General features: G+C 36.5%; 50 protein-coding genes and 1 pseudogene. 13 read left to right on the top strand and 38 right to left on the bottom strand.

Going from position 1 to position 57,671, the window contains the following annotated elements; all coding sequences use genetic code 11:
* Positions 1 to 366: 366 nt before the first annotated feature.
* The 16 genes from FFM71_RS08585 to FFM71_RS08510 all read right to left on the bottom strand — a co-directional run bounded on the left by FFM71_RS08585 (position 367) and on the right by FFM71_RS08510 (position 15,049).
* Positions 367 to 1,323, bottom strand: coding sequence for an LCP family protein (locus FFM71_RS08585; protein WP_223876508.1), 957 nt, complete (start codon positions 1,321 to 1,323; stop codon positions 367 to 369).
* Entirely contained in the window at positions 1,307 to 2,734 is a 1,428-nt protein-coding gene (locus FFM71_RS08580; protein WP_137611761.1) for an oligosaccharide flippase family protein, read from the bottom strand. The genes FFM71_RS08585 and FFM71_RS08580 overlap by 17 nt, the downstream gene beginning before the upstream one ends.
* A gap of 5 nt (positions 2,735 to 2,739) precedes the next feature.
* Complete coding sequence (gene glf / locus FFM71_RS08575) at positions 2,740 to 3,855, bottom strand: UDP-galactopyranose mutase (protein WP_137611760.1); 1,116 nt, start codon at positions 3,853 to 3,855, stop codon at positions 2,740 to 2,742.
* Positions 3,855 to 5,000: a hypothetical protein gene (locus FFM71_RS08570; RefSeq protein ID WP_137611759.1), complete on the bottom strand. Its 1,146-nt coding sequence runs from the start codon at positions 4,998 to 5,000 to the stop codon at positions 3,855 to 3,857. The genes glf and FFM71_RS08570 overlap by 1 nt, the downstream gene beginning before the upstream one ends.
* Positions 4,994 to 5,860, bottom strand: a complete 867-nt coding sequence (locus FFM71_RS08565) for a glycosyltransferase family 2 protein (protein WP_223876507.1) — start codon at positions 5,858 to 5,860, stop codon at positions 4,994 to 4,996. Before FFM71_RS08565 ends, FFM71_RS08570 begins: the two co-directional genes overlap by 7 nt.
* Before the next feature lie 12 nt (positions 5,861 to 5,872).
* Positions 5,873 to 6,937 carry a glycosyltransferase gene (locus FFM71_RS08560; protein WP_137611757.1) on the bottom strand — a complete coding sequence of 355 codons (1,065 nt, stop codon included), beginning with the start codon at positions 6,935 to 6,937 and terminating at the stop codon, positions 5,873 to 5,875.
* A 14-nt stretch (positions 6,938 to 6,951) separates the two neighbouring features.
* On the bottom strand, positions 6,952 to 7,746 hold the full coding sequence (locus FFM71_RS08555; RefSeq protein WP_223876506.1) for a DUF4422 domain-containing protein: 795 nt from the start codon (positions 7,744 to 7,746) through the stop codon (positions 6,952 to 6,954).
* The gene (locus FFM71_RS08550) at positions 7,743 to 8,405 is read right to left on the bottom strand and encodes a sugar transferase (RefSeq protein WP_171000516.1); all 663 of its coding nucleotides are present in this window, start codon (positions 8,403 to 8,405) and stop codon (positions 7,743 to 7,745) included. The genes FFM71_RS08555 and FFM71_RS08550 overlap by 4 nt, the downstream gene beginning before the upstream one ends.
* Before the next feature lie 256 nt (positions 8,406 to 8,661).
* Entirely contained in the window at positions 8,662 to 9,450 is a 789-nt protein-coding gene (locus tag FFM71_RS08545; RefSeq protein ID WP_137611756.1) for a tyrosine-protein phosphatase, read from the bottom strand.
* Complete coding sequence (locus tag FFM71_RS08540; RefSeq protein WP_137611755.1) at positions 9,447 to 10,238, bottom strand: CpsD/CapB family tyrosine-protein kinase; 792 nt, start codon at positions 10,236 to 10,238, stop codon at positions 9,447 to 9,449. Before FFM71_RS08540 ends, FFM71_RS08545 begins: the two co-directional genes overlap by 4 nt.
* Positions 10,195 to 10,965: a YveK family protein gene (locus tag FFM71_RS08535; RefSeq protein WP_137611754.1), complete on the bottom strand. Its 771-nt coding sequence runs from the start codon at positions 10,963 to 10,965 to the stop codon at positions 10,195 to 10,197. The genes FFM71_RS08540 and FFM71_RS08535 overlap by 44 nt, the downstream gene beginning before the upstream one ends.
* Positions 10,966 to 11,328: 363 nt before the next feature.
* A complete protein-coding gene (locus tag FFM71_RS08530; protein WP_137611753.1) occupies positions 11,329 to 11,841 on the bottom strand; it encodes a PadR family transcriptional regulator in 513 nt (170 codons plus the stop codon).
* Between the two features lie 53 nt (positions 11,842 to 11,894).
* A complete protein-coding gene (locus tag FFM71_RS08525) occupies positions 11,895 to 12,431 on the bottom strand; it encodes a phenolic acid decarboxylase (protein ID WP_137611752.1) in 537 nt (178 codons plus the stop codon).
* A 129-nt stretch (positions 12,432 to 12,560) separates the two neighbouring features.
* Positions 12,561 to 13,379, bottom strand: coding sequence for an SPFH domain-containing protein (locus tag FFM71_RS08520; protein WP_137611751.1), 819 nt, complete (start codon positions 13,377 to 13,379; stop codon positions 12,561 to 12,563).
* A 19-nt stretch (positions 13,380 to 13,398) separates the two neighbouring features.
* Positions 13,399 to 13,722 carry a YlcI/YnfO family protein gene (locus tag FFM71_RS08515; RefSeq protein ID WP_137611750.1) on the bottom strand — a complete coding sequence of 108 codons (324 nt, stop codon included), beginning with the start codon at positions 13,720 to 13,722 and terminating at the stop codon, positions 13,399 to 13,401.
* A 511-nt stretch (positions 13,723 to 14,233) separates the two neighbouring features.
* A complete protein-coding gene (locus FFM71_RS08510; RefSeq protein WP_137611749.1) occupies positions 14,234 to 15,049 on the bottom strand; it encodes a glycosyltransferase family 8 protein in 816 nt (271 codons plus the stop codon).
* Positions 15,050 to 15,174: 125 nt separating this feature from the next.
* On the opposite strand from FFM71_RS08510, the gene FFM71_RS08505 reads away from it, so the two are divergent.
* Complete coding sequence (locus tag FFM71_RS08505) at positions 15,175 to 15,585, top strand: peptide deformylase (RefSeq protein WP_137611748.1); 411 nt, start codon at positions 15,175 to 15,177, stop codon at positions 15,583 to 15,585.
* Positions 15,586 to 15,913: 328 nt separating this feature from the next.
* On the opposite strand, the gene FFM71_RS08500 is transcribed toward FFM71_RS08505, so the two are convergent.
* From FFM71_RS08500 to FFM71_RS08490, 3 genes are all read right to left on the bottom strand, one after another.
* Positions 15,914 to 16,852, bottom strand: a complete 939-nt coding sequence (locus FFM71_RS08500) for an SLAP domain-containing protein (RefSeq protein ID WP_137611747.1) — start codon at positions 16,850 to 16,852, stop codon at positions 15,914 to 15,916.
* A 166-nt stretch (positions 16,853 to 17,018) separates the two neighbouring features.
* Positions 17,019 to 18,674, bottom strand: coding sequence for an Nramp family divalent metal transporter (locus FFM71_RS08495; RefSeq protein WP_137611746.1), 1,656 nt, complete (start codon positions 18,672 to 18,674; stop codon positions 17,019 to 17,021).
* A 26-nt stretch (positions 18,675 to 18,700) separates the two neighbouring features.
* The gene (locus FFM71_RS08490) at positions 18,701 to 19,141 is read right to left on the bottom strand and encodes a universal stress protein (protein ID WP_373278800.1); all 441 of its coding nucleotides are present in this window, start codon (positions 19,139 to 19,141) and stop codon (positions 18,701 to 18,703) included.
* Positions 19,142 to 19,559: 418 nt separating this feature from the next.
* Between FFM71_RS08490 and FFM71_RS13425 the strand changes: the two genes are divergently transcribed.
* Both FFM71_RS13425 and FFM71_RS08485 read left to right on the top strand, forming a co-directional pair.
* Positions 19,560 to 19,721, top strand: a complete 162-nt coding sequence (locus tag FFM71_RS13425; RefSeq protein ID WP_171000515.1) for a hypothetical protein — start codon at positions 19,560 to 19,562, stop codon at positions 19,719 to 19,721.
* Positions 19,722 to 19,770: 49 nt separating this feature from the next.
* Positions 19,771 to 20,448: a metal-dependent transcriptional regulator gene (locus tag FFM71_RS08485; protein ID WP_171000514.1), complete on the top strand. Its 678-nt coding sequence runs from the start codon at positions 19,771 to 19,773 to the stop codon at positions 20,446 to 20,448.
* 59 nt (positions 20,449 to 20,507) lie between these two features.
* Here FFM71_RS08485 and FFM71_RS08480 read toward each other — a convergent pair whose 3' ends face one another.
* Positions 20,508 to 20,939 carry a MarR family winged helix-turn-helix transcriptional regulator gene (locus FFM71_RS08480; protein WP_137611744.1) on the bottom strand — a complete coding sequence of 144 codons (432 nt, stop codon included), beginning with the start codon at positions 20,937 to 20,939 and terminating at the stop codon, positions 20,508 to 20,510.
* A 111-nt stretch (positions 20,940 to 21,050) separates the two neighbouring features.
* Between FFM71_RS08480 and alsS the strand changes: the two genes are divergently transcribed.
* A complete protein-coding gene (gene alsS / locus FFM71_RS08475; RefSeq protein ID WP_137611743.1) occupies positions 21,051 to 22,730 on the top strand; it encodes an acetolactate synthase AlsS in 1,680 nt (559 codons plus the stop codon).
* A gap of 18 nt (positions 22,731 to 22,748) precedes the next feature.
* Positions 22,749 to 23,459: an acetolactate decarboxylase gene (gene budA / locus FFM71_RS08470; protein ID WP_137611742.1), complete on the top strand. Its 711-nt coding sequence runs from the start codon at positions 22,749 to 22,751 to the stop codon at positions 23,457 to 23,459.
* 40 nt (positions 23,460 to 23,499) lie between these two features.
* On the opposite strand, the gene FFM71_RS08465 is transcribed toward budA, so the two are convergent.
* From FFM71_RS08465 to FFM71_RS08435, 7 genes are all read right to left on the bottom strand, one after another.
* Positions 23,500 to 24,624 carry an RES family NAD+ phosphorylase gene (locus FFM71_RS08465; RefSeq protein WP_137611741.1) on the bottom strand — a complete coding sequence of 375 codons (1,125 nt, stop codon included), beginning with the start codon at positions 24,622 to 24,624 and terminating at the stop codon, positions 23,500 to 23,502.
* The gene (locus FFM71_RS08460) at positions 24,624 to 25,529 is read right to left on the bottom strand and encodes a sce7725 family protein (protein ID WP_137611740.1); all 906 of its coding nucleotides are present in this window, start codon (positions 25,527 to 25,529) and stop codon (positions 24,624 to 24,626) included. Before FFM71_RS08460 ends, FFM71_RS08465 begins: the two co-directional genes overlap by 1 nt.
* Positions 25,530 to 25,531: 2 nt before the next feature.
* Positions 25,532 to 26,395: a sce7726 family protein gene (locus FFM71_RS08455; RefSeq protein ID WP_137611739.1), complete on the bottom strand. Its 864-nt coding sequence runs from the start codon at positions 26,393 to 26,395 to the stop codon at positions 25,532 to 25,534.
* 45 nt (positions 26,396 to 26,440) lie between these two features.
* On the bottom strand, positions 26,441 to 27,340 hold the full coding sequence (locus FFM71_RS08450) for a DNA-processing protein DprA (RefSeq protein ID WP_137611738.1): 900 nt from the start codon (positions 27,338 to 27,340) through the stop codon (positions 26,441 to 26,443).
* A gap of 228 nt (positions 27,341 to 27,568) precedes the next feature.
* Entirely contained in the window at positions 27,569 to 28,483 is a 915-nt protein-coding gene (locus tag FFM71_RS08445) for a DMT family transporter (RefSeq protein WP_137611737.1), read from the bottom strand.
* 940 nt (positions 28,484 to 29,423) lie between these two features.
* On the bottom strand, positions 29,424 to 30,248 hold the full coding sequence (locus tag FFM71_RS08440; RefSeq protein ID WP_137611736.1) for an alpha/beta hydrolase: 825 nt from the start codon (positions 30,246 to 30,248) through the stop codon (positions 29,424 to 29,426).
* A 17-nt stretch (positions 30,249 to 30,265) separates the two neighbouring features.
* Entirely contained in the window at positions 30,266 to 32,239 is a 1,974-nt protein-coding gene (locus FFM71_RS08435; protein ID WP_171000513.1) for a PTS sugar transporter subunit IIABC, read from the bottom strand.
* Between the two features lie 401 nt (positions 32,240 to 32,640).
* Here FFM71_RS08435 and FFM71_RS08430 point away from each other — a divergent pair, with 401 nt between their 5' ends.
* Complete coding sequence (locus FFM71_RS08430; protein WP_137611734.1) at positions 32,641 to 33,330, top strand: M57 family metalloprotease; 690 nt, start codon at positions 32,641 to 32,643, stop codon at positions 33,328 to 33,330.
* 394 nt (positions 33,331 to 33,724) lie between these two features.
* On the opposite strand, the gene FFM71_RS08425 is transcribed toward FFM71_RS08430, so the two are convergent.
* The 3 genes from FFM71_RS08425 to FFM71_RS08415 form a co-directional block, all read right to left on the bottom strand.
* Positions 33,725 to 34,285 carry a TetR/AcrR family transcriptional regulator gene (locus tag FFM71_RS08425; protein ID WP_137611733.1) on the bottom strand — a complete coding sequence of 187 codons (561 nt, stop codon included), beginning with the start codon at positions 34,283 to 34,285 and terminating at the stop codon, positions 33,725 to 33,727.
* A gap of 481 nt (positions 34,286 to 34,766) precedes the next feature.
* On the bottom strand, positions 34,767 to 36,230 hold the full coding sequence (locus FFM71_RS08420; RefSeq protein ID WP_223876504.1) for an MFS transporter: 1,464 nt from the start codon (positions 36,228 to 36,230) through the stop codon (positions 34,767 to 34,769).
* Positions 36,231 to 36,409: 179 nt separating this feature from the next.
* Positions 36,410 to 37,054, bottom strand: a complete 645-nt coding sequence (locus FFM71_RS08415) for a CatA-like O-acetyltransferase (protein ID WP_137611732.1) — start codon at positions 37,052 to 37,054, stop codon at positions 36,410 to 36,412.
* Between the two features lie 774 nt (positions 37,055 to 37,828).
* Here FFM71_RS08415 and FFM71_RS08410 point away from each other — a divergent pair.
* The 3 genes from FFM71_RS08410 (at position 37,829) to FFM71_RS08400 (ending at position 42,249) form a co-directional block, all read left to right on the top strand.
* The gene (locus FFM71_RS08410) at positions 37,829 to 40,186 is read left to right on the top strand and encodes a MiiA motif-containing surface protein (RefSeq protein WP_137611731.1); all 2,358 of its coding nucleotides are present in this window, start codon (positions 37,829 to 37,831) and stop codon (positions 40,184 to 40,186) included.
* Positions 40,187 to 40,291: 105 nt separating this feature from the next.
* Positions 40,292 to 41,815, top strand: coding sequence for a Y-family DNA polymerase (locus FFM71_RS08405; protein WP_137611730.1), 1,524 nt, complete (start codon positions 40,292 to 40,294; stop codon positions 41,813 to 41,815).
* Positions 41,815 to 42,249 (top strand): hypothetical protein, encoded by a 435-nt coding sequence (locus tag FFM71_RS08400; RefSeq protein ID WP_137611729.1) that lies wholly within the window; start codon positions 41,815 to 41,817, stop codon positions 42,247 to 42,249. The genes FFM71_RS08405 and FFM71_RS08400 overlap by 1 nt, the downstream gene beginning before the upstream one ends.
* A gap of 87 nt (positions 42,250 to 42,336) precedes the next feature.
* On the opposite strand, the gene FFM71_RS08395 is transcribed toward FFM71_RS08400, so the two are convergent.
* The gene (locus tag FFM71_RS08395) at positions 42,337 to 42,636 is read right to left on the bottom strand and encodes a hypothetical protein (RefSeq protein WP_137611728.1); all 300 of its coding nucleotides are present in this window, start codon (positions 42,634 to 42,636) and stop codon (positions 42,337 to 42,339) included.
* 629 nt (positions 42,637 to 43,265) lie between these two features.
* Positions 43,266 to 44,192 carry a LysR family transcriptional regulator gene (locus FFM71_RS08390; protein ID WP_137611727.1) on the bottom strand — a complete coding sequence of 309 codons (927 nt, stop codon included), beginning with the start codon at positions 44,190 to 44,192 and terminating at the stop codon, positions 43,266 to 43,268.
* Positions 44,193 to 44,607: 415 nt separating this feature from the next.
* Here FFM71_RS08390 and metE point away from each other — a divergent pair, with 415 nt between their 5' ends.
* The gene (metE, locus tag FFM71_RS08385) at positions 44,608 to 46,872 is read left to right on the top strand and encodes a 5-methyltetrahydropteroyltriglutamate--homocysteine S-methyltransferase (protein WP_137611726.1); all 2,265 of its coding nucleotides are present in this window, start codon (positions 44,608 to 44,610) and stop codon (positions 46,870 to 46,872) included.
* Complete coding sequence (gene metF, locus FFM71_RS08380) at positions 46,859 to 47,734, top strand: methylenetetrahydrofolate reductase [NAD(P)H] (protein WP_137611725.1); 876 nt, start codon at positions 46,859 to 46,861, stop codon at positions 47,732 to 47,734. The genes metE and metF overlap by 14 nt, the downstream gene beginning before the upstream one ends.
* A gap of 703 nt (positions 47,735 to 48,437) precedes the next feature.
* Here the strand turns inward: metF and FFM71_RS08375 are convergent.
* The 4 genes from FFM71_RS08375 to FFM71_RS08360 all read right to left on the bottom strand — a co-directional run bounded on the left by FFM71_RS08375 (position 48,438) and on the right by FFM71_RS08360 (position 54,957).
* Complete coding sequence (locus FFM71_RS08375) at positions 48,438 to 48,908, bottom strand: glutathione peroxidase (RefSeq protein ID WP_137611724.1); 471 nt, start codon at positions 48,906 to 48,908, stop codon at positions 48,438 to 48,440.
* Positions 48,909 to 49,153: 245 nt separating this feature from the next.
* Complete coding sequence (locus tag FFM71_RS08370) at positions 49,154 to 50,563, bottom strand: MFS transporter (protein WP_223876503.1); 1,410 nt, start codon at positions 50,561 to 50,563, stop codon at positions 49,154 to 49,156.
* Positions 50,564 to 50,811: 248 nt separating this feature from the next.
* Complete coding sequence (locus tag FFM71_RS13800; RefSeq protein WP_137611723.1) at positions 50,812 to 53,865, bottom strand: BspA family leucine-rich repeat surface protein; 3,054 nt, start codon at positions 53,863 to 53,865, stop codon at positions 50,812 to 50,814.
* Between the two features lie 363 nt (positions 53,866 to 54,228).
* Positions 54,229 to 54,957 carry an SDR family oxidoreductase gene (locus FFM71_RS08360; protein ID WP_137611722.1) on the bottom strand — a complete coding sequence of 243 codons (729 nt, stop codon included), beginning with the start codon at positions 54,955 to 54,957 and terminating at the stop codon, positions 54,229 to 54,231.
* A gap of 155 nt (positions 54,958 to 55,112) precedes the next feature.
* Between FFM71_RS08360 and FFM71_RS08355 the strand changes: the two genes are divergently transcribed.
* On the top strand, positions 55,113 to 55,421 hold the full coding sequence (locus FFM71_RS08355) for a winged helix-turn-helix transcriptional regulator (protein WP_137611791.1): 309 nt from the start codon (positions 55,113 to 55,115) through the stop codon (positions 55,419 to 55,421).
* 127 nt (positions 55,422 to 55,548) lie between these two features.
* Positions 55,549 to 56,682 (top strand): MFS transporter, encoded by a 1,134-nt coding sequence (locus FFM71_RS08350; protein WP_137611721.1) that lies wholly within the window; start codon positions 55,549 to 55,551, stop codon positions 56,680 to 56,682.
* Between the two features lie 70 nt (positions 56,683 to 56,752).
* Here the strand turns inward: FFM71_RS08350 and FFM71_RS08345 are convergent, their stop codons facing one another.
* Entirely contained in the window at positions 56,753 to 57,148 is a 396-nt protein-coding gene (locus FFM71_RS08345) for a type II toxin-antitoxin system HicB family antitoxin (protein WP_137611720.1), read from the bottom strand.
* 372 nt (positions 57,149 to 57,520) lie between these two features.
* A pseudogene (locus tag FFM71_RS13630) lies at positions 57,521 to 57,671 on the bottom strand (IS630 family transposase); the annotation flags it as partial.

The following is a 57,671-nucleotide window of genomic DNA, read 5'->3' as shown; positions in this document are numbered from 1 at the left end:
TTCTTAACACCAATTATTCCAATAGCTAAAGGTTGAAAAGTGAACAATTAATATAACCGTTCTCGTTACATGTCTAGAGCTTACTTATTTAAATAATCATAAGTATTCGTTTGCCGTTTTATTATTACTGTCGTTAAAAAAATAAACTAGTTGGAAGAGCTGAGAGTATTCAATTACACCACCGGGCGCGTTGAAAACTCGCGGGTTTTGCGAGGCTTCAACCGAGGTCCGAGACCGTATTTTGGCTCGGGCCGTTCCGCACAGCAATTGAATACTCTCAGCTCTGGAAACGGCATACGGCATACTTACCTAAACTTTCAACCTTTAAGTTACTAATTTATTTAAATTGATTCTCTGACCTATTCTTTAACGATATTCAATAGTTCCAGTAGGTGCTGGATCCAACCCTAAGTTGTCCCGAATAAGATCGGTTACTCGCTGTAATTCAGATTGATCAACGACTTCCATACTCTGATTATCAATCTCAGTACTTTCGCCTTGTAAGTGAGTTTGATTAATCTCTTTACGGGCTAAATGATATTTCTGAGTAATATTTTTAAAATCTTCGAAAGTCATATCTGTTTGTGTCTGGCCTGACAATGAATCAACGAAATCTTGATTTAACAAGGTTGCAATCGAAGTACTCTTCAATACTAAAGCAGTCAAAACAGCACGTTGCCTAGCTTGGCGCCCATAGTCAACATCTGGATCATCGTGACGCATTCGGGTATAGGCCAAAGCTTTTTTCCCGTCCACGAGCGTTTTCTGATCCTTATTAAAACTATAGCCTTCATATTCAAAATCCAAAGTTGGTGTTACTTCGACACCACCAACTTCGTCAATAACCTTCTCCATACCACCCATATTTATCAAAATATAAAAATCAATCGGGATATTCAAAAGCTTTTGTACAGCAGTGATAGCCATTTTTGCCTGCCCCATTGAATAGGCAGCATTGATTTTTGACGGACGCCCATAACCTGGAATATTAACCGCAGTATCACGCGGGACACTAGTAATTGTCGTCTTATGCTTATTTGGTTGTAACGTTATAACCATCATACTATCAGTACGGCCACGATCATTTCGACCTAAGGCACCGGTATCAGTTCCCATTAAGAGAATTGAAATTGGGCGTTTATTTTTCAATTGATCTGCACCGTTACGTTGCTTTTTCACACCGGAATCATGATAAGTGCTGTCAATTGCCTTCTTTACACCACGATATCGACTCATTCCGTAGGCTGTACTACCAAAGATTAGAAATAAAATAAAAATAATCAAGGTATATCCTAAAACGTGTTTTTTAGTCTTCTTCTGCATGTTTCAATCTTTTCCTCAACTTATTCACTAATTCAACTTTAAAAATCACTATTAATATTAAATAAACTACTACTCCGATAAAGATTTCTCCTATCAGGGCAAAACAGCTTGATGCAAGTACACTATCTAATTTAAAAATTACTCCGAACATTAATATTCCGGCCAACAAATACTTGTGAATATCAGAGAATAACTGGCGATAACTAATTTGTTTGCGAACACTCCACATCTGATAGCCAGTCACCGCTACTTCCGATATAACCGTAGCAATAGCAGCTCCAATTGCTCCGTAAAGCATAATTAATGGAATATTGACAATTAGATTGACCACAGCGCCAATAATTACTGAGATACTAAAAGCTCTATTTTGCTTTGTTGGTAACAAATATTGCAATCCCAAAGCATTACTCCAAGCAATCAATAAAATGACTACTGATTCAATCATCATAATTGGCGCTACACTGATAAATTGTTGAGTAAAAAACAACGGAACAAACTTCGACGTAACGGCTGCCAGACCAAACGTCATTGGCACTGATAACGCCGTTACAAAAGAAAAACTCTGATACAAACATTCACGAGTTTTCTCATGGTCACCTTTAGCAAAAGCATGTGCTACATGTGGCAACATCACCGTTCCAGTCGCTGTTACAATTGCCAAAACTACCTTGATCATCTTATCTGACTGATCAAAATATCCTGCTGACTGTATAGAAATCATTGATCCTAACATTGTTTTATTCAGAACCAAATAAATCTGCGTTGCAATTTGAGGAATAAATAGCACCATTGCCGGCCAGAAATGCCTTCCTAATCGCAAAGTCTTGAATGATATTTTCCCCAAATACTTGGACAAACTTGGAAATAAAAGTAAGTTTCCGAATAACAGCGATAGTGACAAAATCAGAATATAAGTTGCTAAGTCATTTGCTGTTTTGACAAACATAAAAATACTTATCAATGTCAAAATTCTAATAACTAAACTCCGCAAAACTGTCACTGCAAAATTTTCAACTCCAATGAAAAACCAAGAAATATCAAAGGCTGCTGCCAACAGGGATACCGCCTGCATCAAATAAAATAATTTATATTCTGGAGTCCATAAGATAAATACGCCAAAGACCAACCCAGCTATCAAAATCATTCCTAAACGCAGTAAGAAAATCTCGTAGAAAGTTTTAGTTAATTTAGCTTGATCATCCCTGACAAAAGCTATCTGACGATTTCCATATAAGCTAACACCGATACTTCCAAATAGGATGAAATATTGAACAATTGAATTGGTATAGGCGTTGATACCCACACCTTTAGGACCCAGTACTCGAGCCAAATATGGAGTCGTTATTAATGGAACTATCAGAATAAACACTTGATAAAAAGCATTGTAAAGATAGTTTTTAACAACACGCATCTAATCTATTCTCCAAATTCATTCTTAACGGCTTGTAAGGCAGCAGCGATAGTTTGGTCCATATTGTAATAACGATATTGTCCCAAACGGCCACCGAATAATACTTGCGGATAATTAGACTGTGCCAATTGTACATATTCCGCATACAATTCCTTGTTACGTTGGTTGTTGACCGGATAATAAGGATCATCACCACGATGCCAATCTTTAGGATATTCCCGGGTAATTACAGTCTTATTCTGATTGTCTTTTCCAAATTCAAAATGCTTATGCTCAATAATTCTTGTAAAAGGCGTTTTAGAATCGGTATAGTTGACTACCGCATTACCTTGATAGTTTTCTTGATCCAAAACTTCAGTTTCAAAGCGGAGACTTCGATATTCTAATTCTCCTAATTGATAATTGAAGAATTGGTCAATCATACCCGTAAAAATGATTTTTGCATCAGATTGTAAATACTCTTCTTGATGATTGAAAAAATCGACCCCAGTTTCTACTTCAATCAAGTCATGGTCCAATAACTTTTCAATAATCTGTGTATATCCACCGATGGGAATTCCCTGATATGGGTCGTTAAAATAGTTGTTATCATATGTAAAGCGCACCGGTAAACGACGAATGATGAACGCTGGCAAATCCTTTGCTGACTGTCCCCACTGTTTTTCGGTATAACCTTTGACCAACTTTTGATAAACGTCTGGTCCAATTAAAGAAATTGCTTGTTCTTCCAAGTTCTTTGGTTCACCATCCAGATCAAACATTTGTTTCTGTTCAGCAATTTTTGCTTGAGCCTCTGCAGGAGTCAGAACGCCCCACAGCTTATTAAAGGTGTTCATATTGAACGGCAAATTATAAATTTCACCATTATAATTTGCGATGGGACTATTAATATAATTGTTAAAGTCCGCAAATTGATTCACATAGTCCCAAATATTTTTCATATTTGTATGGAAAATATGGGCTCCATATTGATGAACTTGAATCCCCTCAACCTCTTTGGTATAAATATTCCCACCAATATGAGATTTCTTTTCAATAACCTTAACTGAATGGCCCTTTTGGGCAGCCTCATGAGCAAAAACTGCTCCAAAAAGTCCTGAGCCAACTACTAAATAATTCATTACACACTTCCTTTTATTAAATTCTTTTGTTTAAAACATTCTATGAATAGGATTAAGAAAAACGGATTATAAGCTAATTCGAGCATATGATTCTCAATTGCCCCGGAAATAAAAATGACCAGGAGAATCACCAGCAAGTATCGATCTGTTGTCTTTTTTACCATCATCGAAATAATCGTAACGGTGACAATTAAGCTGACCACGCCGTACATCAGCAATAGACGTAAATACGAAGAATCGATGAAAACGTACTTGCTGTACATGGCGTTAAAATTCAATCCCGTTGGTCCACCTAAGCCGTTTTGAAGAATATTGCCACCAAATGCATGAATACCATATTCATGTATGACCTCGTTAACAATTGAAAAGCGCCCTGACAATAGATGATTCAAAAGATCTAGGAATCTGCTACTAGGATTGTATATATATGTCAGAAAAATCATCAATGTAGCACCAATAACTGGAGCCAACCACGTAATTTTTTGTAGATGATTTTTCCTATCAAACTTAACCAGATTCATCCCAATTGCCAACAACAGACTGCAGACAAAGTTCAGGCGGGCATTGGTCTGAAGATAGACCCAGTAACTAATTCCAACAATGAACAAAAAATCTTTCCAATTAAATTTTTCTCGACGAAGATAAGCCAAACTCGCAAGTATATAAAATACGTGAGCCGCAAAGTCAGTTGGATAAATAATTCCAAGTGATGCTCGTGACAATCCATCACGAAAATAGACGTAATTTGGAATCAATCCTTTGAGAGCCGATAGAATAATCACAATCATCAATCCAATTGAGATGAATAAGTAAATTTTATTGATCAAACGACTATCGACATTGCGACTAGAAATCATGAAAACAAACATCGAAACTAGTGAAGTACTCTGCGATTGCCGCCATGACAAGATCAAAATGACTAGTATTCCAACGTAGACCCCCAACTCCTTGACGCGATATTCATTCAAAAAGATTTTTAAAAAGAATAATCCCAAAGCAAGCGCAACCACTATTTTGTTAATGGCATCCGTTGGTAATAACTCATTAAAAGCCGATGAATTAAAAATTCCAGCGACCAAAACTAGTACATAACCGAAAATAAATATCCAACCATCAAGTTTTTGTAATTGTTTTTGTGTTAACATTTTTCAATTTTGGGATTGAACGTTAAGCCAGCTAAGGTTCCTTTACATAAAATACTTAGTTTCAATCGCTTAAACTCATTTTTGGAAAACATGATACGAAATCCCCAGATTACTCGTCCACATAATGCTCTCAAAACTGCAACAACACCCTTTTTACGGTTCAAGTACAGACGATTCCGATAATTGTAAAAATAACGTTTAACTCGACTTTGATTAGAATTTTCATCTAAAATATTGATTCCAACATTCTCGCCCATTTTGTGTAAGATTCGAGCTTCCATAACTTGTACGCCGAGGAAGCCTTGCTTAACTATTCGATTGGTATACTCGACATCATCGCCCCAGATGAAAAATTCACTGATTGGATAGCCTGACTTTTCAATGGCCTGACGCGAGAACATCACCGCTACAAACGAGGCCTCTTCAATGCAACGAATCCTTGAATCAACTGGTTGATTTCTTGCTAAGACTGGCAAATTCATTTTTGCCAACGTTCCATCAGTCCAATAAACCTGCCCGATTGCAAAGCCGATTTTACTGTTATCAACAAAGGACTTACTTAATAATTCAAGAGCCCCAGGTTCAGGAATTGTGTCATCATCCATGATCCAGAGATATTCACTGTCACTATTTTCAATGAATTGTTTCATACCAATGTTAAAGCCACCTGCACCACCGATATTTTCTTCTAACGTAATCGATTGAATCTGAGAAACCTTCTTCAAATATTCCTTAGTTCCATCAGTACTAGCATTATCGATCACAAAAATATTGTTTAAATCAAAAGTGATCAGAGTATCTAAACATTCTTTCAACTTCTCAAGTCGATTAAACGTGACTACTACAGCATCAATTTTCAAAGGCATTTCCTCCTAGTTATCTAATGATTTCATAAAAGTAAGAAAATAATTCTCACTGTAAAATTTTTCAATTGAGTTTTTTATTTTGTTTAATTTCGTAAAGTCATAACGACGGTCGATGAATTTTTGCAATTCAGCTACAAAGGCAGCTTGATTATCGGTTGGAACCAATATTCCGTTTTGACTGTTAACAATATCCGCTGGACCAGTTGGACAATCAAAAGCAAGCACCGGAATACCAACGGATATTGATTCGTTCAGTACCATAGGAAATCCTTCGTATTTCGAAGACAATACCAGTCCATCTACAGCCCTTAAATTGCTCCAAACATCTTCCTTAAATCCACTGAATTTAACATTCGACTTAATACCTAATTCAGTTAAAAAGGTTTGCATTTCAAGGCTGTAACCATTGCCGATAACGTCTAGCTGCCAATCTCCGTGTACTTTACTTAAGGCTTCAAAAGTAGCACGAAGATTTTTTTGACCATCAAGCATCACTCGACCGACATAGATAAATCGACATTTTTCATTAGCTTGTGTTCGTGGAATACTCGTCGATTTTTTCAAAATAGGATTAAAGACCGTTTTGACTTTATCTTCAGAAATACCTGAAGCAACAATTTGCTTGGCAATGCCGGTACTAATTGCCAGATAGCCATCAGCACTCTTTAACAGTGGCTGAGCTACGTTCTTGGAACTGAGTGAATAATGATACCAACTCATAACTTGATAGTTCTGGTGGGTGATTTTCTTTATCCAAAAGAGCAAGAACCACATAACTGGGTTAGTAGAGATCACAATATCTACTTCTTTTGACTTGATTTGGCGATACAAAATTAGCGGTAAAAATAAAGCATATTGAATTTTTCGCAACCACTTATTTTTACTAAGCCAGATAATTTTTTTATCTTTGACCTCTTCTAACCACGTACCATTCTCGAAGCCTCCGATATTAACCAAACTCAACGTAGCATCTGACTGGCTTCGATTGTATTCGGTAAATAAATTGGTAATAACTGTCTCCGTGCCTCCAAATCCAGTCATATAGGGAATAAATAAACAAATTTTTTTCATATTATTACCCTCGCCTAAAAGTGTGTCTGGCTAATATCAACGTTATTTTTCACGAATTTTCGAAGTAAGAAATTGTAGGCTTTCTTGAAAGTCTGTTTCTTCCCCGTCATTGACCACTTCGCTTCAACATAGTTAATTTGATTAGTTTCAATCCAGACGTCCATCATAAGTTCTGCCACAAATCCAAAAACTCGTGCCTCTTGAACGGAATAATCAGAAATATTAATCCGCGTTTCCAATTGACCTAAAACGTCGAATAACCATGTCGCATAGGCATTAAACTGTTCTTTTTTCATAACAAACATATTGAACATATGCGCCTTATTTCGATCCATAACTGCATCAAATGATTCAAGATATTGGGGATACGTTTCCACTAAAATATTTCTAGTCTCAATCAAAGGCTCTTCGTGATGAGCATGAATGTAGTGAGAATAATTAGTCTCGATGTAGTAATTTCTTTTTTTAGGTAAAATGACATCGTGATCAGTCAACAATTGTTCTATATCTGCTTGATCAATCAGATTTTTCAAATCGTTACTTCGGCCAGATTTGAAAAAGAAACGTCGATAATGAACCAAGCCCACAGCATCAACTTCAGTTAAATTTTTCCAAGCCCAATAGATGGCTGTCAATTCGTTGTAATTAGCATTCTTATGTGAAATATTTTCTGCTATATCGTCTCTTTGGTAGTCAATATCTGCTTGATAATTACGTTTGGCATTAACCAAAATTGGCAAATATAAAGTTTTATTTATTGGCATTGGTGCTTTTTTATGAGTTGCAACCAAAATTTTTAACTTTCTCAATAAGCTCCCTTTCCTTTGAAGACACTGACAAAATTTCCGATAATTATTTTAATATCGAATAACATACAGGCCTGATCGATGTAACGCATTTCAATTCGAGCACGTTCAGGATATCCAATATGACTTCGGCCAGACGCTTGCCATAATCCCATAGCTCCCGGCTTAACTGACAAGAGTTTTTCGTGATCATACTCTTTTAGTTCTGCTTCGATTACTGGACGGGGCCCGACCAAACTCATTTCACCTTTTAAAATATTTATAAATTGAGGAATCTCATCAATCGAAGATTTTCGCAAGAAACGACCAACTCTAGTCACTCGAGGATCATCTTCGGGTTTTAATTTATAGTTATTAGCTACATATTTGGCATACAGTTTCTTATCTTGCTGCAATCTTTCTTCAGCTCTGACAATCATGGAACGAAACTTGTACATTCCAAATTTTTCTCCTTTTAAACCAACGCGAATGTGGCGATAAAACAGTGGTCCACGGTTTGACTTACAGATAATATTCATCACCAAGACGAATAGAAAGATGGGGCTCAAGAACAAAAGCGCAAACAGCGACATAACAATATCAAAAATTCTTTTCATGATTGGATAAATAAAAGATGGTTTATGAATAACTATCTTTTTTTCATCATCATTAAAATATTCCATAGCTTTTCTCCTGAAAAAGTAATATTAAGTTTGCCGTCTCCAGAATGGAGTGTATTAACCTGCTATGCGGACCGGTCCGAGCCTGAGGTACGGTCTCGAACCTCGGTTTGAAGCCGAACCCCGAACCGGTAAGGCTCCAAACTCGCCCGGTGGTGTAATGGCTAAAGCCATAACGCCACACCCACAGCCGGTTAATACACTCCGTTCTTCCGACTAATTTATTTCTAGTTGGAAATAATTCAATTTATTTACCAATTTAGTTAAAGAGCCAAAATTTTCTCTTACTAGTCGATAATGAAGATATATGTTTAATTTCTGTTTCAGCTATATCTTCGCCATTGATAATATCCTTGTCATTTTGTTGAAGTCTTTCAGTGACTGCCTGTCCTTCTTCTTGTGTAAGACGTTTGAAGGCTTCTTTCATCAAGAATCTTCGGCCTTCAAAGTTATGCGCATCGGAGGCAAAAATAAAACCTTGATTTGACTTAATAATTTGTTCAGTCAATATCTGAACTTTTTTCCCAAATTCGCCTAAATAACTACCGCAGGTCAGCTGGGTCAAACATCCCCAGGCAATCAACTCATAGAGTTTTGACGGATCTCTTTGGATGGCTTGATTACGTTCTGGATGGGCAATAACTGGTCTAATATTTTTAGCAACTAATTCAAAAATAATCTGTTCAGTATATTTCGGCACATCGTCATGTGGCAGTTCTAGTAACAGATAACGGTTCGTTTCATCCATAAATAGGACGTCATCTTCGGCAATCTTTTCAAGTAACTCACCATTTAAATGAACTTCTTGGCCGGGAAAAACTTGTAGTGGAAGTTGAATCCGATTCAATTCAGCTTGTAAGTTAGCCGCCTTTTGAATGACGTCCAATTTATGATTGGTGTATTTTCCATCCAAATGATGTGGTGTTAATACAAGGTGGCTGATTCCTTGTTCGACTGCCACTTTCGCCAAACTTATAGCCTTAAAAATATCTTGTGCTCCATCATCAACTGTTGGTAAAAGATGACAATGCAAATCTACTAGTGTCATTTAGGATTAACCCCGTAGTAACCGCTGTATTCGCCGCCATAATAACCTTCCAGCTTATCCTTAGTCATTCGATTCATAATGACGCCTAGAATATGAGCATGAACTGTTTCCAAAGATCTTTTGGCCTTGGCAACTCCAACTTTATTGGCAATTTTGTAAGGAACCACTAAAACAACGCCGTCCACCTTAGCCGCTAAAACTTGGGCATCGGTTACAGAATTTATTGGTGGCGCGTCAAAGATCAAGCAATCAAATTCTTCCGATAATGTAGCAAAAAGTTGGTTGATTCTTTGACTTCCCAATAATTCTGATGGATTCGGAGCAGTTGGACCGCTGGTAATTACAAAGAGATTTTCAACCATCGTTGGCTGAACGATTGTTCCTAAATCAACTGTTCCAGAAAGAAAATTAGAAAGTCCAAGATGATTGGAAACTCCGAAGGTTCGATGAATTGTTGGTCGACGTAAATCGGCATCAATCAAAAGAACTCGCTTGTCTTGCTTGGCCCAACTGATGGCTACATTATTGCTGACCGTCGACTTTCCTTCAGATGGAGCCGATGATGTGAACAAAATGGATCGTAAGTTTCTATCAACTGAGGAAAATTGAATGTTCGTTCGAATCGAATTAAATTGTTCTGAAATCGTGCTGATTGGATTGTCATATGTGACCAAGCTGACACCGTGTGACAAACTGTAATTGTCCAATTTTGGAACTGATTTTTTAAATAGTTTAAAAGCCACTTTAGACCCTCCTCTTAACGAGATTTTTGTCAGTTTTTTGATCATAGAATCGTTTATGCTTAACAGTTCGTTCAATATCCTTTTGATCAATCTCACTGACGAATCCCAGACTGTTTAAGCCAAGTTCATCAACAAGAAAACTTTCAGATGCTACCGTACGATCAGTCATTTCAAAAATGAATGCTAATGCCATACCCAAAAGAATTCCGACAACAAGGCCAGCAATAATGTTCATAGTTTTCTTAGGGCTGACTGGCTTTTTAGTTACCAACGCCTCTGAAACAATGGACACATTATTGATGCTCATTATTTTGCCAATTTTCTGCTTAAAAACCCTTGCTGTAGCGTTCGAAATTTTAGCAGCCGTCTGAGCATTAGTTGCCTTAGCTGTTACTGAAAAAACTTGTGAATTCTGTGAATTACTAATTGTTAGCGACTTTTTCAATTTGGTCATCGAACCTGGATAACCTGCATAGGTTTTTGCCTCTTGGTTAACATCCTTTAGAACAGCTGGACTAGTGATAATGTCCTTATAAGTACTGATCATTTGGATATCAGCCTGCACCTGTTGAAACTGAGCACTCTGCAAATCAGCAGATAATTTTCGATTAACGAGAATTTCAGTTGTTGCGCTATATTTAGGCGTCATAACGAAGAAAGTCATAAATGCTGCTACCAAAGTAATGACAATCGTTGTTCCCAAGATAGCTTTAATATGTTTACGCAGTATGACTAGAATTTGAATCATACTAATGGTTTGTTTTAATTCCACATAATCCTCCACTAATACTCAAATTTATTTACATGTATATCTCATGCTGGAACAATTCTAATGGCTGGCCGAATCGGTGTCTATACAGGTTTGATATAACGTGGTATATCAATTTTTGAAACTAAATATTATTTTTTTGACAGTAATTTGAGAAAGTTTCTTTCAATATTTAATTGTTTTAGTTGGAAAATCTGAATTTTTGTTATTAATATATTTATTGATCAGAACTCAAAAAGACAACAAAAAAGCCCAATACGATAGCAAACACTGGACAAGACACTCTGTCCATTTGTTCACAATCGTATTGAGCTAATTTATGTTGTCTACAATTATATTGTTAGAAACACCTCCGAGTGCGAGGTATTAATTGATTTTTGATTTTAACCACTGAATATGATTTCCCTCACGTTCAATGGCCCGAGTCAATATCAAATAGTGACCATAATTATTTTGAATCGTGACATCGTCAGTGAAAACTTCCTTAAGACGTCCTTTCAAATAATCATGCTTATTTTGCCGCAATTTTAATTCCTGCTGAATCAAATCATTCAACAATGGATCCGACTGGTCTTTAATGAAGTAAAGTTTCAACGAAAAAATTTCTTCATTATCAGTCAGTGGTTCTTGCATCCAATTACGTAATATTTTATGACCCTCGACCGTAACGGTATACAATGTTGATTTATCTTCGTCGTGATCAACCACCCAACCGTCGTCTTTCATGCGTGCCAATTCAGGATAAATTTGACTGTGCGAGGCATGCCAAAAATCCCCCACTTCATTTCTAAACTCCTGGCTGATTTGATAACCAGATAGTTTACCTTTATTATTGATTAATCCTAATAAGACATACGGTAAAATACGTTTTTTGGGCATAGTTTTCTCCATAAAAAAATGATATACAACTTTCGTATACCATTCTAACATGCTTATTTATTGATACGGTGGTAGTTTTCGTCGAAATATTTACCAGCTCGAATATCATCTGGCAAGCCCTTATATGGTGCTTCACTAATTACATCCTCGTTATTTTGACCAGCGTCACCCATATATGTAATTTTTGCCATTTCTGGAACTACCAATTTAGGATATGTTTCATACTTTTCACGTGATTCTTCCATTAAATCAATATGTTCATTTTGATAAGTAACCGTAATTTCTGGATGCTCTTCAACCCACTTAGGAAAAAAGATTGTTCCATGCATCTTGTTTTCGTTAGGCATGAAGTCCAAAGCAACATCAGTTCCAGTTGGTTCTGTCCATGAAACTTTATAAACACCTTCAGTAAGTATAAGAATATCAGCCTTTTGGTCAGTTACCCAACGTCCGGCAACCATACCTCCGTGAATTCTGTAATCGGCGGTGTGATCATTCTTAGCATACCATTCATATTCCCAGCCATTATCATAAGTATAAATAAAATGTGTTCCTAAAAAATCATCTAATGTTTTAAAAGTTTTTGTCATAATTCAGTTGTCTCCTTGTGTCGTTATCGACAAATATTAGTATATGTCGATAACGACACAAGGTCAAGGAAAAAATAAAAAAAGACAGACATTCCGAAATTGGGAACGACCTATCTTTTATATTTTAAATTACTTGTTTATCATTTGATTCATAACTTTGGCAGTAACAGGGATATCAGCGTACTTGCCGATTGAATCCTTATCCATAACCACAGTGTTAGCTGGTGAATTTGCTAGAGCAGCGAAGGCTTGAATTTGTTGAGCAGTGAAATACTTGTTATCAACAGCTGCTAAAGTATCGTTCAATTTCTTAATTTCGTAGGCCTTGGCATCGGCTCTGGCAATCGTGGCTTCAGCTTCGGCCTTAGCTGTCGAAACTGTAGCCTCATTTCTAGCTTTAGTTTCAATTTCAATACTCCGGGCATCACCATTTGCTTTAGCAATGGCAGCTGTTTTTTCACGATCAGCTCGAATCTGTTTCTCCATTGATTCGGTTATTGAGGCGGAAGGTTTTAATTCGTCAATATTGACACGGTCGACTTTAGTTCCATATGTATCAGTTAAATCACCGATTGCATTTGCCAAATCAGCATTAATTTTTGATGTGGAACCTAACGCCTCATTCAAATCCAATTTACCAATGATATCTCTCAAGTGACCACGAACCAATTGAATCATCGACTCAACTGAATTGCTGTTCTCATACTGAAATTTTCGAGCATCAGTGATGTGATAATTTAGGGTGATGTTTGTTTCCACTTCAGCATTATCCTTAGTAATAACTGAATAGCCTTTTAATGACAACGGAATCATTGCCAAATCAACGATTCGAATCTTTTGAAAAAGAGGAATATAAATATTTAATCCAGCACTGACTTCGCGTCTATATTTCCCCAATGTTTCTACCAAACCCACGTGATTCTGACGTACAATTTTCAAACCAAACATATTTCTCCGCCTACTTTTCTTATTTCATTTCTTGAATCGTCAAGATATTACCATTAGCTTTGATAATCTGGTAATTTCTCTCTTGGTTAACTGAATCATTTGCCAATAAGTCATAACGATAATAAATACCTTTAACCTCGACCAAGTCGTTTGCCATATTGATCTTGTTGCCTCGAACGACAGATCCTACTATTTGGCGCTGTTCGAGATTATTAGTGGGTACTATTTCACTTAATTTAGTGACAATATAATTGTTAACGCTTCGATTTGTTCGATCAGCATCCTCAGCTATTCGGTCGTACAAATCTTTATCTAGTCTTAATGCAATCATCTTATCTGCCATATCTATATTATATCGCGTTTATATCAAAGTGATATCAGATTGATATTGGCAAAATGTCAAAAAAATAGAATTCCCAAAGGGGATTCTATTTTTTATATAGTTATTACTATGGCCTTACTGAATGAGGTTTTATTTAATAAATGACCAGCAACCATAGTTTGATTATTCTTATAATCTGGAAATTAAAAATCGAAAAATTAATATAACCATTGTTGTTACAAGCCTTGAGCTAATTTATTTAAATAAGCGGAAGCTTTCATTTTATTTGTTCCTGCAATTAAAAAATAAACTAGTTGGAAGAGATGAGAGTATTCATTTGCAGCGAAAGTGGCGTTATTGCTTCAGCAATTACACCACCGGGCGCGTTGGAGACTCGCGGGTTTTGCGAGGCTTCAACCGAGGTCCGAGACCGCACCTTGGCTCGGGCCGTTCCGCGCAGCAATTGAATACTCTCATCTCTGGAAACGGCATACTTACCTAAACTTTCAACCTTTGGATAACTAAAAATAAACTACAGCAATACTTTTAATGCTCGATGTTGATAATGCTTATATAAACCTGAGAATCGTTCTTTGTACTCTGGGCGCCAAGGCTTATCACGACCACAAAAATGTAGGATAACTGTATGCTCAATTACCCAATCGATATCCCATTCGCCATTACTCTTGGCGAAATACAGTGGATTCATTCGCGCATCATAATTGTATAATTCATCAGGAATTTTCATAATGTTTTGACCATACAAGCCATTCAAAATATCTTGATCCGGCAGTAGTAATGTTGCGCCCTTCTTATCAATATAAGCAAAAATATCGTCGGCTTTAACATGCTCACGAATTGCCTGTAAATCCATCAACATGATACCTGAATTGTAGTAGCCCTCAGCTTCATAATTGCCAAGACGTAATTTATTAATATTATCTGTTACATCTAACGCCGTATGGCTGGCTGCTGCATACCAGTAGTCTTTCAAATTCAAAGTATAAAGTGGCTTCAAATCATTTATAACCAAAATATCAATATCCAGATATAAAATTCTTTTAATATTTTTAGGCAAATATTTGTATGCGAGCAACCGGTAGTAAATTGTTTTAGGATAACGATCAGTTGTCGGTGCATCGTCAAATTGATTATCATTAATAATTACTGGATGATAATGCATCCCCAATTTCTGACAAAAACTTTCTATTTCAGCACTTTTTTTCAGTTTCCGATCTTGAATAACATAAATTGAATATTTCTCTACCGTCGAATTCTGCTTGATTGAATATAAGGTCGTCATTAATTGTTGTGTCACGTTGTTATCAATCGCAAATAATAAATTCATAAATATATCCCCCTCCTAGTCAATTGTCCTCATCTAAATTATACTAGCTAAAGGATGGAACTTTAATCAAATCTATTGTTTTCTGATTAGTGATAGCACTTTTCAAGATACCAAAGGAGAATATTATGATCAGACCTATCAATCACGACACAACATTTTTAGCTCAAAAAGCTGAATTAGCAACTAAAAATGACTATAACGTCGTTACAGATTTACAAGATACACTGAAGGCTAATGAAAAAAATTGTGTTGGTATGGCAGCCAATATGATTGGAATTAATAAACGAATCATTATTTTTTCAATGGGAATGATGAATGTCCCCATGATAAATCCAGCTATTGTTAATAAATCAAATGAATACACGACCTCTGAAGGTTGTCTCTCCTTGATTGGTGAACGATCAACTCAACGTTACCAAAATATCACGGTTAAATATTGGGATAGCAATTTTCAAGTACACCAACAAGACTTTTCTGATTTTATCGCTCAAATTATCCAACATGAAATTGATCATTGCAACGGTATATTAATTTAGCACATAAAATAAACTACTCACAAATAAATTACTAAGTTTTATAAACTGAGAAAAAAAGGAGCTACTTTTTACTTGAAATAACTTTTCAAGTAAGAAGTGGCTCCCTTTTTATTAAAATCAATTTTATTTGCTGACTAACGGCATTAGCAAGAATTTACTTACACCACCGGACGTGTGAAGACTCGCGGGTTTTGCGAAGCTTCAAACAAACAACCGAGGTTCGAGATCGAACTTTGGCTCGGACCGTTCCGCGCAGCAATTGAATACTCTCATCTCTGGAAACGGCATACTTACCTAAACTTTCAACACTTAGTTAACTGGACTTTGGTTAGATAACATCGTTTGCAGCAACCCATTCATTAGCAGAAATTCGATACATTTTTTGACCGTTGATCATAGCAATTTTGTCGATCACCCAAACAGTATTGTCGCTTAGACCCCGGTCAGTTACTGTTTTACCCTCAGTTGAATATAGTTGTGCTTGGCGAATGGTCACAACAACTAAAGGCAATTTTTCATCATTTTGAGTCTGGTTTGAAATGGCCGTTGAACTATGGTTGTGTGAAACAGTGGTAGTTTCTGTAACCGGAGTTTTTACAACGAGTGTCCCATCATCATTTAGATTCGAAATTTCAGCAAGCTTATTCTCAAAAGCTTTTTGATAAGCTATTAATTCAGCTTTCGTGCTATATCCATGGTTTCTAAATTCCATGTAAAATGCACCCTCTCGTTTTAAGGCTGCAAGCATTTTTTCTTTTTTAGTGGTTTGGGTTCCTTCATTAATGCCATAGACCGTACCAGTGAATTCTGAACTCACATCAGTAATACGTATTTCTTTTTCATAGACATCTTCGGATCTTCGCATCTGATAACCGGTTTCGCTATTAGCATCTGGAATAGGCTGATTATTATCGTCAAGAACATAGACGGCTCCATTTCCATAGTATGTATATGGGACCATCAATTCTCCCTCATAAGCGGGATCGTTAACATTACTTAGGGGCCTCTGCGGATCCTTTACTATTGCTTCATCCGTGGGTCTAATTTCAACGTAAGGGATACCATCTTTTGTTTTATTAATTCTATTAGTAGCTATTTGTTGTGAGTTAACAGGATCTTTCACTTCCTCAGTCTTTACCTCGCTTGGAATTGAAACGGATTCAGTACTTATCTCTGCTGCTTTAACTGTTAACACAGTATTATTTTTGATTCCGAATGCAAACAGTCCTGCACCAAGAATAATTGAGCTATATAGTAATTTTTTCATTTGATTCCTCATATAAATAAATTTTTTAAAACAACTTTAGCAATATATCACATGAAAACGTTCACCGACTAGGAATTTCTCTCAATTTTTCTGGTTTTATTTATCGAACTATAATTCAAATTTTTTGACAAAAAAAGCGACCCCTAAAGGTCGTTTTTTTATTTACTTATCTTTGTTCAGAATTTCTTTCAACTGTAGCTTCCTTGTCGAATTCTTCTTCAGATCCGGCAGCAGCTGACATCTTAGCTAAATGATCATAAGTTGAATCCACATGTTCTGCGGCTAATGAAATCTTCAATCTTTCATTACCTTTATGCATGTCGATCATTGTCCATGCTAGTAGTGCAAGAACGGCCACAATCAAGACACCGGCAATGATATTTGCTTGAGTCATTTGACCAGCAGTTGGTTTATCACCATAGAATGCTTGGATTTGACCAGGTAATCCGTAGAGGTTCAAGAATGTTAAAGCAAGAACTGAGAACCAACCTAACCATTTTATCCAAGCAGCATTCTTGAATCTGTTACCCATTTCAGTAGCACTGTCTGTCATTAACAATAATGGCAACATTGAGAATGGTAAAGCGAAGGCCAAGAATACTTGTGAGTTGTTCATCAAATCATTCAAAGCCACGTGCTCATCAATTGAACTCTTACCACTTGTCAACATAACACAAATCAATACAGGGATAACTGATAACAAACGTGTAACTAAACGTCTTAACCAGAGAGGCATCTTCATGTGAACGAAACCTTCCATGATAACTTGACCTGATAGTGTACCAGTAATAGTTGAGTTTTGACCTGAAGCTAATAGAGCAACGGCAAATAATGTTGAAAGGACACCTGATTTAGCAACCGCAATCAAAACTCCATTACTCAAAGTTGAGGTATCTGATAGCGCTTGATACAAACCGAAGAATGATGGATCTTTAACGGCACCACTCTTGAATACAGCAACACCCATAACTAATAGCAAAGCGTTAACGAAGAAAGCGGCTGTTAGTTGAATATTTGAATCCCAAGCTGAGAAACGAACGTTTTGAGCAACTGATTTTTCATCAGCGTGGTCAACTTTTCTTGTTTGAGAAATAGCTGAGTGCAAGTACAAATTATGAGGCATAACTGTGGCACCGATAATTCCTAAAGCACCAGTCAATGGTGTTTGACCACCAATTGTTGGACTAGTTGCAAATGTTTTGCCTGTTGGCATTAATCCAGCAAATGCAGCACTCCAGTTAGGATTTGATAATGCAACTTGATAAACGAATACAAATAAAATTACGAGAATTAAACATACAACGATAGCTTCAATTTTTCTGAAACCAATTTTTGTTAATAATAGCAAGACTAGAACATCACCAACAGTAATGAAAACTGCAATTACTAATGGGATATTGAATAATAGATACAAGGCGATTGCACCACCGATAACTTCGGCAATATCAGTCGCCATAATAGCGAATTCAGTTAAGATCCATAAAACGATACCTAGTGATTTACTTGTTCTAGCACGAATGGCTTGTGCCAAGTCCATTTTACTCACTATGCCTAGTTTAGCTGCCATATATTGTAACAACATGGCAATTAAACTAGACATAAGAATAACTGACATTAGTAGGTATTGGAAATTTTGACCACCGGTGATTGATGTTGACCAGTTACCTGGATCCATGTAACCGACGGCAACTAATGCCCCGGGACCTGAGTATGCAAGTAGTGTTTTGAAAAAACCTTTGTCTTTTGGTACTGAAACCGTGCCGTTGATCTCTTCTAGTGAAGGACCATTGGCATATTGGATTAATTTACGCTTTTCAGCCATATTAATCTCCCCCTTTTAACTTTGGTTTAACGAATAATCATGATTGAGATAGGTGAATATTTTGCCATGTAGGCCGCTTGTGAACCGAAATACTTCTTAATTCCCTTTTTCGAAAGTGATCCGATTACTAATAAATCGGCTTCCGATGCGGGAATAACATCTTTAACAATTGTTTCACCAGGATCGCCTTCAGCAACCATCAGCTCAACTTTTTTAACTCCAGCATCTAGTGCAACCTGACGGTACTCTTTCAAGTGATCTTCAAGTTCTTTACGTTCCCCATGAACATAATCTCTAGTTAATGCTTGATAAACATTCATTTCATTATCTTCAAGAATAGAAGTAATGATTAACGTTGAACCATCTTTAATACAACGATGCATTGCATATCTAAATGCCAACTGTGCGTCTGCTGAATCATCGACACCAACTAATACACGTTCAAAAGTATTGTTTTGTTTCGACATTGGTCTGTCCTCCATATCTTTTCTTTTAGACAAGCGCTGTGCTTCTCGTCTTTCCAAAAACTATTCTACCTCTTTTTAATGGTATGTAAACCTCTTTTTAAGGCCACCTAACAAAAAAGTAAAAAGTACAATTATTTTTGAAAATATTTAGAAATCGTTTACTTGCCCATTTTAAAGGGAATTATCGAAATATTATGAGGTATATCAAAAATTGTTTACCCCCTACTTAACTATTTTATTTAAAATAACTATGTTATATTAAACTTGTAATGACGGGGTTTATCGACAATTTATATTAGTTTACTTCTATTTAAATATACATGTGGTATATGAATGCCTATTAAATAAGTTTTTCAACACTATTGTTAGGCATGCACTAATTAAATTGCTTAAACCAATACTTATAGGGGGAACACTTATGAAGAATACTACAAAAGAACAAGATACTGATGAATCCAGTAATCAAAGTAATTTAACTAACAATTGGATTACTTCCGAGGTCTTAGTAGGTATGTACTCTAGAATTTTCACTAATATACTCTCAGTAGACGACCGAATTTTTAAAGGGCATTCCAAATAAACTGGCTTATATAGAAGCAACTGGTTTATTAGAAAGATGGTGAATGATTTTGAATGATTTAAATTTTTTAAGACTTATTTTCGAATTAGGTGGTAGCTTTCAAAACGTCAACAACATTGATCTAGCAGTCAAAGCTAATGTCAGTAAGGCCTCAATTTCTGATCGTACTCAACATTTAGCAAAGTTAGGCTTGGTTAAATATACCAAATATTATGGGACAAAATTGACAAAAAAAGGATTAAACGCTGTTATACCACTCATTCAACAGTATCGTTTGATTGAAATATGGCTTTACGAAAAGCTCAACATACCTTTAAGTGACATTTATGAAAAGGCAACTAAATTATCGGACCATCCCGATCTGCTATTGATCGACCGGCTTAACATTTATTTAAATTACCCTGAGACTTGTCCACATGGGAATATCATTCCTATTAATTGTGATATTCCAGAATTCACCAAACTGTCACGTCTATCGGATCAAGATATCTCTAACGAAATTTTCAAGATTATCAATTTTACTGAAGACAATTATCTTTTCAAAATTTTGAACAACATTGATATTCGCTTGAACGATAAAATACAAATTATTAATATTAATAGTTATGACCATTCAATGGTCGTTTTAAATTTACGCAATGATTTAAAACAAATTTTGCCCAAGAACATTACGAAGATGATTCGGATCGAGAAAGTTTCTACCACAGAAATGGAAAAGAGCATTTGAGGACACATGATTATGGAAATCACGCGTTGTCAAACGCTCTTTTTTTATTCTAAATTTTTCTATCCTTTACTCATTGGACCCACAATTGTTGAGACCACTGCTTCAATGGAAGAAACTAGCGGACTATCTGGTGTAATTCCTGAATTGGCAAATCGGTCTTCCCACCATTGACTCCGAATCTTCTGAACCATCTCGACTACTGATTGGCCTTCTTTTGTCAAATTTAAAATTTTTGTTTTTCCAGCCCCATCTGCCTTGGTTAAATAAGCTAATTTTTCCATCTTATTGATTTCACGCGTTGCTAACCCTTTGTCGATCACTAATGAACGGGCAACTTGATTCTGACTAATATTTTCATAATCGCTCACGGCCAATAAAATACATGCAGCTGTCGGATTTAAGTTGATTTTGTTGAATTCTTCCCTCGTATCCTTGTAATATTGTCTATGTAAGATAGAAATATCTTGTGCTAAGTAACCAATATTTTTCATTTATTTTCACCCTAATGAAAAGCTTTCTGTGTTGACAAATCAACACGAATGATTTATTTTTACCTATGAATAATTATAGAACAAAACTAAATAAAAAAGAGGCAAGAAATAATGACAGAACAACCAAACGGTGCTCAAGCATTGATTCAAACGATGATCAATCAAGTAGTTAAGTATGTTTTCGGATTACCCGGAGCCAAAATTGACCAACTCTTTGAATCACTAGAACACAATGATAACCCCAAGACTCCCAAACTAATAATCACTCGTCACGAACAGAATGCGGCTTTTATAGCTGCTGGAATCGGTCGATTGACTGGTAAACCCGGTGTTGTAGCCACCACTTCTGGACCTGGTGTCTCCAATTTAGCAACCGGTTTAATCACTGCTACTGCTGAAGGTGACCCAATAGTTGCACTCGGTGGTCAAGTTCCTCGGAACGATATTGCTAGATTAACCCATCAAAGCATCTCAAGTAAAGAGCTTTTATCAGCCGCAACAAAGGAAAGCGTCGAAGTTCAAGATGCCAACAATTTGTCGGAGTCTTTTGCAAACGCTTACCAAAATGCTATGGCACCTAAATCTGGAGCCACCTTTATCTCCATACCTCAAGATGTCTTGAATGATAAAGTCAGCCGCAACACTATCAACGAATTGTCCCCCATTGAACAAGGTGGCGCTGACCAAGAAACAATTGACCGTGTCGTGAAAAAGATTGAGAATGCTAAATTGCCAGTCATTTTAGCTGGTATGCGTTCATCCACTAATGAAGTAACCCATAAGATTCACAAGTTTCTTCACAAGTTCTCCATTCCTGTTGTCGAAACTTTTCAAGGTGCTGGTGTTATTTCCCGTGACCTTGAAAAAAATTATTATGGCCGTGTAGGACTATTTCGTAATCAAATCGGTGATACCATTCTTAAAGAAAGTGATTTGATCATCGCAGTCGGCTATGACCCAATTGAATATGAAGCCCGTAACTGGAATATTGGTCGGACTGGTAAAATCATCAATCTCGACAGTATTGCTCCAGAAATCACCAATGATTATCAACCAGAAGTAATTATTCAAGCTGATATTGCTAAAACTTTGGACAAAATTAGTGAAAGTTTGCCTGCCGACATTGATCTGGGAGCTGATATGCACAAGCATTTGGCTGAACAGCAAGAAAAATTTACTAAAAAAGATGCTATTCCCGAAAATCATTCAGATAAAAATGGAATTCATCCCCTAGCCATTATCCATGCTTTGCAAAATCAAGTTAATGACGATACAACTGTAACAGTTGACGTTGGTTCGCTCTATATCTGGATGGCGCGTCATTTCAGAAGTTATAAACCACGACACCTCCTATTCAGTAATGGTATGCAAACGCTCGGTGTGGCACTTCCATGGGCCATTGCCGCTGCTTTGGAACGTCCCGAACAGCCAGTTGTTTCAGTCGCCGGGGATGGTGGTTTTCTATTCTCTGGTCAAGAACTTGAGACAGCCGTTAGCCTACATCTTAATATCGTTCAATTGATTTGGGACGACGGTTATTACGACATGGTTCGTTTCCAAGAAATTGCTAAATATGGTCATGAATCTGGCGTTAAATTAGGACCCGTTGACTTTGTTAAGTATGCTGAAAGTTTTGGTGCAACAGGTATGCGTGTTGAGAGGACTGAAGACTTGGAACCAATGCTTGCCAAAGCCTTTAACACTGACGGTCCAGTCATTGTTCACATCCCGGTTGACTATTCAGACAATATCAATCTTGCATCTAAACTTGTCGATGACGTATTGAATTAATTGGAGGTAAGCAAAAATATGGCAAAAACACATACACTCTATCAACACGGAACACTAGCCCTACTAGTACCCGGATTATTGGATGGAACTATCACTATGAGGGAGTTGCTTGAGCACGGTGACACGGGAATCGGTACTGGCGAAGGCCTTGATGGTGAACTCGTCATTCTCGATGGCGTTCCCTATCAAGTGGACAGTAATGGCGATGTCAACGTTGTTAAAGACGACTTCACATTACCATTCGCCAACAGCCACTTTGCAGAGTATCGACGTCTGACCGATATCGAAAAGCTTTCTCAGTCTGAATTAGATAAAAAAATACTTTCGATGACGAGCAATAATACGTTCTTTTCACTGAAAGTACATGGCACTTTTACAAATATTAAAACTCGCGCCGTTAAAAAATCCCACAAGCCTTATGCTACTCTGGGTAAGACCGCCGAAAACCAGAGTATTTTCTTGAAAGAGTCCGTCGAAGGAACGCTTCTAAGCTACTATTCTCCACAAATCTTTGACGGTGCTGCCGTCGGTGGTTTTCATCACCATTTCCTATCCGATGACCATAATTTTGGCGGTCACGTTTTAGGATTCGGCGGTGCGACTGGTCGAGTTGAAATTCAACAGTTCGATACATTAGAACAACATTTGCCAATTAATAATAAAGATTATATGAATTATGATTTTTCCGATTGGGATATATTGGGAGAAATCCATAACGCTGAAAATTAACCTGTAAAAAGACGGTCTCTCAAAGTAGAGACCGTCTTTTTTAATGAACCTTTTTTAAATTCGTATAGCTAATTTTCTTAACTTGATAAGTGAGTAATTCATCTTTTAATTGTATTGCCTTATTTTCATCAAACAACACAATATCCCGAGTCTCGTCATCAATGGTACTAATATATTTAATTCCATCGACTTTCTTCCCATCAATTTGCATGTACTTTATTAAATCACTGATGAACTCTGTGGGAACATATTCAATTTCAGATCTTTGATTACTGCTAAGTCTTCTCATTGAGTAGTCTAATTTATTTAAGATTTCATAATTCATTAAGTACTGTTCTTTGTTATCAAATTGAAAAATACTCAATTTATTTATTTGCGACAAATCAACCAAGTTAAGTTCAGATGATATTTTGAATTTTGCAACAGTGCACAAATCATTCAATGAACTCTTTATTTCAGCAATAGCAACATCATAACGCTCACATAAATACAGATAACCTATTCCAGAAGCATTAAGCCTTCCTGGTCCTGCTATTCCTAGCGGTGCTGCTCCCATTGCATAACCCGGTATTGGATCACCATTATTACTGATTCTTGCACGATAAAACTCACTACCCACAGGCAAGGAAACTGTTGTAGCTTCAAAAAATTCCATCAGAATATTCTCGTTCGTCATAGTTGAATGAAATCTATTGTTATATTTAATGTCTCTTTCAAAGCTTTCCCAGGTTTTCCCTTTAAAGATTCCATTGTTTTTCATCAGATTATCATTTAATAAATATCTAGGTATTACTAAAGAATTGAACAGTTCTTTATTTTCAATATATTTTCTGTGTAATAATTCCTTTAACAACTTAGAAATTTCATTACTAGGTAAATTAAATATATTTGTATTGTTAAATAATTGATCCGCTAATTTATGAGATTCATCGTCTAATTTTTCTAATGCCGGAGACTTATTCAAATCATATACAATATAGAGATTTAGCAATCCTTCAAAATCAAAAATAATATTTTCTGCATAGTTTTCATTGTTAATTGCTTTTTTGATATCCAATGAATAAACATTTTTTGAATGACAAAAATCACAATCTCCACGTTCATCAATGTCTCTAATACGTGCTTTAATATCTACATCGTTAAAACAGTTTTCGCAACATTTCATTATTTATCCAAAAACCTTCCCATAATTTCTAAATGATGTTCAATTGATAGTTTCTTAATGTATCCCAATCCGGAATATTTATCTAACGAGTACAATCGTCTGAATTCGTCCAATGCTTTGGAATGATTCTTTTCAATATCAAAGGTTTCGCTATAAACAAAATCTACAAGCTTTTTAAGAGCCTCATGTGCTTTTAATGCCGGATTTTTTATATCATCATTACTATCGGAAACGAAATGATGAATTCTTAAATCATTCTTTACATCAAAATACACTAAATGAATGGCGACTGCCTTAGCAGCAAATCCGGACGATTGATAATTGCCCCCAACTACTGAGTAATCACTAAAACCATAAAAGCCCTCTTTTTTAAAGTAACGTTGTTCAGTCGAAAATAGTTCATCAATTTTATTTAAATAGTCCACATTTCTATCTTGTTTTACAAATTGATCATGCAATTCAATCATTTTTGTACATCCATCAAGGCTTCTAATAACTGACCTATTACTAACCTCTACAACGGCATATGTTTCACTATCAACTAAATTACTTTCATCAAACTCAGATTTTTCTCCTAGAATCACCATTTTATTCGAATTATTATATCTAGAAAAATCAAAATCATTATTTCTATCAACAATAAGAGCCGGAATAAAATTACTTTTCTTTTTAAGATTCTTAATTTCATTGTCATCAAATTCATCATATTGTACGATAGATGGATTCTGTATAACTGCAATCTTTTTATTATTCTCGTCAAATTGAATAAGTAATTTTTTTAATGTTGGAGATGGTGTAATTGGTTCAATAATTGGAACTATATTATTGCTTAGTAATCCATTATCTGAGAGTTCTCTCAATGCCAATAGCTCATTTTGTTTACTTCTAAAAATCGGAAAATACATTGTTAAGCCTTCCCATCATATTTATTATTTAAAAAACTATTTAAATTACGATACTCTATTTCGCTATAATCAGAGAAATATACTAACGACTTTATCTCTGCTGGAACTCTGTTAAATTGTCCATAATTATTTTTATTTATATAGCTTCTATTTTTCAATTCCTTTAACATATATTTTTGAGACTTTTTAACATCCATCTTCTCAAAAATTTCAAAGCATGCATCATAATATTTTGACTGTGTTGTATCTGGAAGAAAGCCATATTCAGAACTTATTATATTTTCAAACTCATATTTCCTTAGAACATTAAATATCGTCTTATTATCTAATCTATCGTTATATTCTTCTGATTTTTTCTCAACATGTAGCGTTCCACGATCAGTCAATAAAATTATGCCTGTCGGTGTTCCCTGTAACATTTCTTTTATTGCTTGCAAATGAGTCATATCCGTTACAACGTTACAATATGAAAAAACCATATAGTATGCGGACAATTGATCATTCAATCTCATCAAGTTATCCAAGCCAGTTTTAATTTCATAGACCTGACCGGTACCATTAATAATTAGTAAATCCAATATGTTGTTTAGAATGGGCAATTCTCTTATTGCAGTCGATGTCCTGACACTATGCTTACCCAGAAGAATTTTATTTACTAATGTATTTTTATAAAAATATTCATTCCTATGATTCTTGGACATGTACTTATATACCTTTTTCAAAGCGTCTAGATTAGTATCTACACTATCCTGATTTCCAATAACAGTATTCACAGTTTTACTATATGTTCTATTATTGGGATTACTTATTATTCTTTTTAAAGAATTGACAGTAAACATCTTATTGATCAAAGTTGCCGTTGTCATTGTCTATCCCTTCCATTTACATCGATATTAATGAAAGTATAACATTTACCTTTGCATCCTTTTAACAAAATTAATCAAAGTATCCATTCCAACAAGTCCATCAAAATTTGGATTATCTAAAAATTCTTTATTACCCAAATTATTTTTACAATACTCGTCATACTTCAAAATAGCCAAGGGCTTCATCTGCTTCAAGGCATAATTGATAGTTGTATTCGTCCCACCAGTTAAGCCTGTTTCAATAACAATTACCCCATCACCCAAACCACTCTGCCATTCATCTCGCGCTGCCAAATATTGAGGAATAACTTTTGTCCCCAGCGGATATGTCGTAATTAATAATCCGCCCCTTTCTAGAATACTTTTCGACAGCTGTGTATTACTACGTGGATAAATCGGTTGATCTAGACCATGCGCTACCACCGCAATGGTCATTTCGGCCGTATCATGTGCATAGGCATCGCATCCTTGGGCTAACCCACTAACGACGACATAGCCATGATCTGAAAGCCACTCAGTCAACTCAATATCGCACTCAATGCCAAATTCCGTTGGTTTTCTCGTACCAACGATTGTCACCATCCGTTTAGCATTCAACAAGGTACTGTCGCCTTTTGTGTATAAAATAACTGGGAAGCGTTGTAATTTCAGTAGACGCTGTGGATAAAATTCATCTAGATAATTAATTACCTCAATTTTTAAAGTTTTTGCTTGCTCTAGCTCTTCCAAGACTTCCAAATGATATCGTTCCCAAATTTCATCCGAAAGTTTTCCACCAGTAACTGCTTTCTTAACGATTGTAATTTCTGATTTACTCAAAAAATGCCAGTTATCCACCGACTTATCGACATCTACCTCTCGATTCAAAATTTTACGCACCGTTTGTCCACCGATTCTGGGGATCTTCAACAACATCATTATCAAAATGGTTTTATTTTTCATCATAGCTAAAATTACGAAAAAAAAGGTGAACCCTCATGGATTCACCTTATAAATTATTAATATTCAATTATATTCTGAAGATTGAAAGGTAAAAAATTAAGACCCAGAACTAATTTATTTGATAAACCAGAAGTCTTCGTTTTATTGTTCTCATCCTTAAAAATACTCTCAGCTCTGGAAACGGCATACTTACCTCAAATTTCACCTTTTAGTTATAATTTGTTAACTACTTTAAATACTGTTTCCAGCACTGGCAAGTGCTTCTTCGTCTGAATCTTCAAATTTAACTGAAATCCAAACACTGGCAAGTATCATGGCGGAGCCAATAATAAAGCCAACAGAGATCTGTTCACCTAATAATAACCAACCTAAAAATGAACCGACGATTGGTTGAATCAAATAGAACAATCCTGAAGAACTGGCACTAATAACTTTGAGACCTTTATTCCACATAACGTAAGCGACGGCGGTTGAAACAGCACCGATATATAGCAAACTGAGAATAACTTTTGGTTCGGCAAAGTTAATGCTTGTGAGTGATGATAAATCGCTCAAAATAAATGGTGTCAAGCAGACTACGGCTACTATAGTTGACATAATAGTAATTTGTAAAGAACTATAAGTCTTTACCTTTTTGATCAAGACAGACATCAATGCCCATGTGATAGCAGTTAGAAGTAACAATATAACTCCTAAAACAACGTTACTACCAGTCATTTTCAAACCAACAATCATCACTACACCTAAAATGGCAATGAGAACTGAGAAAATCTTGACTTTATCGAGTGGCTCTTTCAAAATCAACCAACCGAAGATAATCATAAATGCTGGGATGGTTGAAGTTATTACAGAACCAGTTTGGGCATTAGACAATCCTGTGCCCATTTCCTGTGCTACTAATGAGATTGTGTTACCAATTATTCCGATCCAAAAAATCAATCGAAGATCTGGCCAATTGATATGCCACTTTTCTCCTTTTATTAGTGAGTATCCAATTAAAAATACTAATGAGATCAAGTACTCTAACCAAACTAACTGAATTGGATGTACCTCATCAACAATAATTTTTACAACTACGAACATTGCTCCCCAAATAACTGCGGCAATGCTTAATTCAATGGATCCTAAAACCCTTTTAGACTTCATGAGTAATATATTTCCCTTCGCTTTGATTTCATTTTGAATTCATTGCTACGCTATCCTCGCGAATAGCCGGAATATCACTCCTGTCAATTAACGATAAATATTCACCTTCCTTATGGGTAACGTGATTAGTATAACAATGCTAGATAATAAAACAACGCTCTGGAGGTGTTAAGCGTTTTCAGTTCAAATGATAGCTGGTATTTTCATGTTTTTTGATAAATAAAAGGGTTCTTTTGTAAATTTGATTATGGAAATTAGAACTGCCGTCTCCAGATCTGAGAACATTAACCTGCTATGCGGACCGGACCGAGCCTGTGGTGCGGTCTCGGTCCTCGGTTTGAAGCCTTACCAAAGACCGGTAAGGCTCCAAACTCGCCCGGTGGTGTAACGGCTAAAGCCGTAACGCCACACCCACAGCCGGTTAATGTTCTCAGATCTTCCGACTAATTTATTAGCAAATAGAATATTTATTTAATGAATATTTTAGATATACTAACAAAACTAAGATTTATTCTGTTACATCATCGTTCGTAACTTTTTATATAACTAACTAAAGATTAAAAGGTTGAAAATTAATATAACCGTTGATGTCATAGACCCACAGCTAATTTATTTAAATAATAAGGAGTTTTTATTTTATTATTCCCTCCATAAAAAACCAACTAGTTGGAAGAGCTGAGAGTATTCATTTGCAGCGAAAGTGGCGTTAGGACTTTAGTCCTTACACCACCGGGCGTGTTGAAAACTCGCGGTTTTTGCGAGGCTTCAACCGAGGTCCGAGACCGCTTCCCAGGCTCGGGCCGTTCCGCGCAGCAATTGAATACTCTCAGCTCTGGAAACGGCATACTTAACTAACCTTTCCTCCTCTAGTTAATTAATGATTAAAAAAAAGAAGTCATTTTTTACTTAAAAAGTTCTTAAGTAAAAAACGACTTCCTTCTTACAATACTAAATCCATCATTTCAAGCCAACTCATAACCAAATCAATCCAACCTGCAGCACGTTGATTTAGATACTTATTTTTTCCAGGCTTTTTTGTAACATAAGTTGCCAATGCTAGGCCGTGAATTCCCGAGCCATACATATGTAATTCAACTGGAATGCCTAGTTGTGCCATTTTATCAGCGTATGTCAGCGAATTAGTAACGTTCACTAACTCATCTGTTCTTGTAAGCCAAATAAAAGCTGGCTTTGAATTTTTATTTAACAAATCTTGAGTTTTCCACAAGGATTTATCAAGACTAATCTGCTGTAAAATCTTATCGTCATCTGGAAAGCTTCCCTTAACTGTCATGTCAGTAACTGGATAACCGAGAATTATTGCTGCGTGTTGACCGTTATAACGGTCTATTTGATATTTTTTCCGCAATGTCGGGTTCGTTGCAATACCGTTATACGCGGCCACTAAATGTCCACCTGCAGAAAATCCCGCTAAAATGATTTTACTTTTATCAATATGCATCGATTCCGGTAGTTTAGATAACCAATCAACCGTTTTTGCCATCTCTTCCAATGCCGTTGGATAGACCGGATTCTTACCAATCAAATTATATTCCAGAACAACCACATGCATAGCAAACGAACTAAATCGTAATGCTAGCGGTTCCTCTTCTCGTTCAGAGTGAAAGGTGAACCCACCGCCGGGGCAAATGACTACCACTGGATAATCAACCGTTCTTCCAAAATCATCAACCTGATCAAGCCAGTAACCTTTTACTTTAAACTGATGATCAGAAATATTAAGACTATAATCCTCTATTTTCATAAGATATCCCCTTACTATTAAGCCACCTCAATATTATCTAAATTCATCGGATTAGCCTTTTTTGTTAACATTTTATCTGTGAAGCCGAAGAAGTATACCAGCGTTACAGCAATTAATAACGTAGCATAATGTGAAATCAAGTAACCATAGAAATTGCTGCCTATGCCGACACCTGGTGTAATAAATGCTGGAAATCCAATCAATGCACCAGATAAGGCATAATTATCGACCCTTAAGAACCCGGTCAATGCGCCACCAAGGGCACTGGCAATACTTGCTACGACAAAGACTCGTTTGTATTTCAAGTTTACACCATAAAGGGCTGGTTCGGTAACCCCACAGAATGCGGAAATAGCGGCTGCTAAAGACATTTCTTTCAAGTGTTTATCCTTAGTCTTCAAGAAAACAGCTAGAACTGCTCCACCTTGGGCAACCATTGTAATAGAAAGAATCGAGTTAATATAACTGTGACCATTTGTGGCAATATCATTAATAACAATCGGGATAAGTCCCCAGTGTAATCCAAAAATTACCATAGTTTGATATACACCGCCAAGAACAAGGCCGGATAAAGTTGGACTGAAGTTATAGATTGAAACTAGTCCGTTGGAAAGTCCTTTACTAATTATCGTAATGATTGGTCCAACACCGATAATAACTACCAGACTCAATATCATTGCCTCTAAGATGGGTACGAAAACACTTCTGACATACATTGGAATAATTTTCTTCAAGAACTTTTCAACATATTTCCCTAACCATGCAGCCACAATAATTGGAAATACTGATGATGTGTAGGAAATTAAGGTTGTGGGAATTCCTAGAAAACTAGTACTAGCGGTACTGGCTTTACTTGCTAAAGTAATTATCTGTGGATAAATCAATATTCCACCAACGATTGCCAATACAATCGGATCTGATCCTAATTTTTTGGCTGCCGTAAATCCTAGAACCACTGGTAAAAAATAAAAGGTTGCATCACCAATGGCATTCAGCAGTACATAAGTCCCACTTGTTGTCGAAAGAACATTGAAACCAGTTAGCGCTGCAAGAATCCCTTTCAAAATACCAGAACCAGCTAAAATACCAATGATTGGAATCATTGATGCTGTTAAAACGCCAATAAAATTACTGGCACCTTGTTTGATTCGAGGCCAAAAGCCATGAACCTCGTTAGTTGATTGATCAACCGCTTCTGCTGTAGCATCGTCATTTGAGAATTTGGATCCAATCTGTGAAATAACAGCGTCATAAACATCTGTTACCGCTTGTCCAATAACAACTTGATATTGTCCACCAGCCTTTGCAACTGAGATAACCCCATCCATATTTTCAATAATTTTATCATTTGCTTTGGATGAATCTTTTAAATAAAAACGTAATCTAGTTATACAGTGAATCAAACTGTTAATATTTTCCACTCCACCAACATTCTCAATAATGTCAGTAGCTAATTGATCGTATTTTCCACCACTTTTAGGAGGTTTCATCGCAACCTTCTCAGTAGTTTTGATTGCGGCCACTGCGATTGTAGAACCTGCTCTAACATCTTGATCAGAACCGCTTATCATCAAATTCTGTAAAATATCATTACTATTGGTAATTGCTAAAATAACGGTTGTCTCTTTGCCAGCAGCTTCAATTGCCGAAAGATCCATGTTTACAACTGCTTCGCCAGCTGTGACGATATCACCCTGTTTAATCTTGACTTGAAAAGGTTTGCCCTCAAGTTCAACAGTATCAATCCCTAAATGAACTAAAATATCTGCGCCTTCTTTAGTTTTGATACCAAAGGCATGCTTAGTCTCTGAAACTAAAGTAATAGTTCCTGCGACTGGCGCAACAATCTCTCCAGAAGTGGGTTCAATTGCTAATCCTTGTCCCATTAATCCTTGTGAAAATACCGGATCAGCAACTTTTTCTAGCGTTAGAAGTTTACCATCAGCAGGTGCAACTAATGAAATAAGTGTTTGATTTTTCATAACGTTCATTCCCCTTTTTGAATTTCAAACGAAATTTGTTTACGCTTACATTATATGTTTAAACATGTTTTTAGTCAATTTATTCGAACTAATATTGCTTATATTTTCGAATAGGCTTACTATTTCAACTCCAAATTGCCGTAAAGTAAGCTCTTTATCTCTCGAAGTCATAAAAGATCCGCAAATTTTAAACTTAAAGCGTAGCTAAAATTTTACGGTATCCTTCCCATATTTTACGTCGTATCGGCCTTTACTCTTACGATGAAGATAATTCTAAGATTAAAATTAATTAAACGTGGCAGTCCAACTAAGTCAATTATCAAAATAGCTTTTTTAAATCAATTGAGTGGACAAGCGTAGTCTAAAAAACTATGATTACATAGACAAAAATGAATTTTTAAGGAGTACAGATGAGAAAAAATTCATGGATTGCTTGGATAATCATTTTGGCAGCGGCCTTCGTTGTTGTCGAAGTTCATCCCGAGATTGTTCCTCAGGTCAAAAATGAAATTAAAGCAACCAACACTCGTATGCAACCATACGTCTATCTGATTAAAACAAACATTGATAAAAAACTCAGCGGTCACGTGAAAACAACTTCTGACAATCAAGTTGGCAAAGTTTCTACACCAATTGAGTCACCACTGAAAAATATGCACACTTCCAATACTTACTATTATCATTTCAAAAATAATGTTCCATCAAATGCGCGACAAGTTTTCCAAAATGCTATAGATAATTACAACAACACTGGTATCGTTAAACTGATTCCTGGAGCTGCTCAACCAAATCAAAATAACATTACTTTCTTTGTCTATCACAAAAAAATTGAAAATTTTGCTTCAAATACCGTTGAATTAGGCAACGGTGGTCCATCTGCCTTGCAGCTAGACCATTATGCAATCAACAGTGGCCGAGCTGGACTAAATATCACCTATCCAAATATGGCAATAAAAAATTCTGTAGCAATGCACGAATTGGGTCACGCCTTAGGATTAGCTCACAGTTCTTACACCAATTCTGTCATGTACCCCGTTGATCAAGGTGTTTTCAAATTATCGGAAGCTGATTTAAATGGACTTAAGAATATTTATAAATAGTACAAAAATAAGAGTGATAATCCTGATTTAGCTTGGGATTATCACTCTTATTTGTCTTAACTAAAGGTTAAAAGTTTAATTAAGTATGCCGTCTCCAGAGCTGAGAGTATTCAATTGCTGCGCGGAACGGCCCGAGCCAAAGTACGGTCTCGGACCTCGGTTGAAGCCTCGCAAAACCCGCGAGTCTCCAACACGCCCGGTGGTGTAATTGCTGAAGCAATAACGCCACTTTCGCTGCAAATGAATACTCTCAGTTCTTCCGACTAGTTTATTTCTTTAATAACAGGAACTATAAAACAACTATTTCTGATTATTTAAATAAATTGGCTCTGTACCTGTAATAACAATGGTTATATTAATTTTTTACCTTTCAACCTTCAGGTCTTAAATAAATTCATTTATTTTGATCAGATAATATTTTTTCAAGCATCTGATTGAAACTGTCGCGTGTATTAATCAAAGCATTGTCAAAACGACCATAACCTGCGCAAAGTATTTCGCCAATAATCAAATTGAATATCATTCTAGATATGACCAATTGTTCCGATTCAATTTTTACTATTGGTTTCAACAATCCTATCAAAATTAGTTGAAGGCTCCGAAAACTCTGTTCAAATTCGGCATCATGTAACCGATCAGGTGGAATACTAATAATTTGTTGTACTAAATAAAATTTTCCTAACGAATACTGGACCGCCACATTGGAAAATATTTTAACGGCTTGTTCATCTGTTAAACCCAACAAATCAGCTCGTAGCCGAACTTCCAAATCTTTATAAAATTGAGCAGCTACTGCCACTTTTATTGCCGTAATATCAGGGAAATAATTGTACAATGCTTGAGCTCTAGTTCCCAATATTTTACTTAACTTAGTAAAATTCAGTTGTTCTTGATGGTTGATCAAGTTCATAGCTGTCTTAATAATTCTTTCTTTTGATAATATTTTCGAAGTCACAAGCACTACCTCCAATATATCCTTTACGACTGAACTCAATTCTAGTCAGCCTAGCATTGTTATACAAGAATCGAGTTATTTGGATTTAATAATTCCAGACACTTTGGAAAATTTAATTGTAGTTGAGTGCCGTTATATAACAAAGATAAAACTTTCATTCTTTACTAAGCGTCTACATCTGGAACAACAATGGCTATATTAATTTATTTAAACAATTAGTAGCTTTCACTTTATTATTCCTTCTATTAAAAAACAAACGAGTTGGAAGAGCTGAGAGTATTCATTTGCAGCGAAAGTGGCGTTAGAGCTTCAGCTCTTACACCACCGGGCGTGTTGAAGACTCGCGGGTTTTGCGAGGCTTCAACCGAGGCTTGAGACCGTTCTTTGGCTCGAGCCGTTCCGCGTAGCAAATGAATACTCTCAGCTCTGGAAACGGCATATTTAACTAAACTTTCAACCTTTAATTAGTATAAAAATTCTTTTAATCTGTCTGAACCTCAGCATGTTTCTTAACCGCCTCACGTCTGAACAAATAGATCAAAATTATAATAACCAAAATAATCAGAATAAAAGCCGACAACATGATATTGTGAATCCCTGAAAAGAAAATTCGTTTCATTTCTGGAACATAAGCCTTCGGTAACTCTTTTGCTACGGCAGCGTTACTCAACTTATTCATCATTCCCATTGTAATATGGCCATGACTTTCTCTAACACCTTTAATTAAGGCCAAGTTCAAAATAACACCATAAATAGAAGACATAAATGTTTGACTCAAAATTCTGACCAAGTAAGCGAATGACGTTGAAATTGGCACATCCCGTGTCTCAACATCAAATTGCACGGCGATCAACAAGGCATTGAAACAGATACCGATACCGAATCCTTCAAAAACACCCATGATCAGTAGGAATGTATAACTGGCAGTTTGATTAGCCCAGTACAATCCGGCGAATGAAATCAAGAATGAGGCTGTTCCAATCGCAATAATTGTATAACGACTCATCCGACGTTGCATAAATGGCTCCAACTCCGAACCAAAGAAATTAGCAATGGCACCCGGAATCTGAGTCATTCCCCCGACTAAGGCACTGAGTCCCATAATACCTTGGGCCCACATTGGAATGTAGATATTGAAAGCGACAAATGAGCCCCACAATAGGGCAAATAAAATCAAATCAATAACTAACTTTTCGTTTTTAAACAAACGATTAGGTACGATGGGGTCATCAACTCGACTTTCAACACGTGACATCCAAAAAATCAGTACCGCTCCCAGAGCAATGAATCCTAACGTAACAAAAATTGACGATACTCCTAACATCTGAATCCCAATCAAAAATGAGGTCAAACCGAGTACCATCAAAATGGCCCCGTGATAATCAACTTTTTCTTCATTCAATTTCTCTTTAATATTGAAGAAAATCGCCACAATCGTAATTGACAATAATGCTAGTGGCAAATTAATATAGAACACCCAGTGCCAACTGAACGCGTCAACGATCCAACCACCAATTAGCGGTCCGACGATTGATGTCCCACTAAATCCCGCCGAGGCAATTCCGATAACTTGCGAACGACGTTTAATATTCTTGAAAATTTGGGAATAGATAATGAAGGGAATTGTATTCATCCCACCAGCACCAATACCCATGACACTTCTGGCTGTAATAAACCAGATAATATTAGGAGCTAATCCTTGAAACAGTGCTCCAATCATGAAAACTGCTGTCGCAGTGATATAGGCAACCTTATTACCCTTCTTTTCTCCAAATTTACTCCATAACGGTGTTGAAACGGCCATCCCTAATAAGAAAATGGCGACGATCCATCCCATATACTGAATACCATGCAAGTCACTAATTATTGCAGGTAGCGCAGTATTGATTATCGTTGCATCAAGCCCTGCCATCATATTCGACAAAACTAATGCGAAGGTAACCAAAATTTTACGATTTCTACTCGTGCCCCTCTACTTCTTTCCACCTTATTTACCAACAAAAAATAAGACCTACACAACGTGCAATGTCTTATTTATTTGGTAACCCTCAACTATTTATTTACTGAAAAGGTCCATCTTGTTTACAATTATAAACCTTAAAGTACACTCTAAGACAAGTCATTTTATAATTCTTCAGGTTCATTCAAAATTTCCTGTAATTTATTGAAAAATTGTGCTGTTTGATATCCATCACAGACAGCATGATGAATTTGGAATGATACTGGCAACTTGATTCCATCAGAACGCTTTTGAAATTTGCTAGCCGTTACAATAGGTAATAAGTAATTGTCATTATTACCAATATTTAAATTGAAACTATCGAAACTGGCCCACGGAATCATTGAAATATTGACAATATTTTGAGGAATTGGTTGCTTAGGAAATAGTTTGCCAGTGTCACGGTATTTAGCAATATCATCCAAATAATCACGATGAAATTCCGCAAATGTGTATGTGTCTTCCGTATCAATATTGGAGAATATTTCCCGTTTATCATCAAAAATAGAATAAAAAGCCGTACTACTGTCGTAAAAGCCCAGTTCACCTTGTTCATTGAAATCCATACGGTACAAATAATTGGAGTTAATAACGCGCAAAACTGCATAGATAAATAATGGGTAGAATTTATAGTCATTTTTCTTGGCAAAGCTTAATGCTGTTTCAATATTTATTTCATGTGTTGCACTATATGTCGTCTTTTGATCAATAAAATGTTCAAAAACTTCTTTACGACTCCAACTGTCTAAATCTATTTTCGTGAATGCCATCGTAATGCCTCCTAATAGTTGTTGTGTCTCTCTTTAATATCATACAACTTTTAGCAAATATTGCTGCCAACTAGAGATTGAAAATACTATCAAACATAACATTCATATCAGCTTAAGATTATTTTTTGAATAAATTATAAATAAAATAATGAATACATTTTTCCTAATATCTACATTTTTTGTAAAAATAATCATTATATGTATAAATTGTTATTACTATATGAATGAACTATGATTTGCATAGTGATACAATGTATGAAATTATCATTTATATAACTGAAGGTTGAAAGGTAAAAAAGTGATATAAACGTTGTAGTTACAGACCTAGAGCTAACTTATTTAAAGCCCAATCTAAATAATCAAAAATCTTAATTTATTGTTCCTGCCATTAAAAGAATAAATTAGTTGGAAGAGCTGAGAGTATTCATTTGCTGCGAAAGTGGCGTTATTGCTTCAGCAATTACACCACCGGGCGCGTTGAAGACTCGCGGGGTTTGCGAGGCTTCAACCGAGGTTCGAGACCGCTTCCCAGGCTCGGGCCGTTCCGCGCAGCAATTGAATACCCTCATCTCTGGAAACGGCATACTTAACTAAACTTTCAACCTTTAGTTATATAATTGAATTGTTCTTAACTGAGGGAGGACAATGCGCATGAGGAATCGGAATCATTTGAGGAAAAGTTTATGACTTATTTGTTTTGCAGTCATAAATATTTTTATTATCACAGCACTTAATACTAAATCAGTTTCGGCTGCTTTAACTAGTAGCACTGACTTGAATGTCTTGAAAAGCGCCCCAACTGGTATTAGTGTTGGCAGCTACATGTCAAATGCCGCTCCAACTAAGATTGACAGCAAAGATATTTATACAACTAATTCGGCTCAAATTGTCGATAACACTGGTGCTAACTCTAGCAATGGTAATATTGTAGCTCTCGCTAGTGGTCACAATACTTATGGATCAATGTGGTCCACAAATCAAAGTTTTGATATTAACAAAAAGCAAACTATTTCGGCTTGGCTATACTTTGGATCAGGAAACGAAGATACCTCTGATATCAATAGTGAAGGAATTGCTTTTGTTCTTCAAAATGATAGCAATGGCGTTGGTGCCTTAGGTGCTGGACTCGAAGGTATGGGTGTTTATGGTTATGATGCTTCAGGATATAATCTTTTTACTGGATCCAACGCCACCCAAAGTTATATTCAAAAAACGGCCATTCAAAATAGTGTTGCCCTAGAATTTGATACCGCAAATAACAGTTTTTATTTGCCAACGGCACCCATCAACAATAACTCTGGACTCTTTACGGGATCAGGATTAGGATCTTATTTCTCTTTAGATGGTTATGACACTCAATTGAGCACGTTACCATCAAGTTCTTTAGGATTTGGTAGTGACGCAAAGTACGGGGCTGGTGGTGGTTATGGGCATATTGCTTTAACTTACCCCGGATTTGCCGATTCCTATTATTCAACAGTCTTCTCTGGTGCTGCCGTAAGTGCTTATAGTCCCTGGACAGCAGGTTACGTTCTAATGCATAAAAGTAGTAAAGAAGCTTACTTAATTGATACTGAGGATCAAAACGGCAGTCCTCTTTACTGGCATCACGTTACTATTAATTGGACACCCGCTGCCAGTGGTAGTACTACGGGAACATTATCGTATAATTTTAATGATAAAAACCTTGATTACAGTGATAATACATTAACTAGTGGTTATAGCGTTCCGTTTTCCAAATCTATTGATGTTGATACCTCAAAATTAAACACAACTGACGGCAAAGTTCGCTGGGGTTTCACGGCCGCCAATGGTCCTTCTACCAGTGTTGCTAGTAAATTAGTTGCTTTTGATTCCATTCCTGACTTGCTTAATTCTGATGCTGACGCCAACATTGTTGATACGACTTTAAATAATAAGGAAATTACTGATACATCAACTGACAATACTGTGGCCAATGGCGATTCTCTCAAATTGAATTACAACTTGAATTACCTCAATGGTAATGTAGATTGGCAAGATATCGCTGCTAAAATTAAAATTCCTGATGATGTCACTCTTACACCAGATGCCTCTAATAACATTGCTACGATCACATACGGTGATGGCACAACTGAAACTATCAGTGCCAATGAATTAGTGGATAACAGCTTGCAACATACTTTAGCAAAAAAAATCGGTGAAACCACTGATGCTTCCGGAAAAACTGCCCAAATCACTATTAATGCCAAGGCAGTTAACAATACGACAAGCGATATCAACGTTTCAAGGGCCGTGGCTACCTTTAGTGGCTCCAATTCAATTGCTTCAACTAACAGTCCTGCCTTTACGATTTTAACTACTCCTCAATATACCTTGGACTTGGCAAATGCTAATTCTAGTGATGAAATAGATTTACTCTACAAACAAGACAATGCCACTTTAGACTTGCCAACCACTTTGGACTACAGTGATAATCATAGCTTTGGTGATACAACTAGCAGTACCAACATCGTTTATCAAATTACTGCTGGCGACAAGACTTATACTGTTGGTTCCAGCGCTACAGGTACCAGTTTCAATCAAACTATTGACCTAAAGAGTCTAATCAATGATGACACAGCTTTCTGGAATTTATTTACTCTAGGGTCGACCAATAAAGTTACCGTCAAAGCAATTGATACAACCAACGGCTTGGTTTCCAACACAATCACTTATAATGTTGTAACTCAGCAAAATGAATCCCTAAGCATGGAAGTCTCTAAAAGCTTAGAATTCAAGGATATCAATTATGGTGACTCCACTGAATACCTGCCACGAAAGAATGCTTTTGATCTCAGCGTTACAAGTTTTCGTGAACCATGGCAATTAAACGTTACAACCAATGGTCTATATCTCAATGGCGAAACTTTAAACGAAAATATGGCTTTGGTCTATAAGAAAAATAGTTCCTCACAATACAACACTCTTAGTACAACGCCAACATTAATTGATGAGGATACTTCTTCTCCAGACACTGATACCACTACAGATATTTCTGATAATTGGACAAACAGTACCGGTTTACTCCTGAAACAACTTGGTCTCAGTACCGCAGGCCAATACACGGGAACTTTAACTTGGACAGTATCAGATTCAGTTAATAATACGTAAAAAATGTTATAATAAAACATGAACAAGTGTTTGCATAAAAATAAACGGGTGCGTTTTTCGCAGCCGTTTTATTGTTCGCTTGATTTTAACGAGGAGGCCTTACACATGACACAGCAACGTACTTACATGGCAATTGATTTAAAATCTTTCTACGCATCTGTGGAATGCATTGCCCATGATCTTGATCCATTAAATGCTAACTTAGTTGTCGCTGATAATTCACGAACCGATAAAACCATTTGTTTGGCAGTTTCACCGGCTTTGAAAAAATTTGGAGTTCCCGGTCGCCCTCGACTCTTTCAGGTGGAACAAATCGTTAATAAACTCAATCGTCAACGTTTAAATGATAATCAAAATCATCGTTTAACACGTTATTCCTCAATCAATCGCGAACATTTACTCAAAGCACCCTCCTTAAAAATTGGCTATAAAACCGTTAAACCACGAATGAACTTTTACATGCATAAAAGTGCTGAGATATATGGAATCTATTTACGTTTCATTGCTGCTAAAAATATTCACGTTTACTCAATTGATGAAGTTTTAATGGATGTAACCGATTATCTAGATCAGCACGAGATAACTGCTCATGCTCTAGCCAAGAATATCATTCAAGAAATCCAAGCTGAGACTGGCATCACTGCAACGGCGGGTATCGGAACCAATCTTTATTTAGCCAAAGTAGCGATGGATATCGTGGCCAAACATATTCCTGGAGATGCTGATGGTGTGCGGATTGCACAAATGAATGAGCAACAATACCGTCAATTATTATGGGCTCATCAACCAATGACCGATTTTTGGCGTATTGGTCACGGAACAGCAACTCGTTTGGAAAAACTAGGCCTGCATACCATGGGGGACATTGCCCGTTGTTCTTTAGGTACCCTGTCTGATGTTAAAAATGAAGAGATTCTTTATCAAGAATTTGGTAAAAACGCTGAACTAATAATTGACCATGCTTGGGGACATGAAACGGCCACATTGGAAAATATTAAAAATTATCGGTCCGATGATCACGGACTTTACTCCAGTCAAGTTTTGATGAAACCCACTTCTTATGAGGACGGTCTAAAAATTGTCCGTGGCATGAGTGATAACTTGGCATTAGACCTCGTTCAAAAGAAGGTTGTCACTGACCGTGTCGGTTTAATTGTTGATTACGATATTACAAGTTTGCAGATTGATAATGGTTTTACTGGCAAATTAACAACTGACTATTATGGTCGCAAAACGCCCAAGCCTGACCATACTTTCATTAAGCTTGAGGCTGCAACCTCTTCGTCAGTAGAATTACGACAAAATTTTAAAACAATGTATGAAAAGCATATTAATCCTAAAATGTTAATTCGACGGGTAACCGTGACAGCTAATAACTTGGTGGATGAAACAACGGCGTTACAAAAACAGCGATTTAAGCAAATCGACCTCTTTGGCAATCCTGAGCAAGAAATCGTCCAAGACAAACACGCTCAAATTAAGCGCCAACAGGATCGCAAGATTCAGGAAACTATCCTTGAACTTCAAAAGAGATTCAACAATCGTAACATTATCTTAAAAGCCTCAGATTTAGAAGCGGGATCCACTACCATAGAACGTAACAATCAGATTGGAGGCCATCACGCCTAATGGATGAAAAAAAGTTGATTGAACAAAAGATTTTCAATGATACTTCATCATATAGGGACATCATGAATATTCCCTATCATCAATCAAAACGTCATTTACCAATGAACCAATTGGACCGCGCCTTTCAATTCGCACCTTTTGGGGCTCTGGAAGGATTCAATGATTTGATTAAAGAAAAAACAGATCTTTATAGTCGCAAGAAATTCACCACCGGTGCAGATGATAAAATCATTATTCTTCAATTGAAATATTTACAAAAGCATCCCTTAAAGGTCGATGTTAACTACTTCAACGATAATTCTGGTTATTACGAACATTTGAAGGGTTTTCTACAAACAATTGATTGGAAAAAAGGACGAGCTAATTTTGACGAAGTATCAGTAGTTATTTTAAATATTCGTTCAATAAAATTGTTAAATGAAAGTAATTTTTAAAAATAAGCTAGTACCTGTTGCATCATATTATTTATTAAGTGACATATGTTAAAAAAAATGGCTACATAAATTTGTGTAGTCATTTTTTTAAGCTTTTTTCTCCAACCAACCAATTTCATCTAGATATAGCAGATATTTTTCTCTAAACTCATCTAAATCATCAATCACAGTCATACCTTTGAAATACGGATCCATTAATTGAACTGACTCAAAACTGGCAGCATCAGTCGTGAGCATATGCATACCAAACATCTTTCGTAGTCCGTGGAGACTGTTAATGAATATTTCTCTGGCTGCACTTACCTCTGAATAATCATCACTTGAATAATGATATACATAAGGCTTTTTGGCTACATCAATAATTACTATATAGTGAAAATACTTCATTATTTTATTCCCTTCTCTTTTCGTTCTTTTTCGTGACGATTATGTTCAATATAATTATTAGCTGCATTCGTACTATCCCAAATCTGGAATTACCATCGGATTTATAATAGTAGCGATAAATTATTGATTTCTTTTTTGCGATTAATAACTTTTATATCTCAATTTTCTCATTTATTACATTGTCTAGCTGAAGGTTGAAAGGTGAGAAATTAATCTAATCATTATTATTACAGGCTTAGAGCTAATTTATTCAAATAATCAGAAGTCTTTATTTTACTGTTCCGTTATTAAAAAATAAACTAGTTGGAAGAGCTGAGAGTATTCATTTGTCGCGAAAGTGGCGTTATTGCTTCAGCAATTACACCACCGGGCGTGTTGAAGATTCGCGGGTTTTGCGAGGCTTCAACCGAGATTCGAGACCGCTTTTTGGCTCGGATCGTTCCGCGCAGCATATGAATACTTTCAGCTCTGGAAACGGCATAATGCATCAAACTTTCAACCTTCAGTGTCTAGTATTATACGTTCCCCCGAACAAATCATTCAATATTTTCGATTTTGATAGGCTGTCCCTCATTTCATATTTAGTCATTCAAAACCAAATTACGAAATGAAAAGATTCTTCTCCACATCTATTTCTCAATAATTTCAAAACCATATCCACGAATATGCTCTTTCAACATCTCCAAATAACTCTTAGCAATTGGACTCAATTCCAACTGGCTATGCTTCAACCATCCTAAAGTCATCGAATCGTCAACATCCAACGGAATCGCCACGATTTTATCATCGTTCAGTTTATTACTAATGATTCCTGAACTGATCGTGTACCCGTTCAAGCCGACCATCAGATTAAAAATAGTTGCCCGATCACTAACTTTAATATTTTTCTTCCTATCTAAAGTACTCAAAATTTCCTCGGAAAAATAAAACGAATTGTTATCCCCCTGTTCATATGACAAGTATGGATAGTCTCTCAAGTCATCCAAAGTTACGCGCTTTTTCTTAGTCAAAGGATTTTGACGACCGACAAAAACATGTGGCAAAGCTTTAAATAACGGTGTGAATTCCAAATCGTATTCCTTAAACAGTCGCTGCATAACCTGCTTATTAAAGTTATTCAAATACAAGATACCAAGTTCACTCTTAAAACTGGATAAATCTTTCAAAATATTTTCCGTTTCAGTTTCACGTAATGTAAATTGGTACTCATCTGCTTTGACAGTCTTAATCAATTCAACAAAGGCATGCACAACAAAAGCATAATGTTGGGCTGATACCGAAAATGCCTGTTTTTGAACGGTATCTTTTTCATAACGACCTTGTAAAAGTTGCACTTGATCCAGTACCTGACGCGCATAAATCATAAATTCACGGCCATCATCAGTCAACGTGACACCAAGTTTGCTTCGTAATAAAATCTGAATACCCATCTCAGATTCTAGTTCCTTGACAGCGTTAGACAAACTAGGTTGCGTTAAATAAAGTTCTTTAGCTGCCTCATTGATTGACCCGGTTTTGACAATAGTCTCTAAATATTTCAGTTGTTGAATTCTCATTGTTTACCTCACATCGTTAAATAATTAGGAGTTTTCGTTCTACTATTCCTTCCATAAAAAATAAACTAGTTGGAAGAGCTGAGAGTATTCATTTGCAGCAAAAGTGGCGTTATTGCTTCAGCAATTACACCACCGGGCGTGTTGAAAACTCGCGGTTTTTGCGAGGCTTCAACCGAGGTCCGAGACCGCTTCCCAGGCTCGGGCCGTTCCGCGCAGCAATTGAATACTCTCAGCTCTGGAAACGGCATACTTAACTAACCTTTCAACCTTTAGTTGAATATAACAATATTTCAATTATACCCTTGTTATAGTTTTAAACTATAACCAATCATTACTTTTACCAGTTATTCAATAGCACAATACAATGGTAATTTATAAACAACGAATTAATCACTACCACAAAGGGGACTTTTATATGACAACATCAATTATTGGCTTTCCAAGAATCGGCGAAAACCGTGAATTAAAATTCAACACTGAAAAATACTGGCGTAAGGAAATTACAGAAGATGAACTACAATCATTCGCTAAAGACTTACGTTTAAAACACTGGCAACTTGTTAAAAATGCTGGGATCGATGAAATTCCTAGTAACGACTTTTCATTTTTTGACACGACACTCGATACAGCTTACTTATTAAACATCATTCCTGAAGCTGCCAAAAATCTCAAACTATCTCAATTAGACCGCTATTTTGCTTTAGCTCGTGGTTATCAAGGCGACGAAGGTGATATCAAAGCTCTCCCTATGAAGAAATGGTTCAATACTAACTATCACTATTTAGTACCTCAATTTTCTAAAGATACTGACATAAAATTGACCGACACTAAGATTTTCGATGAATATCAAGAGGCAAAAGATGCTGGCATTCAAACACGACCAGTCATTGTAGGACCTTTCACTCTGCTATCACTAAGTGAATTCCATGAAGTGAAGGCTGCTGATTTTATTGACGAGCTGGTTAATGCCTATCAAGAAATCTTTGAGAAGTTGGCCACCCAAGGCGCCGAATGGATTCAACTTGATGAACCCGAATTAGTCAAAGATGTTACCGGTGACAAGAAAGCCTTATTTGAAAATATCTATGCCAAATTACTCAATAACAAAGCCGGTTTGAAGGTACTTATTCAAACGTACTTCGGTGACGTTCGTGACGTTTACAACGATTTGATCAATCTTGATGTTGAAGGGATCGGACTCGACTTTCATGAAGGTAGAAAGACCGCTGAACTTGTTAAATCAGGTTTTCCAGACGATAAAATCTTGTTTGCCGGAGTCGTAAATGGTAAAAACATTTGGCGCAATCACTATCAAGAAACTACGGATTTGATTAAGAGTTTGCCTGCCAAAAATATTGTTATTTCAACATCTTGCTCACTACTGCATGTTCCTTTCACAATTGAAAATGAAACTTTTCCGGAGGAAATCAAACAACATTTCGCCTTTGCTAAAGAAAAGCTAGCTGAATTAGATGACATCCAAGCCATTCTTTCCGGTCAAGGTCAGGCTGCCGAAATTAAAAATAACGAACTTTTCGAACAACCACGAGTTCAACCAAATCCCGACGTCCATGAACGTATCGCTAAATTAACGGAAGATTCCTTCGTCAGACACCCTGCTCTAGCCCAACGTGCTGCCATTCAAAAGGCCGAATTCAACTTGCCACTCCTTCCAACGACCACTATTGGCTCATTCCCACAAACCAAAGAAGTTAAAAAAACTCGTGCTCAATTTAGACACAATGAGATTTCTCAAGCTGAATACGATAAATTTATTGCTGGTCACATTGATGAATGGCTCAAATGGCAAGAAGATATTGGTCTCGACGTTCTAGTTCACGGTGAATTTGAACGTAACGACATGGTAGAGTACTTTGGTCAAAATCTTGATGGTTATTTATTCAGTAAAAATGGTTGGGTTCAATCATATGGAACTCGTGGCGTTAAGCCTCCAATCATCTGGGGTGACGTGGCTCGTAATCATCCAATTACCGTTAAATGGTCCAAATATGCTCAAAGTCAGACTGACAAAATAGTCAAAGGTATGCTTACCGGTCCTGTAACTATTTTGAACTGGTCTTTCCCTCGTGAAGATATTTCAATCAAAGACTCAACAATCCAAATTGCCTTGGCTATTCAAGATGAAGTCCTTGACCTCGAAAAAAATGGTATCAAAATTATTCAAATCGACGAAGCGGCGTTACGTGAGAAACTTCCATTGCGTAAAACTGACTGGTATTCTGAATATCTCGACTGGGCTGTACCAGCATTTCGTTTAGTTCACAGTAAAGTTAAACCAACGACCCAAATTCACACGCACATGTGCTATTCTGAATTTACCGATATCATTCCAGCCATTCAAAATCTCGATGCTGACGTAATTTCTTTTGAGGCTTCTCGTTCCAATTTGGAAATTTTGGATGCCCTACAAAAAGAAAACTTTCAACTTCAAGTGGGACCTGGTGTTTACGATATTCACTCACCAAGAATTCCCTCCGTTGATGAAATTAAGACAACCATCCACAAAATTTTAGATAAAGTTCCTGAAGAAAAAGTTTGGATCAATCCTGACTGTGGTTTGAAAACTCGTGGAATCAAGGAAGCAAAAGCTAGTGTGGAGAATTTGACTGAGGCAGCCAAGGAAGTCAGAAAGGAATTGCTTGTCCATGACAGAAACTAATCAAAAACCAACCCTATCATTCGAAGTTTTCCCACCTAACTCGCAAGTTGGTACCGCTAATTTAACCGCCACACTTGACCAACTTGACGGACTCAATCCCAGTTTTATCAGCGTAACTGCTAGTAATCATAAATTAGATTACGAAAAAACAACGATTGATCTTGCAAAATATGTCCACGATAAATTGAAATGTCCCACCATGGTTCACATGCCCGCTGCCTATGTAACCAAAAAAGAGGTTGACGATGTCTTAGAACAATTGGAAAAGATGGATATACACCAAGTGTTAGCACTTCGTGGTGATATTGTTGAAGGCTATACTCCAGAAACCGATTTTAAATATGCCAGTGACCTGACACGTTATATCAAACAGCAAAAGCCTAACTTTGAAGTATCAGGTGCCTGTTATCCTGAAGTCCACCCTGATTCAAAAAATCGAATTGATGACATTAAACATTTAAAGGATAAAATTGATTCTGGTTGCGACCAATTGATCACACAACTTTTTTATGACAATGAGGCCTTCTACCGTTTTCAAGAAGAATGTGCAATTGCTAATATCAACGTCCCTATTCTGGCAGGTATCATGCCAATCATTAATCGTAAACAAGCTTTACACGTTATCGAGAACTGTTCTGCACGTTTGCCAAAGAAATTTATCAGTATTTTGGACAAGTATAAAGACAATCCCGTTTCACTTAAAGAGGCTGGCATTGCTTACGCCGTTGACCAAATCGTTGATTTGGTTACCAACGACGTCAAAGGAGTTCACTTATATACGATGAATAAATCCGATACAGCCAAACATATTTTTAGTAATACTGCTTCATTATTTGGACTTGAAACTTCTGTTGAAGAATAATCCTACCGTCTCCAGAACAGAGAATATTAACCTGCTATGCGGAGACGCTCCGAGCCTGAGAAACGGTCTTGTACCTTGGTTTGAATCCTTGCAAAAAGCGCAAGTATCCAAACTCTCGCCCGGTGGTGTAACGGCTGAAGCCGTAACGCCACAACCACAGCTGGTCAATACTCTCTGTTCTTCCGACTAATTTATTTTTGTTTGAAAAACATTTACGCCTTTAGATATACTAACAAAACTACAATTTGCGATAATAAAAAAGTCGTTTTTCACTTTGAAATTTTTTCTAAGTGAAGAGCGACTTTTTTCATTCTTCTAAAGGTTGAAAGGTGAAAAACTAATATAACCATTGTTGTTACAGGCTTAGAACAAATTTATTTAAATACGCAGAAGTTTTCATTTTATCTGTAAATAAATTAGTTGGAAGAGCTGGCAGTATTCATTTGCAGCGAAAGTGGCGTTATTGCTTCAGCAATTACACCACCGGGCGAGTTGAAAATTCGCGGGTTTTGCGAGACTTCAACCGAGGCTCGAGACCGCCTTTTGGCTCGAACCGTTCCGCGCAGCATATGAATACTGCCAGCTCTGGAAACGGCATACTTAACTAAACTTTCAACCTTTAGTCATTCTTAATTAAATTTAATTTGTTGATTGACTAAAGCACACATACCACAAATATTAAAACAGCAGTCCTAACAATTCATTATTTTTCTAATGCTTTAACAATCTCTGGCTCAATCTTTTCAGGCTTTGTAACGGGAGCAAAACGCTCGATTACTTGACCATCACGTCCAATCAAAAACTTCGTAAAGTTCCATTTAATCCGACCATGACCCACAGCATCCTTCAAATAAGTAAACAATGGATCCTCGTTGCCACCATTAACAGACACTTTTTTTGTCATCGGGAACGTAACGCCGTAATGGATCTGACAATAATCACTTGTCTCTTGATCAGAATCCAATTCTTGATGAAATTGATTGGATGGCAATCCCAAAACTTCAAATCCTTGATCATGATACTTTTGATACAGCTCTTCCAAACCGGTCAACTGTGGCGCAAACCCACATTTACTGGCGGTATTAACAACCAACAGAACCTTATCTTGATAATCTTTAAAATCAATTGTAAAACCATTCATTTCTGTTTCTGAGAAATCGTAAATACTTGTCATTTCACTTCATCCTCTCTTCGATTTTTCTGGTAGAAATACCCCCACTGGACGATGAATATCACTAATAAGACCAGCGACACCAACAATCCATTGATATTTTTAGTCATCACTCGAAATACAATTAGGGCCTCATATATTACACCCATAACAATGATTTCATACCAAAAATACATCAAGGCTTTCTTAAATGCTTTCCACATACAGTAAGTAACTCCTAAATCTTAATTACTCTAATTATACTGTACTTATGCCTTCTTTGACGACTTATCGATTTTTCGGATAATAAATACCAGAATAATTGCTTCAATTAAGAGAATGACAGCAGTAATATACGCAAAATGCATCCCACTCAAAAACCAACTCGGATTATTCTTCGGATAGTAATTGACGGTCTTATGAGCTTTCAACCCCATACCATAATACAAACTAGTTGTAGCTAAACTGATTCCGACACCCATACCAATATTTCTAAATAAAGCTGCTAAGCTACCGGCAACTCCTTGGTACTCTTTGGGGGCGTACCCCATAATCATCGGGTTATTTTGAAATCCACCATTACCAATGCCCAAGAGTGCAATCATTAGGGTAAAGATGATCAAATTATTATTTGTTGAAATTTGTGTCAAAAATAACAATGGAATCGCATAAATGAAAAGATTACATAACGATACATTTGTGGCGTCATATTCATCGGTGAAAATACCGGCAATAGGTGCAGCAATCACATTGGCTAAAGGAATTGCCATCATAATTAGACCAGTCAGTTCGGTACTTAATGAACGAAAATCTGTCAGATAAAACGGCATAATCACATTGGCATAATATCCAATTGAGAAAACTAATAGTGCACTGATCAAACTCAAAGTCAGTCGAGGAATTCGGAAAATTTTCAGGTCAATCAATGGAGACTTCACATGTTTTTCAACCCGGACAAAAATAATCCACATCAAAAGACTGACAAGGAAAGTTCCAACAACAGCTATATTTCCAAAACCAATATCTTGCCCCATAAAGATACTGACAAAAAACGCTCCAATCGCAATAGCATACGTCGTCAATCCGGTCCAATCATATGAAACTTTGGATACCTTACGTTCTTCCTTAGGAAACATAAATCTTCCATAAATATAAACAACAATTCCAATAGGAATATTTATAATAAAAATCCAGTGCCATGATAGGAATCCTAGAATCAATCCACCCAATCCTGGTCCCGAAATATTACCCAATTGTGCAATAATACTGTTAATCCCATAGGCTCGGCCACGCAAATGTAACGGAAAAATCATGGCAATAATACCAATATTTGTCGCCATACTCATGCTTGCTCCGAATCCCTGAACAACTCGTCCCAATAATAATATCGGTAACGTTGGACTCATAGCACAAATTAGCGAACCAATAGTAAAGAAAATAGTTCCCATTTGGAAAATTTTAATATATCCAATCTGATCAGCCATTCGGCCCCAAAAGAGCAATAACATACAAATTAAAATCAAATAAACCGAGATAATCCATTCCGCTCGATTCATTGGTACGTGCAAATCCTTCGTCAAACTAGGGATAGCAACGTTCACGATACTAGCATCCAACAATTGCATGAAGGACATAAAACTTGTGGCAAACAACGTTAGCCATATATGATTCTTTTTCAAAATAATCCGGCCCTTCTATCGACATATCTATATCATAAAACTTATTTTTAACAAAAAAATACTTTTTTTAGTTAACATGTGGTGCTGGTTATTTTGAAGCAGCTTCTTATACCAAAATTATCTAACTGGAAGTGGCATATTTAAGTAAACTTTCAACATTTAATCAAGTATGCAAAAAAATATGACAAGTTTTAATGGCTCCTACTCGTCACATTTTTTAAACATTTCTACTCTAGTAAGGTGCTACTTTAAATATTCGAGTCAATATCACTAGCCTTAACAAACTTATTAGTTGAGAGCCGATAATATTTTTCGCCGTTGATATAGATAAGAGCATTAACTTTCAAATTAACACCATTTAATTTTTCATTTCCAATCAACTTGCCTTCAGCTGTGTAAATATTAATATACTTATCACTAGATGTTCTCATAACAAAATCAACTGGTGTATAAATATAGGCATCTTCTGTCCGAATAAACTCATTTTTTGCAATTTGATAATAATTTACACCGGTATTAGTAACGACAGACTCGCTGTATTTTTCAGTGGCTGGATCCAAAACGATATCTTTTATCTCAGACATTTTATTCATTGTATCCAATTGATAAACTTGGACCATTGGTCTATCAGAATACGTTGTTATTGATTTCTTACTTTGTTTATTTTCTGAATTTGTTGTTACATTTGGAGCTTTCACTGAGTTTGATGTTTCTGGTACTTTTGGTGTTTCTGGGGTCTTTGGTGTTTCTGATTTATCTGGTACTTGGGGTTTCTCTGTAACTTTTGGTACCTCTGGCGCTTTTGGTACCTCTGGTACCTTGGGTTCCTCTGGTGCTTTTGATTCCTCTGGGGTTTTTGATGGCTCTGGGGCTTTTGGTGCCTCTGGTACTTTGGGTTCCTCTGGTGCTTTTGGTGCCTCTGGTACTTTGGGTTCCTCTGGTGCTTTTGGTGCCTCTGGTACTTTGGGTTCCTCTGGTGCTTTTGGTGCCTCTGGTACTTTGGGTTCCTCTGGTGCTTTTGGTGCCTCTGGTACTTTGGGTTCCTCTGGTGCTTTTGGTGCCTCTGGTACTTTGGGTTCCTCTGGTGCTTTTGGTGCCTCTGGTACTTTGGGTTCCTCTGGGGTTTTTGATGGTTCTGGGGCTTTTGGTGTCTCTGGTACTTTGGGTTCCTCTGGGGTTTTTGATGGCTCTGGGGCTTTTGGTGCCTCTGGTACTTTGGGTTCCTCTGGGGCTTTTGGTGCCTCTGGTACTTTGGGTTCCTCTGGGGCTTTTGGTGCCTCTGGGGTTTTTGATGGCTCTGGAGCTTTTGATGGTTCGACTTGATTTACAACTGCTGAACCATCTGATGTCATGATATTATTTGCATTATCTGAAGTATTTGTTTTTTCCGAATTACCTATTGTATTAGACTCCACCGGTTTCGATGGACCCACCGTTGTACTTGGCTTTGCTGGTTTTGATGTATCTTCAGATCTTGCTTTAACATAAACAATTTTAGTATCCGTTGAAGACTGTGTTTTATCAAAAGTGGCTTTAACTTGATTTGGTGATGAGTTCTTTTTTGTGTACGTAACACCATTGAATGTCCATGTAGTTGGAACATCCACAGTACTTGAATTACCTAAGGAGCCTGGAGCATTAATTGTGATATCTCCCTGATTAGTTGGAATAGTAACCAAATTATTAATTGATTGACCCTTTACTCCATCTCCACTTGCAATATAAGTAAGTCGACCAGTTGCTCTCTTACTGTGTGAGTCCCATCCTTGTACTACGGCACCTTTTTTATATAAACTACCAATTCCACTAATGGCCTTGCCATCTTTATCAAATGTTGGAATTCCGGAAAACGATTGCTTTACTTCTGGATCATGGATATTACCCTCAACCTTATCCTCAACACTAGTCCAAGTGATTCCATCTTGAGAAGTCAGAGCTGTATTTGCATTAAACACCAGATTGTCGTTCAAAACGATGCTCTTTAAACTAGTACCATCAAACATCCCCTCACCCTTCGATGAGTCACCAGTATCCGCCTTGTCAAAGAACCAATTATCCAGATTTAAAGTCGTTAGATTTATATCATTTTTAAACATTGATCTTAAATCAGTGGCATATACTGCCTTCCAAGAATCAGTTGCCGACAAGCCCTTTTCTATATTTCCTTTATTATTTTTAACAAGAAAATCCGTCAAGGATGTATCATTGGCAAAGGCATAACTAGCATCTTTAATTCTTATAAATGATGCTTTCTTAAAAGTTATTGTCTTAATATTCTTATCGTTTTCAAACATATGACTGATATTATGGGCAAAAGGAATTGTATGTGCTGATAAATCAAGTGTTTCCAAACTAGTATCGTTTTTAAACATTCCTTCAGCATTTTCAATCTGTTCAGTATTAAGGTTTTTAATATGATCTATTTTTTTCAAATTTTCCATATTAGCAAATAAATAAGCGGAATTCTCAGGTGCGACGATTGGTACGGCAATATTGATAGTTGTAATATTTTGGGTATTGCCACCCCACCGTTCATGGTCAGCCCCAGTCCCTTTATTTAATTTACCAATTATATTCAAGATTTTACCGCTATCATCTACATTCCAACCAGTACCAGAATTTTTCTTTACAAATTTGTCCTTATCATTTGCCCCTGTGGCATTAACAATTACCGAATCATCTGTTTCATGGCTTGATTCATTCACATCATCTGTATTTGTTGGAACCGATGTTTGAGGGTTTTTATCTGTATTCGATGGAATTGATTCTTGAGGTTTTTTAGCTACCTGAGGTTTTTTACCCTTATTTTTAGATATTTGAAATAATGAAAGCAAGCCTTTTGTCTCTTTAGATGGTTTCAAAGCCTCATCTTTTTTATCATCATTAACAAAATTTTTAATTGCTGACTGTTCAGTATCACTATTGGATAGATTCTTTACTGTTGAATTTTTACTTGCATCATCCACATCAGTAATTGGCTTCTTAAGACTGTTCTGTTCGTCATTTTTATTAGGATCTTCGGGAGTTGCTGAACTGGCTTTTTTATCTCCAGTTATTTTAGGATTCGGATTCTTCAATGAAACGTCTGCAGTCTTTGGTGGCATTGCATTTGGAACAACAATCGTTGTTTGCGTCTTAACATCAACTGTTGCATCGGCCTTAACAACATAACTTGGTGCAGTCAACAAAAATAGTGCTCCTGCAAGGGAAAGACCACTTATAACAACCCAGCTCTTTTTAGATTTAACTAATCTTTTTCTCATAACAGCATTTGGGTCACGTTTCAATTGTTGAAATCTCATAATTTTGCCCTCAATCCTTTTCAAATTTAGAATAACTCTTTTATCACAATTAAATTATAGTATTTGTACATAGAATTATATTCCATTTCTTGTAAAGAATACTATTTAAAATTGAATTATTCAATAAAAAATCCTTAAATAAGGCTACTATTTATTCAAAAATTAAACTGTCTTCTTTCATCAAAATATAATTAAAATTACTGTTATTACACGATTAATCACGTTATATAGGCAACGTTAATAATTATTGCTGCATCATTTATATATTTAAACACAAAAAAAATAAGCCAATATCAGCTTACTTTTTAAATTATAATTATTCTATTTGTATATACATCAAATCACAAAATTGAGAGTACCTTTTTATGAATCCTGACGTGTAGCAGCAATATCAACTTCGCGGATATTTACTTCCTGAGGCATGTCATACATGAACTTAACAGTTTCAGCGACATGCTTAGGATCAAGCACAACGCCACCCATAGTTTCTTCCCAAGCAGCATAATCCTTCAGAGCTGACTTGCTAGTTACATGAGTTAAAAGTTCTGTTTCAGCAGCACCCGGAGCAACCATCATGATACGAACATTCTTAACTGAATTTTCTTCACGAAGCGTTTCTGACAAACCATGGACACCAAATTTTGAAGCAACATAGGCAGCATGATTAACAAAAGTTTTACGACCAGCGATTGATGACATGTTCAAAATTGTTCCATGTTCACGTTCGCGCATATCATTTAGGACAATTTGTGTCCCATTAAGAACACCCATGACATTAGTATCGAGCATAGTTTGCCATTCTTTAGGATTCTGATTTTGAACATTTCCTAATAACATCACTCCAGCATTATTCACCAAAAGATCAGTCTTGCCATACTTAACCTCGGCTTTACGAATGGCCTTTTCAAATTGATCATAGTCAGTCACATCAACTGAATCAATCATGACATTGTCCATTCCAGCAGCGACTTTCTCTAATTTTTCTGTGCGACGGCCCAGTAGCAACATTGGAAAACCATCTGCATTAAATATTTTAGCAATCTCAGCACCAAATCCTGAACTTGCACCTGTAATTACAACTAATTTTTTCATTATATATTCCTCGTTCATATAAAGATTTTTTCAACGATTTACAGTATAATGGCATATACGAATGACAACAAGTACGCACCTTCAGGTTACTATTACCTGTGGAAAACTAAGGAGCAATAATTTTGACAAAATACTTAAATGAATTTGACGCGACAATGCACATGATTCAAGGTAAATGGAAAATTATGATAATGTATGAATTAGCAGAAAATGGTGAACGACGCTTCGGAGAATTGCAACACCATATCAAAGATGTTTCTCACAAAACTTTAACTAATCAATTGCGTGAATTAGAAGATGATGGTTTACTTACTCGCCATGACTTTCAAACCGCTGAACCACATGTTGAATATCAACTAACTGAAAATGGCAAGTCATTGATTCCGATATTAGATGCCATCTGTACTTGGGGTGACACACACATTGACCATGACTTGATCGACCGCTCCCTTTGTGATGAGTAGACACTTGCCATTTTTAAAAGATCAGCGTACTATATAGGAAAATATTATTCCGATAGCGAACTAAGTTCGTCATGTTACTAGAGAAACACTTCTACTAGGCTGGGATAGCCTAAGGAGTGTTTTTTTTATGCACAAAAATCAAAGAATATTTTTAATATTATTAACAGCAATGAACCTGCGATTATCCGTTACCGCAATTACCCCACTATTCACAGCGATTCAAAAAACTTTAAATGTCGACAGCACCATCACCGCATTATTAGTAACGATTCCATTGCTTTGTTTCTCGATTGGCGCAGTCATTACACCTTGGTTGAACCAAAGATTTGGACTACGGCCACTATTGATTTTTACAAATGGATTGTTGATTTTGGCTAACATTCTACGTCCTATTAATGTAGCTTTCCTATTAGTTGGTACCCTTTTAATTGGTATCGCAATTTCTTTATTGAACGTTTTAGTTCCTGTTATGATTTCTCAAACCACCCATGAAACATCTGAGATTACCAAACTGACTAGTTATTATTCCGTAATAATGAATATTTTAGCCGCCATCGCAACTGCCACAGCCATTCCTCTGGCCAATCTATTCGGTTGGGCCAATGTCCTACGTGGTTTTGCCATTCCCGTACTCTTAACTTTCATTGCCAGTTTATTGCTAACTCCATTTCCAAAATCAGCTGCCGTGGAAAATCCTCAGAAACTCCTAAAAACTTTATTGCACGATAAAGCAGCTCAAAAATTGACGATTTTCATGGGACTTCAGTCACTGATATTCTATAGTTTGATCTCCTGGTTACCAGCCATCTATCAATCATTAGGAGCAACTTCTAGTGAAGCTGGCATGCTTTTATCAATCTTCCAATTCGTTGGTATTCCAGCTGCCATAGCCTTAAATTACTTAACCGATACCAAAAAACTTTTCATAATTTTAGCTACTGGTTATTCACTCGGTATGATAACAATTTTCTGGCACGGCATTGGTTGGTGGTTGTCAGCAATTATCTTAGGATTCACAGCTGCATTGATTTTCAGCGTGGCGTTAAATCTGATTGCAACAAGTAGTACTCAAGTAACGAAAATTGCCAATCGATCTGCCTTAGCCCAATCACTAGGTTACTTATTAGCCGCAACCGGTCCGGTTATTTTGGGTCGTCTACACGACAGCTTTCATAGTTGGTCTGTTGTCCTGATTATGTTAATCATCTTAATGGGATTAACAATTCTTGCTGGAGTACGAGTTGTTAATCATCAAAAATAAAAAATGAGCTGTAACACACCTAATTATTTGGTTCCTTAAGTGTGATACAACTCTCTTTTATATAATTTACCTATAATTCCAATTTATTTTTCAAAGCTTCAGTTAAAACTGCCGAAAAATTAATATTTTGTTGCTTACCAAGAACCACTAAGTATTCAGGAACCGTCACATTCTTCCGCACAGTTTTTGGATTATTACGACGATATTCTTCCATATTAATATAGACAACCGTCTTAATTTCATCACCTTTAACAATAATATCTTCTAGTTTAGAGGCTTTAGGATACTCAGTCTTGTCTTCCAACATAATTCCGATGGCATCCTGAGCCATTAACAAGGCATCTTTCAAATCCTCACCTTGAGTCCAAGTTCCATGGTCAATGTCAGGTATTTCAACACTGTAACCTTCATCTTCAGGATGTAAAATCACTGGATAAACTAAAATACTTTTTTTAATAGTTAACATCTTATCCTCCTATATTACTTCGCTTATCGAAGTCCGGCTTTTCTCAATATTGCGAGTTCAATTCCTTTTTTCATTTCTCTAGCATGCATAGGAACTGGAATAGTGATATTAGTAATAGGATTACCTGTGGTGCTAGTTAAATATGCCGTCTACAGAGCTGGAAAATATTCACTAGCTGTGCGGAACGGTTCGAGCCAAAATACGGTCTCGAACCTCGGTTTGAAGCCTTGACATAGTTCGTCAAGTCTCCAAACACGCCCGGTGATATAAGAACGGGAGAATCAATCTCCCGTCCTTATATCACTTCCACGGCACACAAATATTTTCCAGCTCTTCCGACTAGTGGACCGTAGCTCTCACATTTATATTTAATCAACCTTCAAGTTTTGGATAAAGTGAATGTAATTTTATACGTGCATCTGCTGTTGTGAATTGCCAATCTATTGATAAATTTTTAGCATTACGTTCACTACACCATGCTGCTACTTCTTGTTTTAATTGTTCCATTTCTGGAATTCGCCTG

The organism is Companilactobacillus huachuanensis (assembly GCF_005404815.1).
GTDB classification, from domain to species: Bacteria; Bacillota; Bacilli; order Lactobacillales; family Lactobacillaceae; genus Companilactobacillus; species Companilactobacillus huachuanensis.
The sequence above is the reverse complement of the archived record's forward strand: the minus strand, read 5'-3'. Positions and strand labels throughout refer to the sequence as shown.

Coding starts and splice junctions, on each gene's coding strand:
- FFM71_RS08585 (WP_223876508.1), bottom strand. CDS start 1,323: ATGCAGAAGAAGACTAAAAAACACGTTTTAGGATATACCTTGATTATT.
- FFM71_RS08580 (WP_137611761.1), bottom strand. CDS start 2,734: ATGCGTGTTGTTAAAAACTATCTTTACAATGCTTTTTATCAAGTGTTT.
- glf (WP_137611760.1), bottom strand. CDS start 3,855: ATGAATTATTTAGTAGTTGGCTCAGGACTTTTTGGAGCAGTTTTTGCT.
- FFM71_RS08570 (WP_137611759.1), bottom strand. CDS start 5,000: ATGTTAACACAAAAACAATTACAAAAACTTGATGGTTGGATATTTATT.
- FFM71_RS08560 (WP_137611757.1), bottom strand. CDS start 6,937: ATGAAAAAAATTTGTTTATTTATTCCCTATATGACTGGATTTGGAGGC.
- FFM71_RS08550 (WP_171000516.1), bottom strand. CDS start 8,405: ATGGAATATTTTAATGATGATGAAAAAAAGATAGTTATTCATAAACCA.
- FFM71_RS08545 (WP_137611756.1), bottom strand. CDS start 9,450: ATGACACTAGTAGATTTGCATTGTCATCTTTTACCAACAGTTGATGAT.
- FFM71_RS08540 (WP_137611755.1), bottom strand. CDS start 10,238: ATGATCAAAAAACTGACAAAAATCTCGTTAAGAGGAGGGTCTAAAGTG.
- FFM71_RS08530 (WP_137611753.1), bottom strand. CDS start 11,841: ATGCCCAAAAAACGTATTTTACCGTATGTCTTATTAGGATTAATCAAT.
- FFM71_RS08525 (WP_137611752.1), bottom strand. CDS start 12,431: ATGACAAAAACTTTTAAAACATTAGATGATTTTTTAGGAACACATTTT.
- FFM71_RS08520 (WP_137611751.1), bottom strand. CDS start 13,379: ATGTTTGGTTTGAAAATTGTACGTCAGAATCACGTGGGTTTGGTAGAA.
- FFM71_RS08515 (WP_137611750.1), bottom strand. CDS start 13,722: ATGGCAGATAAGATGATTGCATTAAGACTAGATAAAGATTTGTACGAC.
- FFM71_RS08510 (WP_137611749.1), bottom strand. CDS start 15,049: ATGAATTTATTATTTGCGATTGATAACAACGTGACACAACAATTAATG.
- FFM71_RS08505 (WP_137611748.1), top strand. CDS start 15,175: ATGATCAGACCTATCAATCACGACACAACATTTTTAGCTCAAAAAGCT.
- FFM71_RS08500 (WP_137611747.1), bottom strand. CDS start 16,852: ATGAAAAAATTACTATATAGCTCAATTATTCTTGGTGCAGGACTGTTT.
- FFM71_RS08495 (WP_137611746.1), bottom strand. CDS start 18,674: ATGGCTGAAAAGCGTAAATTAATCCAATATGCCAATGGTCCTTCACTA.
- FFM71_RS08490 (WP_373278800.1), bottom strand. CDS start 19,141: ATGTCGAAACAAAACAATACTTTTGAACGTGTATTAGTTGGTGTCGAT.
- FFM71_RS13425 (WP_171000515.1), top strand. CDS start 19,560: ATGAAGAATACTACAAAAGAACAAGATACTGATGAATCCAGTAATCAA.
- FFM71_RS08480 (WP_137611744.1), bottom strand. CDS start 20,939: ATGAAAAATATTGGTTACTTAGCACAAGATATTTCTATCTTACATAGA.
- alsS (WP_137611743.1), top strand. CDS start 21,051: ATGACAGAACAACCAAACGGTGCTCAAGCATTGATTCAAACGATGATC.
- budA (WP_137611742.1), top strand. CDS start 22,749: ATGGCAAAAACACATACACTCTATCAACACGGAACACTAGCCCTACTA.
- FFM71_RS08465 (WP_137611741.1), bottom strand. CDS start 24,624: ATGAAATGTTGCGAAAACTGTTTTAACGATGTAGATATTAAAGCACGT.
- FFM71_RS08460 (WP_137611740.1), bottom strand. CDS start 25,529: ATGTATTTTCCGATTTTTAGAAGTAAACAAAATGAGCTATTGGCATTG.
- FFM71_RS08455 (WP_137611739.1), bottom strand. CDS start 26,395: ATGACAACGGCAACTTTGATCAATAAGATGTTTACTGTCAATTCTTTA.
- FFM71_RS08450 (WP_137611738.1), bottom strand. CDS start 27,340: ATGATGAAAAATAAAACCATTTTGATAATGATGTTGTTGAAGATCCCC.
- FFM71_RS08445 (WP_137611737.1), bottom strand. CDS start 28,483: ATGAAGTCTAAAAGGGTTTTAGGATCCATTGAATTAAGCATTGCCGCA.
- FFM71_RS08440 (WP_137611736.1), bottom strand. CDS start 30,248: ATGAAAATAGAGGATTATAGTCTTAATATTTCTGATCATCAGTTTAAA.
- FFM71_RS08435 (WP_171000513.1), bottom strand. CDS start 32,239: ATGAACGTTATGAAAAATCAAACACTTATTTCATTAGTTGCACCTGCT.
- FFM71_RS08430 (WP_137611734.1), top strand. CDS start 32,641: ATGAGAAAAAATTCATGGATTGCTTGGATAATCATTTTGGCAGCGGCC.
- FFM71_RS08415 (WP_137611732.1), bottom strand. CDS start 37,054: ATGGCATTCACGAAAATAGATTTAGACAGTTGGAGTCGTAAAGAAGTT.
- FFM71_RS08405 (WP_137611730.1), top strand. CDS start 40,292: ATGACACAGCAACGTACTTACATGGCAATTGATTTAAAATCTTTCTAC.
- FFM71_RS08400 (WP_137611729.1), top strand. CDS start 41,815: ATGGATGAAAAAAAGTTGATTGAACAAAAGATTTTCAATGATACTTCA.
- FFM71_RS08395 (WP_137611728.1), bottom strand. CDS start 42,636: ATGAAGTATTTTCACTATATAGTAATTATTGATGTAGCCAAAAAGCCT.
- FFM71_RS08390 (WP_137611727.1), bottom strand. CDS start 44,192: ATGAGAATTCAACAACTGAAATATTTAGAGACTATTGTCAAAACCGGG.
- metE (WP_137611726.1), top strand. CDS start 44,608: ATGACAACATCAATTATTGGCTTTCCAAGAATCGGCGAAAACCGTGAA.
- metF (WP_137611725.1), top strand. CDS start 46,859: ATGACAGAAACTAATCAAAAACCAACCCTATCATTCGAAGTTTTCCCA.
- FFM71_RS08375 (WP_137611724.1), bottom strand. CDS start 48,908: ATGACAAGTATTTACGATTTCTCAGAAACAGAAATGAATGGTTTTACA.
- FFM71_RS13800 (WP_137611723.1), bottom strand. CDS start 53,865: ATGAGATTTCAACAATTGAAACGTGACCCAAATGCTGTTATGAGAAAA.
- FFM71_RS08360 (WP_137611722.1), bottom strand. CDS start 54,957: ATGAAAAAATTAGTTGTAATTACAGGTGCAAGTTCAGGATTTGGTGCT.
- FFM71_RS08355 (WP_137611791.1), top strand. CDS start 55,113: ATGCACATGATTCAAGGTAAATGGAAAATTATGATAATGTATGAATTA.
- FFM71_RS08350 (WP_137611721.1), top strand. CDS start 55,549: ATGCACAAAAATCAAAGAATATTTTTAATATTATTAACAGCAATGAAC.
- FFM71_RS08345 (WP_137611720.1), bottom strand. CDS start 57,148: ATGTTAACTATTAAAAAAAGTATTTTAGTTTATCCAGTGATTTTACAT.